The following is a 57,671-nucleotide window of genomic DNA, read 5'->3' as shown; positions in this document are numbered from 1 at the left end:
GCCGGCACGTTGGACATCGACGCCTCCGAGAAAGCCGCACGCTTCGTCCGCACGTGCGATGCGTTCAACGTCCCCATCATCACCCTCGTCGACGTCCCCGGCTTCCTGCCTGGCACCGGTCAGGAGTTCAACGGCATCATCCGCCGCGGCGCGAAACTGCTCTACGCCTACGGTGAAGCGACCGTCGGGAAGATCACCGTCATCACCCGCAAAGCCTACGGCGGCGCGTACGACGTCATGGGCTCCAAGCACATGGGCGCCGACGTCAACCTCGCCTGGCCGACCGCGCAGATCGCCGTCATGGGCGCCTCCGGAGCCGTCGGATTCGTCTACCGCAAGCAACTTCTCGAAGCCGCCAAGAACGGTGAAGACGTCGACGCACTGCGCTTGAAGTTGCAGCAGGAGTACGAAGACACCCTCGTCAACCCGTACGTCGCCGCCGAACGTGGTTACCTCGACGCCGTCATCCCGCCGAGCCACACCCGCGGACAGATCGTCTCCGCGCTACGCCTCCTCGAACGCAAACAAGTCACCCTGCCCCCGAAGAAGCACGGCAACATTCCTCTCTGACACGTCTTACTACGACCACCGGAAGTGAGCTTGCATAGATGAGTGCACCCGCACGCGAAACAGATCTGACCGTCGCCGACGAGCTGATCGAGTCCGCCGACCTCGGCGCCGACGGAGCAGCTGCCGCGGCGTCGGCGATCCGTATCGTCAAGGGCGATCCTTCCGACGAGGAGATCGCTGCGTTGGTCGCGGTTCTGACTGCGGCGCAGGGCTCGGCGTCGGCACCCGCGGATACGCGTCCGGCCGAGTTGTGGGGATCTCCCGTCACCATGCACCGCACGTTCGCGCCGTTCTCGCCGTACTCGTTCGCTGCGTCGCGCCGCTACTGAGGCACGTGCCTCGGGGCGTGGACACACAATGACAACGTTCGTTCTTGCTTCGGCGTCGCCGGCTCGGTTGGGAGTCCTCCGAGCCGCGGGCGTCGAGCCCGTCGTTCGGGTGTCCGGCGTCGACGAGGATGCATTGACGGCGTCACTCGGTGAATCGGCGTCCCCCGAGGACGTCGTCGTGGCGCTGGCTCGCGCCAAGGCAGAGGCAGTCGTGAACGGCCTGAGCGCTTCAGGCCCCGATACAGCCCAGATTGACACTGCTCTGAACGACGCTGCTCTGATCGACGCTGTGGTTGTCGGTTGTGATTCGATGCTGTCGATCGGCGGGGACCTCCAGGGCAAACCGCACACGGTCGACGTCGCCCGTCGACGCTGGCAAACCATGGCCGGGACGTCCGGCGAGCTCCTGACCGGCCACTCGGTCGTTCGCGTCCGCCACGGCCAAACGACGGCGGTGGTCGGTGCGTGCCATTCGACGACTGTTCACTTCGCGACACCGTCGGAGGCCGACCTGGAGACGTATCTGGCGTCGGGGGAACCTCTGGAGGTCGCGGGGTCCTTCACGCTGGACGGTCTCGGTGGGTGGTTCGTCGACCGCATCGAGGGTGACCCGTCCAGCGTCATCGGCATCGGCCTGCCCCTCGTTCGGCGATTGCTGAACGAGGTCGGCGTATCGATGTCCGATGTGTGGTCAGCCCGGCAGTAGTCCGGTGAGTTCGCGAGCCCACTCCTCGGCCAGAGCTTTCGGCTTGATGTTGGACGAGCTGTCGTGGCGTGCATGCTCGTGCACCTGCACCGCACCCAGTTCCACGAGCTTCTCTGCGATGATCTCGCCGCCACGGTTGAACGTGTCCTCGTAGATTCGGTCGCCGAGGCCGAACAGCGCGAACTTGAGCCCGGACAGGTCCGGTGCGTCCTCGACGAGTGCGTCGTAGAAGGGCTCGGCTCCCGTGGGCAGCTCGCCGTCACCGTAGGTGGAGCAGATGATGACGTGGAAGGCGTCGGTGTCGATCTCCGAGACCTCGTACTCGAGCATGTCGCGCACCTCGGCGTCGTGGTCCACCAGGATGTCGGCGATCTTGTCTGCCACTTCCTCGGCGGTACCGGTCTCCGAACCGAACAACACGACTACTGCCATGTTCACTTCCCCTTCGTCCGTAGCGCTGCACCGAAAAGGTGCGGAATCGGTGGATAAGCATAGCCTCACCAGAAAGTGGGCGTCAGCTGCCACCTGGTGTACTCGTCGGCGATCAGTTTCTTCAGATGTTCCCGGCCGGGGTACAGGTCCGGGTCCAGACCGGTCACAGAGAGCGTCGCCGTCTCGCCGCACGTGTTCCACCAGACACTGACGCCGCCCTTGGTACGCCGCAGCAACTCCGCCGTGGTGTTCTGCGTGATCGAGCGCATCGCGACCGACTCCGCCACGGCTCCGCCCACCGAACGCAGAGCGCCTCCGCGTGCACCCAGGTTGGAGCAGAGGCACAGCGGTGCGGTTGCCGACTTGGCTGCGCGCGCGACGACGGCGTCGGGCAACATCTGCATCAGCGGCTTCGTGAGCTCGAACGTGGTGGACCGGGTGGCGTCGGCGAGCGCTTGGAACGCCGCCTTGCTGTCCCGGCGAATGGGCCGGAGATCGTCGAGGTAGCCCCTGCCTCCGTCCACGACGATCGACACCCCGGACGTCGCGTTGGCACGGGTGTCGCCCGGAATGCGCGTGCTCACCGGAAGAGACACCTTGACTGCATCCGACTCCTTCACGCGGCCACCGGCCGTCAGAATGCCCAGGGCGACGGCCACCAACAGACTGTTGGCGCTACCCCCGGCCCTCGACGCTGCGGCCACCCATTCGTCCGTCGGGCAATCCACGACGACGGTGCTGGGAGAGAACTCCCCCGTTGTCCGTGCTGCCACAGGTAGCTTGCCTGCTCGCTGCTTGTCGACCACAGCCGGCTTGTCCACCACAGCCTGCTTGTCCACCACAGCCTGCGTACCCGCCTTCGAGGCGGACGGGGTGCTCGCACCCGGAAGCACGCCGCGCACGGTTCGGCCGAGTGCTCTGGCGGTGCCGGACGCCGCGGCCCGGAGTTGCCCGGCAGCATCGCGGAGGTCGGAGGTGGGTGCGGTGTCGAATGCCGAGGCGAAGTCGTCGGGATCAGAGGGTCCTCTCAGCGCTGCGATGGCTGCAGACGTCAGGGCGCCACCGTCACCGACCACGTGGGAGGCGACGAGAGACAGCGCGGACCCTCCGTTCTCGAGGTCCGTGTACGCGAGTTGCCACACCGGTCCGCTCGTGGGGTCGAGAGCGACCGTCGCGCGCTCTTCCATCCACTCGGCGAGCGCGTGCGCGGGAATGGCTCGCGCGCCTCGGAGTAGGGGCAGTGTCGACTCGGCCCGCACCCATCGGTCTCGTGCACCCGGAACCGACACTCGGTGTACGGCTCGATCGATCGGTCCGCCTGCGAGGTTCCGCCACGTCGAGTCCAGTACCTCGGAGTCGATCGGACCTGTGAAGCGCCAGACGATCTGATTGACGACGGGAACGTCGAGGACGCACTCCATCCGGAGGAACAGGTCGTCGTCGTACGTCAATCTGGTCACCGAGAAAGGGTATCGGAGAACGCGTGGTTGGAAACACCCGCGTGGTTCGAAACACCATTGCGCCCGTGCGTGTTACGCGACGTTCACCACTCGTGCGGTAGGTTTCAGTTCTGCGTGCGAGGACGCGGCCGAGGAGGGCGGAAATGAAGTTCGTGATGCCGTTCACAGGCAGCCGTGGGGACGTCCAACCAGGCCTGGTCGTGGCGTCCGAGCTGTCCGCTCGTGGGCACGATGTCACCTTCGGCGCACCTCCCAACCTCGTCGCGTTCGCCGAGGCAGCAACGGCGGACCATGCGTCCGTGTCCGTGGTGCCGTTCGGTCCGGATACCCGAGCGCTTCTGGAGTCGGATCTGGTGCGCACCCGAATCAAGTCGAAGAATCTTCGAACGCGGTGGGCCGCGTTGGCGGAACTGGCCAATTTCGGATGGGACGACATGGCCGAGAGCGTGCTGCTGATGGGTGCGCACGCAGACATGGCGATAGCCGGCACCCTCGGCCAGGAATTGGTCTTCAATTATGCTGAGTCACAATCCATTCCTTTCGCAGCATTGCATTATTGCCCCATCCGATCGAACCGGTCGATGTCGGTCGTGCCGTCGCGCACGATGCCCGGTGTTGTCAATCGAACGACGTGGCGGATCCTCGAGTCCATGCGGTGGAACTCGATGAAGAAGCGCGAGAACACTCAGCGCCGCGCCCTCGGACTGGGGAATGCGTCGCGCCCCCTCCCCGAACGGATCGAGTCGTACGGCGGGATCGAGATCCAAGCATACGATTCCGCGTTCTTCCCCGGTCTCCGGCAGGAATGGGAGGACAGGAGACCGTTCGTCGGGTTTCTCGAACCGGGCGGAAGCGAATCGTCGCGCAGCACCGGAGTTCTCGGTGCCGATCCGATCCCCGCATCGCTTCGATCCTGGATCGAATCCGGGACTGCGCCGGTGTACTTCGGATTCGGCAGCATGCCGGTCAGGGATCCGACGGGGTTGGTGAGAATGATCGAGGACGTCTGCGCGCGCGGTGGATACCGGGCGATCGTCAGTTCGGGTTGGAGCGCACTCGACGAACGCGTCGATGCCGACAGCAGCGTTGCCATCGCCGGCTCCGTCGACCACGGCGCCTTGTTTCCGTTGTGTCGGGCGGCAGTTCACCACGGCGGCGCGGGCACGACTGCCGCGAGCGTTCGGGCGGGGTTACCGACCATGGTGTGCTGGTTCAGCGCGGATCAACCGTTCTGGGGTGCCGCTCTGACGAGAACCGGCGCTGGGTGCTCGGCGAAGTTCGTCGAACTCGATCGGGACACTCTCGCCGCAGGCATCGAGACGTTGATGCGCCCCGACACCGCGTCACATGCACGACAATTGGCTTCGGCCATGACAACCCCGGCCGACACACGTCGCACCGCCGTGCGGTTGATAGAAGGTGCCGTTCACCAGAATTCGTGACCGATCCCCCAGCGGCCGAGAACCTCGGACACCACTTCTCGAACGTCCTCGTCGCTCGCCATTCGGTCCGGATCCATCCCGTGCATGCTGATCGTGATCGCAGCGTCGGTCTCGGTCGCCCAGGCCGTGGAACCACCGCCGAGCTGTCGTGCGAATTCGGCGTCCGCTCCCGAGAACGTCGCTCTGGCAGACACTCTCGTTGCTCGCACTCCGCCGATGGAGACAAAGTCGTCGGAGAGCCGACCGAGGTTGGAACACAGTCCCTCGGCGCCGTCCGCGGGGACGGGCAACCGTCTCGCCACCGCGTCGGGCAACATCTGGACGAGGGCCAACGGAACCGGCCCGGTGGCCGCGCCCACAGCCTGTCGTGCGGAGAATTCCTGGAATGCAGTTTTGCTCGCTTTCCGGATGCCAGTGAGATCACGGTCGGCAGGATCCGGCACGGGCACTCGCACGGCGATTATTTTCGTGGAGTTCGAATCGACGTCCGACGAGCGCCGATCGTTGAAGGGAAGCGACCACCGCAGTTCTTCTCCAGGCCGTGCGCGGCCCAGCGCAGCGGACACCGACGTCATGACGGCGATGAACAACGAATTGGACGTACCACCCCACTGTTCGGCCGCCGCCGTCCACTCGGACGCCGAGCAGCTGACCACGACGTAGGGCGGACTCCACGGCTCCGACGTCTCGGGCACATCGGTTCGGCTAGGTGCGTCGGGCGCGATCGGCGCTTCCGCTGACGACGGTTCTTCGTCAGCCGTACGTCGGACGACGGAAGTGACAGCCTGGGCGGATTTTCCCGCGAGCCACGTCGCGATCGGCCGGAGCTGGCCCACGGTGTCCGTGATGTCGGACGCGATCGAGTCGATCAGCGACGGCTTGTCACCCAGACGAGCCGAGTCCCCCACCGAGACGCCAGTGGATGCGCGTTCGACGGCGGCGACCATAGCCGCGCCGTCGGCAACCATGTGCGAGCAGACCAGAGACACGACCGTGCCGCCGTCTGCAACCGGGGCTGCGGACAGCTGCCATCCGATCCCCGCTTCCGGGTCGATGTCGACGGAGATACGCTGTTCCGCCCAGCATCGAACCGCATCCGTCGGGACCGAATTGGTGGAGTAGTCCAGCGGTAACGACGTGTTCGAGGTCACCCATCGGTGCCTTGCCGTGGGAACGGTAGGCGGAAGTACCCGTCGCGAGAGCAATCCCGCAGACAGGTTCGCGTGCAGTTTTGCGAGCTCCGCGACTTCTACGGGGCTGTCGAACCGCCACACGAACTGATTGAACACCGGATTACCGATTCCATGATGCATTCGGAGGAATAGGTGATCCGCAAATCCAATTCGGGTCATCTGCGAAAATCTACTACAAAGCCATTGACCGAGCAGGTTCGACAGAGTGTCGAAATCACCGGGAAACAGCGTCGGAAATCGAATTTCAAGAATTCGAGACAGGACTTCGTACGGATTGGTTGGTTTCGAGGATGTGGCGCAAGCCATAAGGATACCGACCCGAAAGTCCGAAAACCGAGAGAGCGACGTCGTCGCACCATGCAGCAGTGATCAGCGCATTCGCCAGGGCAATCGGACGAACTGCGCTGCCGACCAGCAGGTTACGAACGGGTAGTAGAAAATACCCGGACGTGACGTTCTCGGACGACAGAAAACGACACTGTCGTCAACTCGAGACCAGGTGATGAACAACACTTTTTTGCGTAGCGAATTACCGAACGATTCGCCTTAGTGTCGTCAGCGAAACCAATACCGAATGCACAATCCGCGAGAACCACGGAATGCGCGTTACAAACGGCTAGCACGGTGTCACGTCATGCGCGTGCGCTGTGCCTGTCGAGTCCGGCTTCACGAATCGTCACCCATGTTGCCAGTAGCTGCTGGCCGAGCTCGGAATTGGATGCTTTCGATGGAATACACCGAATTGGCGGACTACCCGCTGCCCGCAGGCAAGCTGACCGAGTGGGTCCCCGCCGTCGCCTCCGAGGCGTGGCGCGAGGATCCGCGGGGGATCTCCTTCACTCACGAGGACCACTGCAGCCGGGGCAACGACGGTTCGTGGATCGGTACCGTCTTCGAGATCCACCGTCGTTACGACGTCGAGGTCATGCGCCGGACCATCGGTGCCTACATCGCACGGCACGAGGCGTTCCGTACACGCGTCGAGCGCGACGACCGAACCGGCGCCTGGAGGCGCTACAGCGTCGAGGCCGACGCCGTCACGGTCGATGATCGGGCCGAGTCGTCGTCGTGGAGCGAGTCGCAGGTCTTCGAGCATCTCGAATCCTGGTTCGCCGACGTCGTCTCGCCGACGACGTGGCCGCACTTCGTTCTGGCGACCGTCGTCCCCGAGCCGCACGTGGCCGCCTCCGTCCCGCAGCAGGACAAGTTCCTCGTCGCGTTCGCCGCCGACCACTCGGTGATGGACGCGTACAGCCAGATCTACGCGATCAACGAGTTCGACCGCCTGTACGCACATGTTCTGGACGGCGCCGAGCACGGACTCCCCGAGGTGGGCAGTTACGTGGACTTCTCCGCAGCCGAACGTGAGCTGGGTGAATCGTTGACCGCCGACCACGACGCGGTACTGGCCTGGGATCGCTTCCTGGCTGCCGAGGACGGCCGATTCCCGGCGTTCCCGCTCCCGTTGCGCGCGGAGAACTCGTCGGCGCCGACCGATCTCGCCACTCGTCAGAGCAGCGTGTCTTCCTGGTTGCTCACCACCGAGCAGGTCGAGGTGTTCAATGCCAAATGCCGTGCAGCCGGCCAGAACATGCAGGCGGGGATTCTGGCGGCACTCGCGCTGGTCAACTCACGATTGACGGGCAACGGCACGTTCCGGACGATCATGCCCATGCACACCCGCTACGCGGAGAAATGGGCTGCGAGCGTCGGCTGGTACGTCGGGATTCTCCCGATGGAAATCCGACTGGACGATGCAGCGACCTTCGCCGAGGCGATAGAACGGGCCGACGTCGGGGCAACCGAGTACAAGGGGCTCGCCGCGATGCCGTACTCCAAGATCGCATCCCTGATGTCCTCCACCGAGATCCCGCGCTTCGTCGTCTCCTACATCGACCTGAGGTTCCTTCCGGACGGCGAGGAATGGCAGGAACGAAAGGGCCGCGCACTGCGCAGCGAGTGCCACGCAGAGGACGAGGTCTACTTCTGGATCAACCGCACCCTGCAAGGCCTGAACATCTCGGCCCGATTCCCCAGCTCGGACGTGTCGACGACCAACGTGCACCGGTTCATCACCGAATTCGTCTCCGTGGTGACCGCTGTGATCGAAGAACCAACGGAAACCCTCGATTCTGCAGTTGCCGCCGTCGGAGCCGGGCGAGAATAGATCCGGGAGGTACATCGATGATCATCACCGCGCTGAGCAACTGGACGCCTCGACCGGGCACTCTCGTGGAGTGGCACCCCAGTCGGGCGGCGTCGGACGCTGCGCTGGCAGCCCCGATTCACCCGGCCCCGCCGTCGTTTCTGCAGGAAGACCATCTGGTCGCGGCCGCAGCAGCGGCCACTCGCGGTGACGTCCACCACGCCTATACCGGAGTCGCCACCGAGATCGACGGGGCGCTCGATCGGGATGCCCTCTCCCGGGCGATCGCTGCCTACGTGCTTCGGCACGAAGGATTGCGGTGCTGGTTCGAGGTGAACGGCACGCAGGTCGTGCGGCACCTCGCCTCGAACGCGGTCGCCGAGTTCGAACCGAGGGATGCAGGCAGCTTCGACACCGACGAGCAGTTCCAGAGTTACGTCCGTGCCCGTTTCTCCGCCGAAGCCACCGCGTTCGAGTATCCGGGTTTCGTCGTCGGTGCCGTCGATCGCTCCGACGGTTTCACCCTCTACTACGGTGCGGATCACGCGTTCACCGACGGTGGTTCGCAGGCGCTGGTCATCAGCGAACTCGCTGATCTGTACGCAGTGGAGATCGGTGAGGACGCTCCCACACCTGCAGCGGCGGGCAGCCACCTCGAGTACGCGACCGCAGAGCGTGCGCTCGCGGCGACGTACGGCCCCGATGCCCCCGAGATCGCCGCGTGGAGAAGCATTTTCCAGAACAACGACGGCAAGATGCCGCGATTCCCTCTGCCACTCGGGCTGGGGGAAGGCGAACGCGGACCGGTACGGATCGTGGAACGCCATCTACTCGACGCCGACGCGACGGCTGCGCTCGACCGAGCGTGCAAGGCTGCGGGTGCACGCATCAGCAGCGGCGTGTTCGCTGCCGTCGGCATCGCCGATTTCGAACTGGCCGGCCGCACCGACTACTTCGGTATCACGGTGCTCAGCACGCGCCATCTCGGTGACTACGCGCAATCGCAGGGCTGGTTCGTGAACTTCGCGCCGGTCGCGTTCACCGTCGGTGATGCCGGTGCCTTCTCCGAGGTCGCCGTCGGAGCCCACGCCGGATTCGAGGCTTCGAAGAAGATCGCAGCGGTGCCCGTTCACGCCGTCCTCGGCGCGCTGGCTGCCGACGGAACGTTGGGCAGTGAACTGGCGGTGAGTCCGAACATGCTGTCCTACATCGATTTTCGATGGTTCCCCGGTGTCGGCCGTCCGGCTGACACGCGGGGTGAGCACTTCACCGGTGAAGGCAGGACGTCCAACGCGTCGATGTGGATCAACCGCGACGCGGACCATCTGTACTTGTGCGCGCAGGTACCCGACAATCCCGTCGCCGCCGAGTCGGTCGAGCGCTATCACTCGCACCTGCAGAACATCCTGGAATCGGTTGCCCGTGACGGCGACTATGCGATACGGGTGGCCGAAGTCGTCGGTGGTTGACCGGTGCAAGTGACCTCGATAGCCGACTTCACCACCGCGCCGGGGCTGTACCTGGACTGGCCGATCGTGATGGGCGCAGGTACTGCGTCGACCGTTCCGCCGTCGTTCAATCAGAGCTTCCACCTGTCGTCCGCACTCGAACCTACGGTCGACAGTGACACGGCATCGGTGTGGATCGCGGTCGCTTTCGACGTCGACGGACCGATCGACATCGGCGCTCTCACCTCCGCTTTCAGCGCCTTCGTACGCCGCCACCCGGCTCTGCGGACCTCCTTCGCCGCCCGAGACGGCGTCGTCGGTCGACGCGTGTACGAGCCACACGAGGTCGACGTCGCGGCACCGACGTCGGTGACGATCGACAACTCCGAGGCCCTCACCGAGCACCTCCGCGCCCAGCTGAACGTCCTGTGCCACCCCACCCGCATTCCGTCGTATTCGTTCGCAGCAGTGAGCCGCACGAGCCGCTCGACGGTGGTGTGCGGTTTCGATCACGCTCACGTCGATGCAGTCTCGATGACGGTGGCGGCCGAGGAGATCTCGCGTCTGTACGCGGCACACCGCCTACAGGACGCGGCGGCCCTTCCCGAGGTAGGAAGTTTCGTCGACTTCTGTGCGGCCGAAATCGCCGCGCCCGTGGTCGATCTCACGGATCCTCGTCTGCAGGCGTGGTCGAATTTCTTTGCGAGCTGTGGGAACCGGACACCCGAATTTCCGTTCGCCCTCGGCGTGCCGTCCGGTTCTCGGGCCCCTCAGGCCACGACCGTGCACCACCTGGCCGACGCCGCCGAGGCCTCGGCGTTCGAACAGACCTGTCGAACTCTGGGCGCCGGCAGTTTCGCCTCGATCGCCGCCGCGATGGCGCAGGCGTCTTCGGACATCGGTGGCCCTGGCACTCTTCCGCTTCTCTTTCCATTGCACACCCGTCGCGAAGCCCGGTACGAACACGCGATCGGGTGGTTCACCACCAACGCACCGATGAGCATCGAGGTGTTCGAGACGTTCGCGGACACACTCGCCTCGGCACAGTCGTCCTTTCGTGACGCGCTCGAGCTCGGGACCGTTCCGATACCCCGCGTCCTCGAAGCAGTGGGCGACACGCTCACACGCGGCCGCGGCGACGTCTTCATGATCTCCTACGTCGACTACCGGCGTCTGCCCGGAGCCGACGCCACCGGCCGCAACGCGCATCACATCAGCAACGTCACCACTGCCGACGACGCTCAGTTCTGGGTGTCGCGGACCGGGGACGGGCTTGCGCTTCGTTCGCGTTTTCCGGACACGACGCAGGCGCACATCGTGATCGAACGTTTCGTTCGAGCACTGGTGTCGGTCGTCCGTGCCGCGGCATCGGACCCGGTGGACACCAGTGACCTCTTGCTTCTGGGCCCGAGCGCATAGGATCGATGCAGTCAGCTCGTCACCCGGCGAACTGCTCATCTCCCTCTCGAATTCTCAGTAGGAGCGAAGAAGAAGTGCCCATAGCAGCAGATCCCACCCCCGCCTTCGCCGACTATGCGCACCCGGATCGCCTGGTGTCCACGCAGTGGCTGTCCGCCCATATCGGAACTCCCGGCCTCAAGGTCGTCGAATCCGACGAGGACGTCTTGCTGTACGACGTGGGACATATTCCCGGCGCAGTCAAGATCGACTGGCATCTGGACCTGAACGATCCCGTGACGCGGGACTACATCGACGGCGAGCAGTTCGCGGCACTGATGCGCCGGAAGGGGATCTCCCGCGACGACACCGTCGTGATCTACGGAGACAAGAGCAACTGGTGGGCTGCGTACGCACTCTGGGTCTTCACGCTCTTCGGCCACGAGGACGTGCGTCTGCTCGACGGTGGGCGCGACGCGTGGCTTGCGGAGATCCGTGAGACGACGCTCGATGTTCCCGAGTACCCGGCCACGGATTACCCGGTCGTCGAGCGGAACGACGCCCCCATCCGGGCGTACGCGTCGGATGTTCTGTCTGCGCTCGGGTCCGTTCCGCTGGTGGACGTCCGTTCACCAGCCGAATACACCGGCGAACGCACACACATGCCGGATTACCCGGAAGAGGGCGCATTGCGCGGCGGACACATCCCGACCGCCACGAGCATTCCGTGGGCCAAGGCAGCGGCAGCGGACGGCCGTTTCCGTTCACGCGCGGAACTGGACGAGATCTACGGAGACGTCGTTGCGAACGACGAAGTCATCGCGTACTGCCGTATCGGTGAGCGGTCCAGCCACACCTGGTTCGTTCTGACGCATCTGCTCGGGCACGAATCGGTCCGCAACTACGACGGCTCGTGGACCGAGTGGGGCAACGCGGTTCGTGTTCCGATCGTCCGTGGCGAGGAGCCCGGCGACGCACCGACGAAGAAGTAGCACTGTGGCCGAATCTCAGGGCATGCCCGACACCCTGGCCGAGATCGTCGACGACTTCGCTGCGGTCGGTGGCCAGGACAAGCTTCAGTTGCTGCTCGAGTTCAGTCGTGAGCTTCCCGAGCTGCCTGCCCATCTCGAGCAGGCAGCGATGGAGCCCGTCCCGGAGTGCCAGTCCCCGCTGTTTCTCTCCGTCGACGCCGACGACCGCGACCGTGTGCAGCTGTACTTCAGCGCGCCACCGGAGGCACCGACGACGCGGGGCTTCGCGTCGATCCTGCACCAGGGCCTCGACGGTCACTCTGCGCAGGACATTCTGGACGTACCGGACGACTTCTATCTGGCACTCGGGTTGGGTGACGCGGTGAGTCCGCTCCGGCTGCGCGGCATGTCCGCGATGCTGGCGCGCATCAAACGACACCTGAGGTGACCGGTCGTCTTGATCGATACACTTCGGGCTCGGTACACTCGGCTGCAGTAGTTGTCTGTTCAAGTCACCGGGAAAGATGGTCAGTGCCGCATGGAGTTCACCGAGCTGGCTGACTACGCCATCCCCGCTGGAACCATCACCGAGTGGATTCCCAGCGTCGGGCCGCACGCCACCACTCCGGTTCTGGCCGGGTGGCAGCCGGACAGCCGACCCACGTCGTACGTCCACGAGGCGCATCTACGCTCCAGCCTCGCCAGCCCGAGGCGAGGGCGGGAGAGCTGGCTAGGCGCAGCATTCGAGATCGACGCCCCGCTGGACAAGCCTGCGTTCCGGCGCGCCGTCCTCGCGTGGATCGACCGTCACGAATCGATGCGCTCGCACGCGTCGATCGACGAGAACTCCGGCGCACTGTCTCGTGTCACCGCAGCCGAGGGTGCCATCGACATCTGGCAGGTGGAGCAGGAACGCTGCGTTCAGTCCGGTGAGGTCTACGAGCACCTTCAATACCTGTTCGACGAGTTCACGTCACCACTGGCGTGGCCCGCCTACGCGTTCGTGACGCTCGAGCCGCTGGCCGAGGAAGCCCCGAATCGCGTCACTGTCTTCTTCGCCGCGGACCACTCGATCATCGACGGACTGTCCACCGTTCTCGTCGCTCACGAGATCTCGGCGCTGTATGCGGAGGCCAAGGATCAGGTGCCTGCCGGGTTGTTCGAGGCAGGTTCGTACCTCGACTTCGGTGTGTCCGAGAGACGTGTGCACGAGGAACTGGAAAACACGCACGATGCCGTTCTGGCGTGGAAGCACTTCTTGGACGAGGGCAACGGTGAGCTGCCTGCGTTCCCGCTGGACATCGGTCGACCGGGCGGGATGCACGCTCCGCAGAGCGGCCTGTCGGCGTGGATCCTCGACGCGGAGCGGGCGGACGCCTTCTCGGTGGCGTGTCGGAAGACCGGAAACAGCCTGTTCTCCGGCCTGCTCGCCGCGTTGGCTGTCGCGGGCGCAGAACTCTCCGGCGACACTCGGTTTCGCACCATCACTCCGGTCCACACCCGCGACCAGCCGCACTGGGTGTCCTCTCTCGGATGGTTCGTCGGACTGTGCCCGTTGTCGTTCGACATCGCCGACGCGGAGTCGTTCGGTTCCATCGTGGCTCAGGCAACCGAGCAGGTCACGGCGACCAAACCTGTTGCCCGGGTTCCCCTCGATCGAGTCTTCCGGGCTTTGGACACGTCGGCGAAACCGCGTTTCGTCGTCTCCTTCATGGACGTGCGGTTCGCCCCCATGGCCGAGAACTGGCACGACTGGAATGCACGCGCGCTACGTAGCAGGCAGTACGACCACGATGTCTACATCTGGATCAACCGGACACCGCGCGGGATCAACATCTCGGCGCGCTACCCCAACACCGAGGAGGCGACGTCGAACGTCCATCAGTACGTCGGCGCACTTCGCCGGATCGTCGACGAGGTGGTCGACACCGGCAGTTACGCACTCCTCGGTCGAGCAGGGCGCTCGTACAGCCTGGACGCGTCCGGTACCGGCCCGATTGCTACCAATCAGTAGGTAGTGACTCGATTTTTGGGGAGGCTCCCCATAATCACCATCCAGTTTCGGTTGTGTTCGGGCCTGTGCTTAAACTCCGAAGAGACGCTCGTACCAGTGCGGCACCAAACGGCCAGCACGGAACACTCGACACCACAGGAGGCTCAGTGCCCAGCCATGCCAGTGCGCATATCACCAAAGTTCTCGTCGCCAACCGCGGCGAGATTGCAGTTCGGGTGATCAGAGCAGCAGCAGATGCAGGCCTGAGAAGTGTCGCGGTCTATGCCGAACCCGACGCCGACGCCCCCCACGTCCGCCTCGCCGACGAAGCCTTCGCCCTCGGCGGCCAGACCTCGGCGGAATCGTATCTGGTCATCGACAAACTCCTCGATGCCGCAGCCAAGTCCGGTGCCGACGCCATCCACCCCGGCTACGGTTTCCTCTCCGAGAACGCCGACTTCGCCCAGGCCGTCATCGACGCAGGCCTGATCTGGATCGGACCCTCCCCGCAGTCCATCCGCGACCTCGGCGACAAGGTCACCGCCCGCCACATCGCCGCACGCGCCAAAGCCCCCTCCGTTCCCGGCACCGCGGAACCGGTGAAGGACGCCGACGAAATCCTCGCCTTCGCCGACGAACACGGCCTCCCCATCGCCATCAAAGCCGCCTTCGGCGGAGGCGGCCGCGGCATGAAAGTCGCCCGCACCCGCGAAGAAATCCCCGAACTGTTCGACTCCGCCACCCGCGAAGCCGTCGCAGCCTTCGGCCGCGGCGAATGCTTCGTCGAGCGCTACCTCGACAAGCCCCGCCATGTCGAAGCACAGGTCATCGCCGACCAACACGGCAACGTCGTCGTCGCCGGCACCCGCGACTGCTCCCTGCAGCGCCGCTTCCAGAAGCTCGTCGAGGAAGCACCCGCACCGTTCCTCACCGACGCCCAGCGCGCCGAGATCCACTCCTCCGCCAAGGCCATCTGCAAAGAGGCCGGCTACTACGGCGCCGGGACCGTGGAGTACCTCGTCGGACAGGACGGCCTGGTCTCCTTCCTCGAGGTCAACACCCGCCTGCAGGTCGAACACCCGGTCACCGAAGAAACCTCCGGCATCGACCTGGTGCTGCAGCAGTTCCGCATCGCCAACGGCGAAGAGCTGTCCATCACCGAGGACCCCACCCCGCGCGGACACTCCTTCGAATTCCGCATCAACGGTGAAGACGCAGGCCGTGGCTTCCTGCCCGCCCCCGGCCCGGTCACCACGTTCGTCGCGCCGTCCGGCCCCGGTGTGCGCGTCGATTCCGGTGTCGAATCCGGCTCCGTCATCGGTGGCCAGTTCGACTCCATGCTCGCCAAGCTGATCGTCACCGGCGCCACCCGCGAGGAAGCCCTCGCACGCTCCCGTCGCGCGTTGGCCGAATTCACCGTCGATGGCCTCGCCACGGTCATCCCGTTCCACGCTGCCGTCGTCTCCGATCCCGCGTTCATCGGTAACGGGGAATCCTTCGACGTCCACACCCGCTGGATCGAAACCGAATGGGACAACCAGGTTCCCCCGTTCACCGCCGGCGAAGCGTTGGACGAGGACGAGGTTCTGCCGCGTCAGGCTGTCGTCGTCGAGGTCGGTGGCCGACGCGTCGAGGTCTCCCTGCCCGGCCAATTCTCCCTCGGTGGCGGTGGCAACGCCGGTGACGGCGCGATCCGTCGGAAGCCCAAGGCCCGCAAGCGCGGCGGAGCAGGAGCCGGAGCTGCATCAGGTGATGCTGTTACCGCACCCATGCAGGGCACCGTCGTCAAGGTCGCCGTCGAAGAAGGCCAGGAAGTCGCCGAAGGCGACCTCATCGCCGTCCTCGAAGCCATGAAAATGGAAAACCCCGTCAACGCCCACAAAGCAGGCGTCGTCACCGGGCTCGCCGTCCAACCAGGATCTGCCATCACCCAGGGCACCGTCCTCGCGGAACTGAAGTAGTACGAAAGAAAGCGACGTCCGGGTTAGTCTGTCTGTCATGGCCGACAACCCGGACGTTCGCATTGGTACCGCCGAACGCGAGCAGGCGCTCTCCAACCTGAGTCAGCACCTGAGCGACGGGCGCCTCACTCTCCCCGAGTTCGACGAGCGCAGCGCAGTGGTGACGGCAGCGACAACGCGTGGCGAGTTGGATTCTGTTTTCACCGATCTCCCCACCCCCTCGCTGGCACCGACGGCGTCTCGGCCACTGGATATCTCGAAGTCGGCGGAACCCACCGTAGAACCGGCAGCCCCGGCGGTGGTGGATGGCTGGGACTGGCGCAAAGCCACCCTGGCAGCCGCACCGATAGTCGCGCTGATCCTGTTCTTCGTGGTGCCGGTGTCCAACAGCTGGTTGTTCTTCCTACTCATTCCTCTGACCGGTGCCCTGCTGTTCGGTGGCGATCGCTCCAGGCGGCGCGATCGGTGACGGCGAAAGTACTTCTCTTCGACGTCTTCGGCACGGTCGTCGATTGGAGAACCAGCGTTGCGGCTCAGTGTGCGCACGCAGTGCCCGACGGCGTCGACTCCTACGCGTTCGCCGACCGTTGGCGCAGTCTCTACCAACCGTCGATGGAGGAAGTCCGGTCCGGTGCACGGGAGTTCGTCCGTCTCGACGTGCTTCACCTCGAAAGCCTGCGGACGGTGCTCGACGAGTTCGGCGTGCGTTTGCCCGCCGAGGCCGTTGCGGAGTTGAACAGTGCATGGCATCGACTGACACCGTGGCCGGACTCGGTCTCCGGACTCGAGCGGTTGAAGTCGCAGTTCGTCATCGCTCCCCTCTCCAACGGCAACATCTCGCTGCTGTTGGACATGGCGAAGAACGCCGGATTGCCGTGGGACGCGATTCTCGGCGCCGAGCCGGTGCGCGCCTACAAGCCGAGCCCCGAGGCATACCTCCGCACAGCCGACCTCCTCGGTGTCCCACCGGAGCACTGCATGATGGTCGCCGCGCACAACAGTGACCTCGACGCGGCGCGTGCATGCGGATTCCAGACCGCCTTCATCGCCCGCCCCACCGAGCACGGACCTTCTCAGTCGACGGATCTGACGGCGGAGTCGGACTGGACTCATAGCGTTTCGTCGATCGTCGAACTGGCTTCGGCGCTGGGATGCTGAACAGATCGAGAATCGCTCGATTACACGTCTGCAACCAACCCCGCTAGAGTTGTCCCTCGGTGCGCCGGGAAGTCTGGTCGGCATGAATTGACCATGCCCGAAAGTCGTTGCCCCACTGCTGTGGGTGATGACGTTGCGAAAGGCCATCATGCCGACATCTCCGACACCGCGAACACTGTTCTCCCGCGGTTCGTGGTCCGAAGCCAGTCGTATCGCCGCAGTACTCCGCAAAGAAACGGTAGGCGGAGTTCTACTACTCGTCGCTGCCGTCGCGGCACTCGTCTGGGCGAACTCGCCGTTGTCCGACAGTTACCGAACCTTGATGAACTTCACGATCGGGCCGTCCTCGGTTCATCTGAATCTCACCGTCTCGACGTGGGCAGCCGACGGACTGCTCGCGATCTTCTTCTTCGTCGTCGGCCTCGAACTCAAACGCGAGTTCGTCGCGGGCGACCTCCGCGATCCGAAGCGCGCAGCGCTTCCCATCGCGGCCGCGGTCGGCGGAATGATAGTTCCCGCACTGATTTTCGTGCTCGTTAACCGCAACACCGGTGACGGCGCGCTGCAGGGATGGGCCATTCCCACAGCGACCGATATCGCGTTTGCTGTGGCCATTCTCGCCGTGATCGGGACCCATCTACCCACTGCACTGAGGACGTTCCTTCTTACTCTCGCCGTTGTCGACGACTTACTCGCGATCACCGTCATCGCGATCTTCTACACGGACGAGGTGAACTTCGTAGCGCTCGCTCTCGCTGTGATCCCTCTCGGTCTGTTCACGATCGCCGTTCAGAAACGAATACGATCGTGGTGGATCCTCATCCCGCTCGCAGTCGTCACGTGGGTGTTGGTACACGAGTCGGGCATCCACGCCACCGTCGCAGGAGTACTACTGGGGTTCGCGGTTCCCGTGGTTCGAAGCCGTGCGGCAGGCGGACCCGATGCCGGCCCCGGACTGGCCGAACACTTCGAACACCGCATTCGCCCTCTCTCCGCCGGCGTCGCTGTTCCTGTGTTCGCTTTCTGCGCGGCAGGCGTGACTGTCGGCGGTTTCAGCGGACTGACCAGCGCGATCACCGACCCCGTCGCACTCGGAATCATTGCAGGCCTGGTGATCGGCAAGACCGTCGGGATTTTCGGCGTCACCTTCCTGCTCTCGAAACTCACCAGAGCATCGCTGGACAGCACCGTCAGGTGGGTGGACGTCGTGGGAATCTCCATGCTTGCCGGCATCGGATTCACCGTGTCGCTGCTGATCGGCGACCTCGCCTTCGGACCAGGCACCGAACGCGACGACCACGTCAAGATCGGTGTGCTCGCAGGATCGATCATGGCGGCCCTGCTGGCCTCGGCCCTCCTTCGAGCGCGCAACACGGTGTACCGGAAGATTCACGAGGACGAGACGCGAGATGACGACCAGGACGGGATTCCTGACGTTTATCAGCAGCGAAACCCCTGAGAAGCGACTTCCTTCAGTCGTCCCGACGTCCACACGCGGACCTCGTGTTCTCGTTGACAACCCGGTACGAAGTCATCGATAGTCGTGATCCACACCGGTTGCCCAGCGCGAGCATTCGACGGCGATGACGTCGTCGCGATTGCGGAGAAATTCTCGGGCTCCCTTGTCCCCCGTTGCGCCGGCGGCGACTGCGGCCCAGTGCTCGCGTCCGAACACCACCGGGTGACCGGGAGATCCGTCGAACACTGCCCGTGCGAGTCCGGTGGCGTCTGCTGCTGCCAGGACGGCGCGCACCACCTCCGCGCCGACGTCGGGGGTGTCCACCACGTGGACGACGGCGAATTCTGCGTCGCCTGCGGCGGCGAGACCGGCCTTCAGTGACGCGCTCATGCCTTCCTGCCAGTCGGCTGCGAACACGGCGCGAGCGGGTGCGGGGACGTCGGCGTCGGCGGCACCGAGAACGACCACCACGTCGGCACAACCTCCGTCCATCAATGCCTGTACGGCCGCGGCCAGCCAGTCGCCGTCGTGGGCGAGGACCTTGGGCGAGCCGTATCGGTGTCCTGCACCTGCGGCCAGCAGCACCCCGACTGCATCTGGAACCACCGCGCACCCTCCGTTTGGACATTCGCACAACGACTGCGGCCGGACGGCCGATCATTATTGTGCCCGCTCGACTCGCGGCATCTCCTGCGATGGCGGATTCTGTTATCACTTCTCCTGCAGCGTGGCAGGACTTCGATATCTGTTCGCTACCGCGAGGTGCCCACATGTCCGTTCTACCGATCAAGCGTCGCCGTGTTCATCCTGTCGACGAAGTGTTGCCCGTCCCCAAACTCGCCGCGTACGGCTTCCAGCATGTGGTCGCGTTCTATGCGGGCGCCGTGCTGGTGCCGATCATCATCGGCAGCGCGATCGGACTGACCAACGAACAGTTGATTCACCTGATCAACGCCGACCTGTTCACGTGCGGAATCGCGTCGATCATCCAGTCCGTGGGGTTCTGGAAGATCGGCGTGCGCCTCCCACTTCTGCAGGGCGTGACGTTCGCCGGAGTGTCACCGGTGATCGCGATAGCGATGGCGAACGGCGGCGGCACCGAGGGGTTGCTGTACGTCTACGGAGCCGTCATCGTCGCGGGGCTCGTCACGTTCTTCATGGCGCCGTACTTCAGCAAGCTTCTGAGGTTCTTCCCGCCCGTCGTGACCGGGACGGTGATCACCATCATCGGCGTCGCACTGCTCCCCGTCGCCGTCAACGACGCGGTGACCAATCCCGCCACGCACGAGCAGGATCCGACGAACGGACGATGGATGGCGTACGCCATCGGCACCCTGTTGATCATCGTGCTGATCCAGCGCTTCTTCAAAGGATTCATGGCGACCATCGCGGTGTTGCTCGGTTTGGTGATCGGAAGCGCCGTCGCGTTCGTTCTGGGAGACATGAGCTTCGACGGCACCGGTGACGCATCGTGGGTGGGCTTCACGCAGCCGTTCCTGTTCGGCGCTCCGAAGTTCAGCGTCATCGCGATCATCTCGATGATCGTCGTCATGCTGATCATTGCCGTCGAAACCACCGGAAGTGTCTATGCCACCGGCGAAATCGTCGGGAAGCGGATCAAAAAGGACGACATAGCGGCAACCCTGCGCGCGGACGGCGTGGCGACGGTGATCGGCGGGACGTTCAACTCGTTCCCCTACACCGCGTTCTCGGAGAACGTCGGACTGGTGCGTCTCACGGGAGTTCGGAGCCGGTGGGTCGTGGCGGCGGCGGGCGCAATCATGATTCTGCTGGGGCTACTGCCGAAAACCGCCGCGGTCGTTGCGTCGATCCCGCCGCCCGTGCTCGGCGGTGCGGCGCTGGCTCTGTTCGCGACGGTTGCCGTGGTGGGAATCCAGACGCTGTCCAAGGTCGATTTCACCGACCACCGCAATTTGATCATCGTGGCAACCAGCCTGGGCCTCGCGATGTTGGTGACGATCCAACCGACGGTGTCCCAGGGCGTGCCTGCATGGCTCGAGATGCTCTTCGGCAGCGGTATCGTCCTCGGAGCCGTCACGGCGATCGTGTTGAACGTGTTGTTCTTCCATCTCGGCAGTCGCGGCCAGGCCGTGGCAGGTGGACCGGGCAAGGGAATCACCCTGGACAAGGTCAACGCGATGACTCCCGACGAATTCGCCTCGACGTTCGGCGGTTTGGTCCAGGGCACCCCGTGGGTGGTCGAGCGCGCGTACCAGCAGGCACCGTTCGCCGACGCGCACAGCCTGCGGGAGGCGTTCCAGGAATCCTTGCTGGCCGGGACGACGGAGGAGCAGGTGGAGCTGATCAACAGTTACCCCGACCTCGGCAGCGAGGATGCGACGGGAACGCTGCACGCGGCAGATCACGTCGGACTGTCCAATCTGGAGGAAGACGAGCACGACAGCATCGTCCAACTTGCGGCGGAGTACCGGCAACACTTCGGATTTCCGCTCGTGATCTGCGCCAGGGAGACCGAACGCTACGACAGAGTTCTCGCCAACGGGTGGTCGCGCATGGAGAATGCAGTCGCGGCCGAGCGATCGTTCGCGATGATCGAGATCGCCAAGATCGCGAACTATCGCTTCGACGACCTGGTCGCCGACGCCAACCCCATCGCCGCCGCCCGCTTCGGTCGGCTGACCGAGCACAGATAGCGAGATGCGTTGTTACACGAATGGATAGGTCTGGACGGGTTCAACGAACTGTCGGACCGACAGGCGATGCACGCTCTGTTCGAGTGCTGCTCGTCGTCGATCTGGGCTCGACGGGTCGCCGGGTCTCGGCCGTTCTCGTCCCGAGATCAACTGCTGGACCGTGCCGATCGAGTGCTCGCCGAGCTCCCGGAAGCGGAGATCGACCAGGCGCTCGACGGCCACCCCAGGATCGGCGGGCGGGCGGACAACAGCTCCTCTCAGCGCGAACAGGCGGCTGTGCAGAGTGCAGGATCGGATGTACTGGCCGAGCTCGCCGAGGCCAATCGCAAGTACGAGGCGCAGTTCGGGCACGTGTACCTGGTGTGCGCCACCGGACGGTCGGCGACGGAGTTGCTCGCTATCCTCGAAGAGAGATTGGGGAACGACCCCGAAACCGAGCGACGGGTGCTGCGCGTGGAACTGGCCAAGATCAACAGAATTCGGCTCAATCGTGTACTGGGGCCGCAGCAGTGAGCGGGATCAGCACGCACGTTCTCGACGCGGTCGCCGGGACTCCCGCAGTCGGGATACGAGTCGCGCTGTTCCATCCGGTGGACGGACAGATCGCGACAGCCGCCACCGACGCCGACGGACGGGTGCCGGAGCTGGTGCCCGGACCGCTCGATGCCGGCACCTACCGTCTGTCTTTCGACACCGGCAGCTACTTCGACGTCCACGGCACGGCGACGTTCTATCCGGAGGTGTCGATCTCGTTCGCTGTGACCGACCCGGATGCGCACCACCACGTTCCATTGTTGTTGTCCCCGTTCGCCTATTCCACCTATCGCGGGAGCTGAGATGACCGACCTGAACGGCAAGATCGTCCTCGGGGCCAACCAATACGGTAAAGCCGAGAACCGAGTCGTACGGATCTACCGCGACACTCCGCGACACGAGATCCACGACATCAACGTTTCGAGTGCGCTGCGCGGCGACTTCTCACCCGCTCACCTCGTCGGCGATCAGTCGAACGTTCTACCGACGGACACGCAGAAGCAGACGGCGTACACGTACGCCAAGGCCAAGGGCCTGTTGCACATCGAAAGTTACGGGCTCGACCTCGCCCGGCATTACGTCGACGATGTCGAGCCGGTAGAGGGCGCCCGCATCGAGCTCGAGGAGTACGCCTGGCAGCGGGTGGTCGTCGACGGAGCCGAGCACAACCACACGTGGACACGCAAGGGTGAGGAGATCCGCACGTCCGCGGTGACCGTCGAAGGCAAGGGCGAACACCAGAAGACCTGGGTCGTCAGCGGTTTCAAGGAACTGATCATCCTCAAGTCCACCGGGTCGGAGTTCGCGGGCTTCCTGGAGGACGAGCTGACCGTGCTCGAGCCGACCCACGACCGGGTGATGGCGACGTCTCTCACCGCACAGTGGCGCTACACTCGCACCGACGTGGACTGGGACGGAGTCCACGCGGGCGTGAAGGCTGCGATGATCGAGCGTTTCGCCAATCTGCAGTCGCTTGCACTGCAGCAGACGTTGTACGCGATGGGTGAGGCGGTACTGCAGAAGTATCCGTTCATCGCAGAGATTCGGATGTCGGCACCGAACAAGCATCATTTCCTGTACGACACAGCACGTTTCGGTGTCCCCAACGACAACGAGGTGTTCAACGCCGACGATCGACCCTACGGTTTGATCCAGGCGACCGTCGAGCGCGAGGACGCCCCGGACGCCGGCAGTGCGTGGCGCACCTATTCGGTGGTCGGCTGAGCACCGGTAGCTACTGCAGAACCTGCTCGGCCCACTCGACGAGAGGGGCCATCTTCCGCCACGACTCACGGACCCGTGCAGCGGCTTTCGGTGTTTCGAGCCAGGCCGGCGAACCGAAATGCCTGCTGACGGTCAGGGTCTTGTGGCGGAGCAGATCGATCCGCGGGTGGTCGGCGTCGTACCCTCGGGGTTTGGTCTTGAGCTGATCGCCGCTGATCTCGAAGCCTGCTTTCTGCATCGCGGCGACGATGCTCTCGAGTTCGGTCCCGCGCACCTCGGTGTCGACGGCGCCGCGGAACCGGGCGATTCCGTCGGCGTCCGCGTGGTAGAAGCCGCCCGCGACGAAGAGCCCGGCCGGGTCGATCTGGACGTAATACCCCAGGGCCGAGCCCCGCGCGACGAACGCACCCTGGTGCGCTTTGTAGGGCGTCTTGTCCTTCGAGAATCGGACGTCTCGGTACGGCCTGAACATCTTCGCAGGACCGAACTCGGACTCGAGTTCGGCAAGTAGCGCCGTCATCGGTTCTTTCACCGAGTGTTGGTAGACGTCCTTGTGGGCGTTCCACCACACTTTGCTGTTGTCCGCTTCCAGGTCCTCGTAGAAGTCGAGAGCGGCGAAAGGAATCCCCGTGAAAGCCATGGGGACGATTCTAGGTGTGCGGCGGTGCCACCGATTGCAGTGCCAGGTAGACGTCGACGCGGTCCACCGTGGACCCCATATCACGGCCGAGCAGTTCTTCGACACGCTTGATCCGGTAGCGGACGGTGTTGAGATGGACGTGAAGCACATCGGCTGTCTTGTTCCACGACCCGCCCTGGGCCAGGAATTCGCGCAGGGTGTCGAGAAGTCCGGAGTCGCCGTCGTAGCGCAGCACCGGACCGAGGACACGCTCGGCGTATTCGCGTCGGACACGGTCGGGAAGAATCGACACCAGCGACACCGCCGAGTCCAGGTCGCCCGCGGCGACGACAGCGACCTGTTTCTCACTCGCCCTCGCCACGTCCGACGCGTGACGAGCGGAATGAATCGCTCCTTCGAGTGCCGAGCCTGTCACCTCGGAACTGACGCCGACCACGAGCCTGCTCCTCCCGATCCCCGCAGCCAGCCTGCGCAGTCTCGTCCGCAGAACGGGCACGATGTCGACGGCTTTGGTTGTCACGATCCCGACGATGTCACCGCGGCTGCCGCCACCGACGCATCCACCGCCGAAGGACGTCAGAGTGTCCGACAGAACGGTCCTGAGCAGTTCGTGCATGTCACCTCGACCGACGAAGACCGCACTGATCACGACGAGTGGTTGTTCGGGATCGACGCCGGCTTGGCGAAGCCGTACGAGCGTCTCGGATGTGGACCAGTCCTCTTCCAGCAATCGCACGGCCTGGTCGGCGATTTCGCTTCGCACGAGGCGGCCTTCCTCCCTGCGAGCGCGATCGAGAGCGGCGATCGACGCGAGCTGGCCGAAGGCGTCGGAGATCGCCGGCCCGAAGGTCCGGTAGTCACCGGAGACGGCGAGAAACCAGCGCATTGCTCTGGTGGACAGCGCCGCACCGACACCGAAGATGCTGTGGACGCGGCCTCCTGCGAGGGTGACCGTCGCGGGCAGGCTGTCGGCGGACAGGGCGCAGCGGGTCAGCGCATCGACGTCCTCGTCGGAGAAGGGGGTCGCTTCGACGACGAGTCGACGCCCGGTCGCGGTGAAGATCGAGCACTGCATTCCGGTCTCGCGTGTGGTGTGGACGGCCAGCTCGTCGAGGGCACGGCCGTCGGCGACAGCCGTCAGGAGCTGCCGTTGTCGCATGAGCGAGGTGTTCAACGCGGCAATCCTGTCGCCCGACACCCGGTCGACGAGGAACTCCGTCAGATCGCCGAACGACACCGATGCCGGTACGGCGAGCAGTGGAAGTCCGTGCCGCTCGCACGCGTCGACGAGATCGACCGGAACGTGGCCGAGCAACCCCTCGCCGGCGGCCAATGCCACAGCGCCCGAGTCGAACACTGCCCGAACGAACGCGTCCGAATCCTCGGGCGCTCGGCGCCACACGAGTCCGGTGATGACCAACTCGCCGCCCGCGATGTAGCGAGACGGGTCCGGTAGATCGGTCGTGAACGTCCATTTGACGGTTCGCTCGTACGCCGCCGTGTCCGTGGTCAGCATGCGGATGCCGAACTCCGGAACCGCGAGCAGGTCTTTGACCTGCATGTTCACCTCCGACGTTCCCCGGCTTTGTAGGAACGGACAATATCCGCGGAGTGTTTCGGTCGCGTTTCGGTCGTATCGCATCAGTACGCCGCCGTCGTAACAGATGTTCACTAGAGTTCGCATCAGGTCACGCAGGCTCCGCTCCTGCGGCTTGGAAGGGTCACTCCGCAGGCTCCGCTCCTGCGGCTTGGAAGGGTCACTCCGCAGGCTCCGCTCCTGCGGCTTGGAAGGGTCACTCCGCAGGCTCCGCTCCTGCGGCACAGGAAGGCAGTGAAGGATGGACCTGGGAACGATTGCCGACGTGGTGATTCCACGCATGCGGTCCGATGTTCCTCCCGGCCGCGACGACACTGCGGTCATTGCCGGTGGAACCTGGTTGATGTCGGAGAAACAGGACCATCTGACGCGTCTGGTCGACATCACCGGTCTGGGTTGGCCGCCGCTCGTGGTGAACGACGCCGGATTGACCGTCGCGGCGACCTGCACGATCGAGACACTTGCGTCGGCGAGCGTCGAGCGGGACTGGCCGGCGACCGGGTTGTTCGCCCAGTGTGCGACAGCATTGCTGGCGTCGTTCAAGATCTGGAAGGTCGCCACCGTCGGAGGCAACATCTGTCTCTCTCTGCCCGCGGGTGCGATGATCTCACTCGCGACGGCTCTGGACGGCGTCGCGACGGTCTGGGCGGACGACGGTTCCGAGTACACCGTCCCGGTGGTCGACATGGTGACCGGGCCCCACGAGAATGCCCTGCGGGTGGGCGACGTGCTGCGCAGCGTTCGCTTCACCGCCGAGTCGCTTTCCGCGACAACCGCTTTCCGGAAAGTCGCCCTCTCCCCGCTCGGACGCTCCGCGACGGTGGTCATCGGGCGTCGCGATGCCGACGAACAGTTCGTCATCAGCGTGACGGCCGCGACGAGACGCCCGTACGTACTTCGCTTTCCCGGGCTGCCGAGCCAGGACGAGTTGAGAGGAACTCTCGCCGCGAGTATTCCCGACACTGCCTGGTACGACGACCCCCACGGAGCGCCGGATTGGCGTCGACACATCACGATCGGCTCGGCTGCGGAGATTCTGGAGGAACTGACGTGCTAGTCGGCATCAACGGAACACCCACCGAATGTTCCCCTCGCCCAGGACAATGCCTGCGCACCATGTTGCGTGATCACGCGCATTTCGAGGTCAAGAAGGGGTGCGACGCCGGGGATTGCGGCGCCTGTTCGGTGCTTGTCGACGGAGAGCCGGTGCATTCCTGTATCTTCCCGGCGTTTCGTGCCGCCGATCGACAAGTGACCACCGTCGCGGGGCTGGGCACTCCCGAGGACCTGCATCCTGTCCAGCGACGATTCGTCGACGCGGGCGGCTTCCAATGCGGTTTCTGCACAGCGGGCATGGTGGTCACGGCGTCGACGCTCGACGAAGGAGTGGATCTGCCCCGCGACGATCTCGCGCAGAAGCTCAAGGGCAACCTGTGCCGCTGCACCGGGTATCGCAGCATCGCCGACGCGGTGCACGGCGTGGTGAACACCGAGAAGGTCACCGACGGTCCGTCGTCGGGTCGGTCACTGTCTGCTCCTGCAGCGACGCGAATCGTCACCGGAACCGAGGAATACACACTCGACATCACGCCGACCGGGCTTCTGCACGCCAGTGTTCTGGGCAGCCCACATCCGCACGCCCGAGTGGTATCGATCGACACGTCGGCGGCCGAGGCGCTACCCGGAGTCAGACTGGTTTTGACCTCCGCGGACAGCCCGGACCGGCTGTTCTCCACCGCCCGTCACGAGCAGCGGACGGACGACCCGGACGACACTCGTGTGATCGACACGGTGATGCGTTTCAAGGGGCAACGCGTCGCCGTGGTCGTCGGAGAGACCCTGGCCGATGCCGAGGCAGGGTGCCGAGCGCTCGAGGTGGAGTACGAGGTCCTGCCAGCGGTGTTCGATCCTGAGGAAGCCTCGCTACCCGGGGCGCCGCTCGTGCATGCGGACAAGGGGCAGGAGTCGAGGATCGCGGACCCGTCGCGCAATCTCGTTGCCGAACTGCACGGTGGAATCGGCGACGTCGACGCTGCCGTCGCCGATGCCGATGCCGTCGTCACCGGCCGATTCACCACACAACGAATCCAGCACGTTCATCTCGAGACGCACGGCACGATCGGATGGATCGACGACGCCGGGCGCCTGACATTGCGGACGAGCACGCAGGTCCCGTTCCTGGTGCGCAACGAAATCTGCGAGATCTTCGGTCTTCGCCCCGACCGCGTCCGGGTGTTCACCGCCCGCGTCGGCGGTGGATTCGGCGGGAAGCAGGAATTGCTGACCGAGGACATCGTTGCACTCGCAGTGTTGAGAACGGGCTCGCCCGTCCAGTTCGAGTTCACCCGCGGCGACGAGTTCACCGTCTCACCGTGCCGTCACCCGTTCCAGGTCGACGTCACGGTGGCAGGCACGGCCGACGGCGTCCTGACCGCGCTGGCGGTCGACGTGATGACCGACGCAGGGGCCTACGGAAACCACTCCCCCGGCGTCATGTTCCACGGGTGCGGAGAATCGGTCGCCGTCTATCGATGCGCCAACAAGCGTGTCGACGCGAAGTCCGTGTACACCAACAACATTCCGTCCGGCGCGTTTCGTGGGTACGGGCTGGGCCAGGTGATCTTCGCGGTCGAGTCCGCCATCGACGATCTGGCACGCGAGCTGGACATCGATCCCTTCGAGTTCCGACGCCGCAACGTCGTGGTGCCGGGTGATCCCCTCGTGGCCGCGCATGTCGAGGGAGACGATCTGATGTTCGGAAGCTACGGCCTGGACCAGTGTCTCGACCTCGCCGAGCGCGCGTTGAGGGAGGGCAACGGTGTCGGAGCTCCACCGGGATGGAAGGTCGGCGAGGGAATGGCGATCGCGATGATCGCAACCATCCCGCCGCGTGGACACTTCGCGGAGGTCACCGTATCGCTCGGTCACGACGGAACTTACGAGATCGGCATCGGCACAGCAGAGTTCGGCAATGGGACGACTACGGTGCACACGCAGATCGCCGCGACGGAACTCGCCACGTCTCCCGACCGGATCGTCGTCCGGCAGTCCGACACCGATTCCGCGACATACGACACGGGTGCCTTCGGATCGGCCGGGACCGTCGTGGCGGGCAAAGCGCTCCTGGCAGCGGTCAGGCTCCTCTCCGAACGCATCAGCGACGTTGCTGCGTCGGCGTTCGGCGTCGCGCCGGAGACATGCATCCTCGGGCCGGAGGGTGTGCACTGCGCGGATCGCTTCATGTCTTTGTCCGGTGTCCTCGCCGCAGCGGGCGGGACACTGACGGCGTCGGGTGACAGTGGCGGCGTCCCCCGCTCGTTGGCGTTCAACGTCCACGCCTTCCGCGTCGCAATCGAGGAGAGCACCGGCACCGTCCGCATCCTGCAGTCGATCCAGAGCGCCGACGCAGGCACCGTCATGAATCCCCAACAGTGCCGTGGCCAGGTCGAAGGCGGCGTGGCTCAGGGCATCGGTTCGGCGTTGTACGAGGAGATCCAGACCGACGGGGCGGGCACGGTCGTCACCGATTCCATTCGCAGCTACCACGTCCCGCAATTCGCCGACATCCCTCCGACCGAGGTGTACTTCGCCGACACGTACGACCAGCTCGGCCCGTTCGGCGCCAAGTCGATGAGCGAATCACCGTACAACCCGGTCGCCCCGGCGCTGGCGAATGCAATCAAGGATGCGATCGGATCACGGCTTCATGCCCTTCCGCTCTCCTCGGATCGGGTCTGGCGCTCACTCGACGGCTGAGAACGGGGCGTCTGGAAGACCTTCCAGTTCGTCGTCAGCCGCCAGTAGAGGTAGGAGACAAGGCCGATGGGAATGGGAAGGAACCACGTCGCGAATCGGAACACCAACACGGCCGCAACGAGTTCCGCCTGCTGACCGGTGGACAACCCGACCCCGAGCACGGCGATCAACGCGGCCTCGGCGACGCCGAGGCCACCCGGCGTCGGGGCAACGAACGCTGCGAGCGACATCGCCCCGAACGCCACGAAGATTCTGTCCCACCCGATGTCGTCGTGCTCTAGACCGGCCATCCGAACCGACACACCGAGCACTGTCGCGCCGAGCACCTGCGTCAGTACCATCGTGGCCGTCAGCGACCTCCAGGACGTCCGAACTTCGGCGAGTAGGTCGGCGCGGAAGTGCGCGATCTGCTCCTCCATGTCCCGAGCCTGGATTCTGGTGATGCGCTTGGCTATGGCACCGCGCATCCGTGTGAGCAGCCGGCCGAGGGCACGAGCAAATCGATCGCTCGTCAGGATGCATCCGATCGATGCGCAGATGGCCGTCACGACCACGCACGCGCCGACGGCAATCCACACCACCGACCCGGACACCGAGCCGAACACGACGAGTACGACGAGCGCGATCGCCATGACTCCGTAGCGCGAAAGGTTGGTCCACAACCCCACGGCGAGAATCGAGGTAGTGCTCGCGGCGAGCGTGAACCCCCACGATCGATACATCGCAAACGTCAATCCCGTTGCGACGGTGCCACCTTCGGGGACAGTGTTGGCGAGCGCCGACGACGCGGTTCGCGCTACCCCGGCACGCGGCAGGTCGAGCCCCGGGAGAGTGTAGGTCATGGGCTTGAACATCGATGCGAGGTAGACGAGACCGAGACCGGAGACGACGAGAACGTGGGTGAGGGAGATGGATCCGATGGCGTCGGACACTGCACCGGAGTTACCGACGGTCCGGTAGAGGAGCCACATCACCAGTCCGACCACTCCGTACGACAGGACGGCGGAGACAACCTTGCGCACTCCCGACCGCGTCATCGGTCGTAGAACGTCTGCAGAATTATGGTGCTGCGGGTACGAACGTTCGCGGTCGCTCGAATGTCCTGAAGCAGATGTTCGAGTGCACGCGGTGACGAGGTTCGCACCAACAGGACGTAGCTTTCCTCACCGGCGACCGAGTGACACGACTCGATCGCGGTGATGTGCCGGAGGCGGGCAGGCGCGTCGTCGGGCTGCGCCGGATCGATGGGGGTGATCGCAACGAACGCAGACAGCGGTCGCCCCAACGCTTCCGAGTCGACCTGTGCGGTGTAGCCACGAATGACTCGTCTCGATTCCAGACGGCGCACACGCGATTGCACCGCCGACACCGACAGGCTTGCCTTCTCGGCCAGAGTCGCAAGGGTCGCGCGGCCGTCTGCGACGAGTTCGTCGATGATCAACCGGTCGATCCGGTCGAGGTTTTCACTCACCTGCGCAATGTAGCCCAGAACGCCCGGTTTCGGCGGAGTGGACTACAGGAAATCCGCACCGGGAGCGAGCTAGGATGTGTCCGTGTCGTCCTGGCCGGAACGTGCTCGAGAACTCGCCGATTCGGTACTGTTCCCTGCCGCCGACTCCGTCGACGTCGACGGTGAGATCCCCTCCAGCCATTTCGACATCTTGGCGGCGGAGGGCTTCTACGGGCTCGCATCCGACCGCGGTGAACCGCTGGGGCCGGACGAATTGCCGCTCGTCGTCGAAACCCTCTGCGCCGGTTGCCTGGCAACCACCTTCACCTGGATGCAGCACAACGGCGTCGTCATGTCGCTCTCGCACACGAGCAACACGTCGTTGCGCACGCGGTATCTCGACGGCGTGATCGATGGATCCATCAAGGCGGGTGTTGCCTTCGCAGGCGCGATACCTCGGCCGCCCAAGCTGTATGCGCGCCGAACCGACACCGGCTACGTGCTGGACGGACACGCGCCGTTCGTTACGGGATGGGGCATAGTCGACATCCTTCAGGTCTCCGCGCGCGACGAGTTCGACGATTCCATCGTGCACCTCGTCATCCCCGCCACGGATGCGGCCGGTATCGAGGTCGAACGCCTGACGCTGATCGCCGTCGACGCGAGCAACACGGTCCGGTTGCTGTTCGACGGCGTCGAGGTGCACGATTCTCAGGTCGTGTCCGTCGTGACGGACGAGGAATTTCAGTCCGGACAGATTTACGGGTCGTACCTCAACGGGTGCATGGCAATGGGTGTTGCTCGGCGCGCCATCACTCAGATGGACGACATCGGAACCGATACCTCGTCGTTTCGTCTGTCCCATTCCCGGCGCCGCGCTGCGTTCGACGACGCCCTCGCCGGCAGGTACGACATGTTCGCGGCGCGGGCGGAAGCGTCGGAACTGGCGATGCGGGCGGCGGCGGCGCTGGTGACCGCCACCGGTTCGGGAGCAATCGTCGGGCACGGCACGCCGGAGCGTCTGATGCGGGAGGCTACGTTCACTCTCGTCGGCGCGGGACGGCCCCGGATCAAAGCCGAACTACTCCAGACCCTGCGGAGTGACCCAGCCGGCAGGAGCGGACGGTAGCGGTCAGACGAAGAGTGGGGGTAGAGCGAACACCATCACCGTCGACCAAGCGACGTGAGTCAGCATCGGCGCCAGGATGCCGCCGGAGGACCGGCGCTGGAGCGCCAACACGAATCCGAGGGTGATAGCGGCGAACGCGAGCATCGGGTTGCCGCTGGCGAGGGTGACGACCGTGTAGACGAGCGTCGAGATCAGTACCGGCTTGCGGCGTCCGATCGCAGCGAAAAGTGCGCCTCGGAAGAAGATCTCCTCGGCTACACCGTTGAGAAGCGTGATGAACACGATCAGACCCATCGACCCCATCGTTGCGTGCGCCAGCACGTTGGCGACGAAGTCCGCGAGAGGCGGAATCTGGCGAACGACGAGCCCACCGACGACGAACACACCGCCGGCAGCAAGGCCGATGAGTATCGGTGTGATGATCGGCCGACGCATGGAGCCGTTGAACGTGATGCGTCCGAGGTGGAGCGGGCCGGAGACGAATCCGCCGATGATCCACGTTGCCGCCAGCGCGATCGTCAGCGGGTAGAAGGCGTTGTCCCCCGGGCTCACCGACAGGGACACACCGAGAAGAACTGCTCCGACGACGAGTGTGATGCCGACGACGATGCGTCGGCGAAGGAAAGCGCGATCGGACTGCCGGTGATCACGGTCGACCTTGTCCACGAGCGCGGACTTCATCACGTCGACCACCGTGGTCTGCCACGTCGCCATCAAGCCTCCTCGTCCCCGCCGTGTTCGTCGTTCGATCCCCCGCGCACGCGTCGTATCACCGATCTCGCGCGTTCCGAAACACCGCCGACGACGTCGAGGTTGGTGCGCACCACCGCTGCCACCGGCCACGAGTACAGCATTTTGCGTGCACCGAGGGCTTCGAGCAGGCTCCACGTCTCGTCGGACGACGCTGCGACGCCGTAGCGGCGGATTCCGATTGCGTCGCCGCCGCTCCAGACCGCGTCGGTGTGTGCGAGCCGGAGCGGATCCTTGGACGCACGAACTCCCGGCGGCTCACCGACGGTGCCAAGAACACTGCGACGCATCGCTTCGTCGATAGTGGTCCGACCGCCCTCCTTCTCCCCCACGAGATCGACGATCCGACTTTCGGTCGCCGTCATCGTGTTGTGAAGGGAATGAACGAGGTCCTCGGCCAGGGCATCGGGCACTGGGATGATCTTCCCGATGACACGACCTGCGAGGCCGGTGGGGACGCCGGGAGTGGACACCCCGATCCGCGTCAGGCCGGCCGCGTCGACGTAGGCGAACAGTAGGTCTCGGTAGGGCACCACGTCGGGCCCGCCGATGTCGTATGCACCCGCGGGCACCTCCTGCCTGGAAGCCAACAGGTAGAACAGGACGTCGTCGACGGCGATGGGCTGCACGGGCCGATTCAGCCAGCTCGGTAGCGGCAACACCAGCAGGCGATCGGCGAGATAGCGCAGCATCTCGTAGGACGTCGAGCCTGCGCCGAGGACGATCGCGGCCTTGAGCCACACCACCTCCACGCCGTCGACGTCGAGTGCTTCGCCGACATCGGCGCGGCTTCCGAGGTGCTCGGACAGCGCTTCGCCTTCCGGAGCGAAACCGCCGAGATAGACAATTCTCCTGACACCGGCCGCTGCCGCCGCTTCGGCGAACTGCCCCGCCGAACGCAGGTCCTGGGATCGGTAGTCTTCCTGGCCGATGGCGTGCACCAGGTAGTACGCGGTATCGATGTCGCCGGCGGCGTCGAAGGCGTCGGCCAGCGAGCTCGTGTCACCCGCATCGAGCGCCACCGTCTCCACCTCGGCTCGCCAGTCGAAGCGATCGAGGCTTTCCGGCCGACGAGACGCAGCCACGACGGTGTCGCCGTCGTCGAGCAACGCGGCGACCAGACGCGAACCGATGTACCCACTTGCCCCCGTCACGAGAACTCTCATGCTCGCCAAGGCTAACCGGCTCGCGACACTTGTGCCGAAGGTGTGCTCGGCGCCGCATTGTCGGCCGCGGTGTGCGTCGGTGGACGAACGCGGTGTGGCATTGTTTGACACATGGCGTTGGTGCTCGCAGGCGTGCGGCTTCCCGATCCTGCCGGCGGCCTCGTCGCTGCGAGGATCGGACTCGACGTGGTGCGATACGGGGTGCGGTGGACCCGGGACACAGCTGTCTTCGCACTCGGACTTCCCGGCCGCATCGAGGCGCTTCTCGACGAGGTGACAGCGCTGATGGCCCGAATCGACGCCGTCGTCGACGCTGCCGAGCTCGTCGTCGCCGAGGCTGCGACGACCACCCGCTCGGCGGAAGGTGTGGTCGATTCCGCGTCCAAGGCGTCGGTGACCGCACTGCAGCTGGTCGAACTGTTCGACCCGATAGCGCAGCGCTCCGCGCCGTTCGCGAAGAAATTCGTCGACCACCTCGACGAGAACGAGGTCGATGCGGCCATCGCCATGGTCGACCAACTCCCCGGACTCGTCGAGCACATGGAAGCGGTCATACCCATCCTGGCAACCCTCGATTCCGTCGCACCGGAGATCCACGAATTGCTCGGCGTGACAAAGGATGTCCGTCGCGCAGTGATCGGCATACCCGGGTTCAAATTCTTCCGCAACCGAGGCCAGGATCGACTGGACGAGGAAGAAGGCCGCGACTGATCGTCCGCGACCCTCCTCGACTCGATCACTCCGGTACTACTTGCTCTCCGGGACTACTTGACGAACGCGAACTCGTCACCACCGTGGTACTTCGCGAGGGTCTCGGAGATGGACCGCCTGGACGGCGGGTGAAACGCGTAGGCCTGCAACGCAGCTGCGAGGTACCCGATGTCGGGCGAGGTGATGAATCCGATTCCGCCGAGGGATTCCATCGCTGTCGAACTCGCCCGAACCAGCGCATCCCGAATAGCTATGCGGCAGAACAGCAGTCGCGCGGAGATGTCCTGGCCCCGTTCACCGTCGTCGACGGCACGTGCCACGCTCTCGATAGCCGCGATGCTGTTCTCGATCTCCGCCGCAGCTCGGGTGTAACCCTCGTAGTCACCTTTGTCCTGCGCAAGCATCTTCTCCAGCAGCATCGTCGCAGCGCCGAGGTAGTTGGCGCTGATCAACATTCCGAACCACAGGTACCCGGTCATCTCGTGGACGCCGTCCGGGTCGTCGTCGCTGTTGAGCAGCACCAGGTCCGCCGGTACCTCGACATCGCGGAGAACGACCTCGTCGCTCTGCGAGCCTTCGAGGAACGGCGTCTCCCAGAACTTCGTGACGGACACTCCGTCGAGCGACGCGGGGATCAAGGCAACTGCGCGTTCGCCGTCCTTCGCGCCGACACCTTCGACCTCGACGCTGGCCGTCAACAGATCCATCGAACCGGACAGGCTGCAGGGCTTCTTGCTTCCGTTGATCACGTACACGTCGCCGACACGCTTCGCCTTCATCGTGGGAATGAAGACGCTGCCCCCCGGGGTGCCTTCCGAGAACCCCGACGCGATCACGGCCTTCTGCTCGATGAGCGATTTCATCAGCGCACGATCTTCTTCGCTGGCTCCCGTGGCGAACTCGTTGAGCGACGCGATCGACAGATGGTGCATGGTCGTCGCCGCTCCGAGCGACGGCGATCTCGATCCGATCGCCCGCTGTGCGCGCACGGCGTCGAGCGCGGAGGCGCCGCTACCGCCCAGCTCCGTGGGAACGATGAGCGAGGTGCCGCCGAACTCCTTGAATTTGGCGATTGCTTCGCCGTCCCTGCTTTCGAGGTCTTTCAGTGGCGTGCGGTCCAGATAATCTAGTAAACCCGGAATGTATTGTTCCAGAATTTCGCGTTCTCGAACCATCAATGCAGTCATGACTCTCCCTAACAATTTGAAATTCGCATGGCAGACAAAGGTGAATCGAATTCGCAACCTCGTGCTCACTACCCACCGTTCTACCAGGCAAAACATCCAAGAGTAGGTAAACTTCCCCCCTTTTCGAAACTGGGCGACGAGTTTGTTATGGCCTCCCACCTGGAGTAATGAAAATTTGTTTGATTCGAACCAATCCTGCCCATCCCATGGAGCCGAATCACTTCTCGAATTCGCGACCATCGTTCGACGACCGACTCCAAACCCACCCTGTGTCAGGAGAACCTGCAGCGATGACCGTCAACCGATTGATCAAACGACTCGACGGCGACGACCGAGTCGACCTCCTTCGCGCCGTGCGCGAATCCGACGTGAGCCCGTACTTCCGCGTCATGGAGTCCGCCACCGCACCCATCGTCCAGGTGGAAGGCAAGGACAAGATCATGCTGGGCTCCAACAATTACCTGGGGCTCGCCGACCACCCGGACATCACGCAGGGCGCGCAGGACGCACTCGACACCTTCGGCTCCGCCATCACCGGCAGTCGACTGCTCAACGGCACCATGGACATTCACCTGGAGCTCGAGAACGAGATCAAGGAATGGCACGGCACCGAGGACGCGATGGTGTTCACCACCGGTTACCAGACGAACCTCGGAACGATCGCCGCCGTCGTGGGTAAGGGCGACGTGATCGTGGTCGACTCTGCCGCACATGCGTCCATCCGCGACGGAAGTCAACTGTCCGGAGCAACCATTCGCAAATTCGCTCACAACGACATGGCCGACCTCGAACTCCAACTGCAGGGGCCTGTCGTCGGCGACGGTGCCGTCCTGGTCATCGTCGACGGCCTGTACTCGATGGAAGGTGACCTGGCTCCTCTGGACCAGGTGACAGCACTGTGCACGAAGTACGGTGCTGCGCTGATGGTCGACGAGGCCCACAGCCTCGGCATCTACGGCGAAAGCCTCACCGGCGCGGCGGAATTGTTCGGCACGGCAGGCGACACCGACATCAGAATGGCGTCTCTGTCCAAGAGCCCCAGCTCCACCGGAGGCTTCATCGCAGGATCCCACGACCTCCTCGACAGTCTTCGAATACATGCGAGAGCATTCCTGTTCACGACATCGGGCGTGCCCGCCGCAGTCGGCGCGTCCCTCGCGTCGATCAAGCTCATCAGGAGCGAGGAAGGCCGTCAGCGAGCGCGTCGGGTGTTGGAACACGCCGAATCCTTGCGCAGTGGACTCGCTGCCGAAGGACTCGATGTCGGCGCCAGGTCCCCGATACCGGGAGGAGACACCGCGTCACCGATCGTCTCGCTGCACATCGGGGACGACCTCACCGCAATGAATCTGTGGCGTCAACTGTTCGACAACGGTGTCTTCACCTCGGCGGCCCTACATCCGGCGGTCCCCCGCAACGGTGCGCTGCTCCGACTCTGCGTGATGGCCTCCCACACCGACGAACAGATCCGAACCGCCATCGCCACCATCGCAGAGACAGTCGCGGAGTTGCCCTCGTGACCCTTCGCATCGCTGTCACGGGCGCAACGAGCGATTTCGCCGCAGCGATCCTGCCTTCCCTGCTCGCCGACGACGACGTCGACTCCGTGGTCGGGATCGCCCGGCGTCCGCTCCGAATGCAGCATTCCAAACTCGAATCGGTACGTGCCGACATACGGTCACCCCGACTCGAAGAAGTTTTTCGAGGCTGCGACGTCGTCATCCATCTGGCCTTCGTCGTCGAAGAATTACGCGACAAGACCGAGACACACGACATCAACCAACGTGGCTCACGGAACGTTCTCGATTCCGCGTACGCCGCAGGGGTGGGCAGGCTCGTGATCACCTCGAGCATCAATGCGTACGGTGCGGACATTCACGACAAGCCCCTCGACGAAAGTCACTACCCCGCCGGCGATCCCGACAGGTATTACTTCCACGACAAAGCAGAGGTGGAGCACTACGCGGAGTGGTGGCTCCGCCGCCACCCCGGCGAGATGGCTGTATCCATGTTGCGACCGACGTACATCATCGGTCCCGACTTCGCCAACGACGGCATCGATCAGTTCACCGGCCGGGTCGGTGCATTCCCACAGGCGGACCGGGCCAGCTACCAGTTCCTGCACCAGAACGACCTGGCCGACGCCTTCCACCGCGCCGCCAAGCAGGACCTGATCGGCCCCTACAACGTGGGCCCACGCGACTGGACGCCGGTCCGCGAACTTGCGCGTATGCAGGGCCAGATCCTGTTCGACGTGCCCGAGAAACCTGCCGTGGCGGCTGCGAATCTCGCATTCCGACTCGGACTCACCCCGTTTTCTGGTCAGTGGGTCACTGCGGGCGAGCCCGTCGTGGACTCCACTGCGCTGAGCGAGAAAACCGGCTGGACACCCACTCTCACCTCACACGAGTGCGCCGCCGTCATGGTCCTGTTGCAGGGCAAGCCGATTCTGGGCGCCGAGCACGCCCTGACCAGCCAGAACGCCTGCGAGGCAGCACTGGAACCGGCATCGAGGTTCGTCGGCACCGTCGGCGGTGAGCACGTGTCGATCACAACGACCTCGGGTCGGCTTCACATCGAACTGCATCGAGGCTCGGCACAGGGACCGACTGTTGTCGTGCCCGTGCGCCCTGGACTGCATGCCCGCTATCTGACACCTGTCGCCCAGGAACTCGCCCGCGCCGGCATCACCACCGTCCTGCTCGACCTACCAGGTCACGGGCTCAGCACGGGGCCGCGAGGACGCGTCACTGCCGCGGAATTCGACGACGCCGTCGCCAACGCAGCCGACTACGCGCGACTGAACTTCGGATCGACCGTCACCGTCGTCGACATCGGAGATCGCACGCCCGCACCGAAGCAGACGTTGCGCAGACTCCGGCGGCACCACCCCGTCAATCCCGCCGACGGACTACTTCCCCGTCGTGTACGCGCCCACGACCTCCGCGGGCGTACCAAGACCCGAACAACCACCGCGACATCCGTCGACGAGGTCATCGATCTCGTCGGTGGAGCAGCCGAACCCACCAGCTCACGCGCCCACTCCTCGGTACGGTAGATCTGCCGGGGCCGCTCGCCGTCCGCGACGACAATGCCTCGCGTGCCTCGGCATCCGCCGCGGCCCGGTTGCGCTTCCACTGCGTCACCCAGTCCTCGACGTCGACCGGGCCGATCGGCACCAGCGGCGGCGATGGCATACGGATCCACGCCACGACACGCGCATTGAGGTCCTGCAACGCTTCTCGAACCGACGACTCCTGACGCAGCTCGATCAACGTGGTCGGAAGTTTCTCGATCTCCTTGCGCAACTGCAGAGACTCGGGCAGCAATGCGTCCGTCGACAGGTTCTCCCGCTTCAGAAACCCTTTCACCCACCACAGATCGTCGTGAGCCGAACTGGGCAACGGTTTACCCGCCCCCTCGAGATTCTCGAACTCGCCGCGCTCCTGCGCCTCGCGGATCTGTCGGTCCACGAAGGACTCGAACGTCACCCCTGGTTTCTTCCGTTCCACCACTGCTGCACCGCCGTTCCTCCGCTGAACATCCTCACTGCCGGAAACGCCCGTATTCCGCTAGGGTACTCACGTCGATCCGGGCCGACGCCGTCGTCGACCTCAGGGGGATCGTTCACTTCGGACCACGGGGAGTCTCATGAAGTTCGCTCGACTTGCACGAACAACGGTGACAGCTGTCATCGCCGTCTCTGCGCTGGCGGTCGCCACGGGCACTGCGCATGCGGAGCCTGCACCACTGGTGACGGGCACCGATCAGGGCATCGCCTACAGCACCACCACCACCGAGGACGGCAAGGCCGTGACGACGATCCTCGACACCGGATCCTTCCGACTCGACGCGACATCGGAGACCGTCGAGGTCCTCGACGCCGCCGGCACGTCCGTCGCGACGATCCCGCTCGCCTACCGGGTCGGTGAACAGGAGTTCTCCATCGCGCCTCTCATCGGAGTCGACGACCGCGAATTGACGCTCACGCCCGCAACGGATCCAGCGCTCGCCACCCCGGTGGCTCGGTCGGTCCTGCCCGTCACCGACGTCAACTCGCAGGCACGCTTTCTCGACGAACTGAACAAGGCATCGTTCGGCGCCGGGGTCAGCGCCGCCATCGGTGCCGGCATCGGACTTGTCATCGGCTGCGTCGTCGGCGTGTTCGTCGGGTGCATCCCCGGTGTCCTCGTCGGCGCCGCCGCAGGTGGAGTGATCGGCCTGATCAACACCGGAGGTTACCCGCTGCAGTCGGCCGCGTTCGACTACTTCACCGGCAGGCCCTGAGCCGCTGCAGCTGCACCGAGTCACCACGCGAAGGGCCCCACGGCAGTGAAGTCCGTGGGGCCCTTCGTCGTGTCAGCTGATCGGTTCGGAGTGCGCCACCCCGTTCGAGGTGGCCTTGTCCTCGTCCAGGTCGTCGCTTCCTGCCGAATTGTTCTTGCCGTCGAGGTTGTTGAGCAGACCGGTGACGTTCACGCCCGAACTTTCCAGCGTCTCGATCACGCCTGCGATGACCTGCGGGCTGATGCCGAGCACTGAACCGATGGATCCCTTCGCGCCGTCGGCGCCGCCGATGATCGAGATGCGGTCGATGTCGCCCACCGGCTTCGCTGCTGCCGCCGTCGCCTCGACGAGCGCAGCCAGCACGTCCGGGAGCGTGAGCAACCGGGCTGCTTGCGGCGTGTAGGAATTGAGCGCCTCGGCGATCTGACGCTTACCAGCCGCTTCCGCTTCCAGCTTGGCCCGCAGACCGTCGGCCTCTGCTTGCTGCTCGGCGCGCAATGCATCCGCCGCCACCTTGCGGCCTTCTGCCTCTGCTTCCAGTTTCGCCCGCAGACCGTCGGCGTCTGCCTGCTGCTCGGACCGCACGGCATCTGCGACGAGTTTGCGCGAATCCGCTTGTGCCGCTCCTGACTGACGCGCCGATTCGGCTTGTGCTTCCGCACGCAGAATTGCAGCTCGACGCTCACCTTCGGCCCTCGCGATCGCGGCCTGACGTTCGGCTTCGGCGGGCGCGATGACGTCCGCCTGCAGTGCCGCTTCCGACTGCTGCGAGCGACGCCGTTCCACCTCGGTACGTGCCTCGACCCGTGCGGCTTCGGCCTGTTCCCGCGCAATGCCGACTGCTTTCGCCGCGGTGGCCTGCGCGAGCGGGCCAGCCTGGTCCGCCTCGGCGTTCTCCGCTTCGGTCTGCGCACGGAGGCGTGCCAACTCGACGTCACGACGCTGATTCGCGGTCGCGATGGCCGTGTCGGCTTCGGCCTGCGCCACCGAACCTTCCTGACGTGCCTTGGCCGAACGAATCTGGGCGTCGCGCTCGGCATCCGCAGTTCCGACCGCTGCGTCACGCTTGACCTCGGCGATACGACGCTGTCCGAGAGATTCGAGATAGCCGTTCTTGTCGGAAATCCCGGCGATCTTGATGACGTCGACTTCCATGCCGATGCGCGCGAGATCGTTCCCGGCCTCGTCGATGACACTGCGCGCCAACGTGTCACGGTTGGAGTTCAGATCCTCGACGGTCATCGTCGCGGTGATACCTCGCAAGCTACCGGCGAGAATGTCGTTGATCTGACGCTGCAGTTCCGTCAGGTCGGACGTCAGGAAGCGTTGCACCGCAGTCTGAACCGCTTCGTCGGCCGAGCCGATACGCACCAGGCCCACTGCTTCCACGTTGACCGGGACACCGTCGTTGGACAGTGCGTTCTGCAGGTTGATGCTGATGTTGAACGGTTCCAGGGACATGATGTCCACGCGTTCGATGCCCGGCACCTTGAAGCGGGCACCACCGCGCACCACCTTGGGCTTGCCTCGACCGGTGAACACCGCGACCTCGTTGGGCGGAACCTTGATGTAGTTCTTGACGTACACCGTCGGCAGCACGACGAAGACGATCAGCGCGACGATCGCCGCGATCACGATTGTTGTCAGCATGTATCAGTTCCCCTCACGAACTCTTTGTAGTCGAAAGCCCCCACCGTGCAGGTCTTTCCGATCATCGACCGTCCACGACGTCGTCGACGGCCACGACGTGGAGATAGGTGTCGTCCACATCGGCGATGTAGACGGTGACACCTCGCAGAAGTGCTACCTTGCCCGAACTGACAGCCCGTGCGCCGACGCGATTGCCTTCACCGTCCGCGAACGACACCTCGCCCCATCCGTCCGCCGTGACGTCCAGCGTGACGGTGCCGAGCAGCCCGATGTACGACGCTCGCCCGATGTGCGAATTGTCCTGCTGCCGAATCATGTACGGAACGAACAGCCCTCGCGTCACGATCACGAGACCCGCCGCCACCGCGATGCCGACGAGAGCTGCAATCGGATCGGGTAGTTCGGTGAGCGCCGAAATCCATCCTGCCGCGCCGAAACCGAACAGCGCCGTCGCGATCGTCGTCAGCGACAGGAACGGCACACCGTCGCCGTGACTGTCACCGAGATCCGAGAACTCGCCGACGGTGAACGTTCCGACCAGTCCGACGACGCCCACGACGAAACACACGATGAACACGGTCAACAATTGAAGAACTCCACTCCCCGAGTCGGTCCAACGAATAGTAAAGGCAATCGTGTCGTAACGGGGGAATCGGTCTCGTATCGTGACCTGACGGCGAGGGTGGCCGCACGTGGACACAACACCGCCGTGTGTTCACAACCGTCATGACGGTTGTGAACACACGGCGGTGTTGTGAGAACGCTGTGTGGTTGGGAGAACGCTGTGTAGTTGCGAGAACGCTGTGTGGTGGCCGACGTGGCCCGAGTGAGCGGTCAGCCGTACTCCGCGACGAGCCGATCGAATTCGTCGCGGTCCACCAGTTGGGGCTCGCCGATCGCGAAGGCCTGCGCGTACTTGCTGGCCAGGTGGTAATCACGGCCGAGTGGGCCCCGCTCACCGTCCTCGTCGTCGCGTTGAATGCTGGAACCCGGCGGGACTTCGTTCTGCAGGCCGTTCGTCTTCTCACCGAGACGAGCGTCGAGCTTTGCGGAAATCTTCTGCATGATCTCTTGGTCGTCGGTCATCGGTATCCCGTACCCACGAGACGACGGTCCTACACCTGTGATTGTTTGTCGGTACCTCGGGGCATCATGGTGGGATGGCCGGCAAGAAAACCAACGCGCAGCAGGTGGACCCGGCGCTGACCAAGTTCTCTCCCGCCACTCAGGAGTGGTTCACCGGCGCATTCGACGCCCCCACGTCGGCACAGGCTGGTGCATGGGAGGCCATTTCCAGTGGTCGGCACACTCTGGTCGTCGCTCCCACCGGTTCGGGTAAGACCCTGTCCGCGTTCCTCTGGTCCATCGATCGACTCACGGTCCGTGAGGTGCCCGCGGAGCGGAAGACGACAGTTCTGTACATCTCGCCGCTCAAAGCGTTGGCGGTCGACGTCGAGAGAAACCTCCGCGCGCCACTCGTCGGGGTGACGCAGACGGCCAAACGACTCGGCCTCGAACCACCGGACATCTCGGTCGGAGTCCGCTCCGGCGACACCAGTCAGGCAGATCGTCGGGCCATGCTGAAGACTCCCCCGGACATCTTGATCACGACCCCGGAGTCTTTGTTCCTGATGCTCACCTCCGCGGCCAGGGAATCGCTCGACTCGGTCGAGACGGTCATCGTCGACGAGGTCCATGCGGTGGCCGGCAGCAAACGTGGCTCGCACCTTGCGCTGTCCCTGGAGCGCCTGGATCTGCTGCTCGGCACACCCGCGCAACGGATCGGGCTGTCGGCGACGGTGCGACCCCACGAGGAGGTCGGACGGTTCCTCACCGGCGCAGCCCCCATCGAGATCGTTGCTCCCCCGTCACCGAAGACGTTCGATCTCACGGTTCAGGTCCCGGTCGAGGACATGACGGAACTGGGTGTCGTGGAGACAGCGGAAGGTGATGCCTCGGCTGCGCCGCAGCACGGATCGATCTGGCCGCACGTCGAGGAGAAGGTCGTGGACTTGGTTCTCGACCACAAGTCGTGCATCGTGTTCGCCAATTCCCGACGCCTGGCCGAGCGTCTCACCGCTCGTCTCAACGAGATCTATGCCGAACGTCTCGGCGACGGGGTCGACACCGCCCACGGCCCCGCGTCGCTCATCGGTAGCTCCAGCGACGTGGGCCACGGTGCCGAACCACTGCTGGCGCGCGCACATCACGGCAGCGTGAGCAAGGATCAGCGCGCCCTCATCGAGGACGATCTGAAGACCGGACGCCTGCGATGCGTCGTGGCGACCAGCAGCCTCGAGCTCGGAATCGACATGGGCGCGGTCGATCTGGTCATCCAGGTCGAAGCACCGCCCTCGGTCGCGAGCGGTCTGCAGCGCGTGGGGCGTGCAGGCCACCAGGTAGGTGAGATCTCCAAGGGAGTGCTGTTCCCCAAGCACCGAACCGACTTGATTCATTGCGCGGTGACGGTCGAGCGGATGACGACGGGCAAGATCGAGGCTTTGTTCGTTCCCGCGAATCCGCTGGACATTCTGGCCCAGCAGACGGTGGCAGCGTGCGCGCTCGAGCCCATCGATGCTCACGACTGGTACGACGCGGTGCGTCGGACCGGGAGCTTTGCAACACTGCCCAGGTCTGCGTACGAGTCGACCCTCGACCTGTTGTCCGGTCGGTACCCGTCGGACGAATTCGCCGAACTTCGCCCTCGTCTCGTGTGGGACCGTGACGCGAACACGCTGACGGGCAGGCCGGGTGCACAACGCCTCGCGGTCACCTCCGGTGGCTCCATCCCGGACCGTGGGTTGTTCACGGTGTACATGGTGGGTGAAAAAGCCTCGCGTGTCGGCGAACTCGACGAGGAGATGGTGTACGAGTCTCGCGTCGGGGACGTGTTCGCGCTCGGCGCGACCAGTTGGCGGATAGAAGAGATCACACATGATCGGGTACTCGTCAGCCCTGCATACGGTCAACCCGGCCGGCTGCCGTTCTGGCATGGTGACGGGCTCGGTCGCCCCGCCGAGCTGGGGCGAGCGCTGGGCGAGTTCCTGCGTAGCACCTCCGAGCGGGAGAACCTCGAGGAGCGTCTCGCCGGTGACGGCCTCGACCCCAACGCAGTGACCAATCTCGTTGCATTGCTCGACGATCAGAAGGAAGCGACCGGTCAGTTGCCCACCGACCGCACGATGATCGTGGAGCGGTTCCGGGACGAGCTCGGAGACTGGCGTCTGGTGCTGCACTCGACCTACGGGCAGCAGGTGCATGCACCGTGGGCACTGGCGATCGGAGCACGACTGATCGAGAGATACGGAATCGACGCGGCACCCACTGCGTCCGACGACGGCATCATCGTCCGGCTCCCCGATACCGAGGACACGCCGCCCGGCGCGGATCTGTTCGTGTTCGAGAAAGACGAGATCGCCGACGTCGTCACCGAGCAGGTCGGTGGATCGGCGCTCTTCGCATCACGCTTCCGCGAATGCGCCGCTCGTGCACTGTTGCTCCCGCGCCGTAATCCCGGCAAACGCGCACCGCTGTGGCAGCAACGGCAACGGTCGGCGCAACTGCTCGATGTAGCGCGGAAGTACCCGACGTTCCCCATTCTGCTCGAGACGGTCCGTGAGTGCCTGCAAGACGTCTACGACCTGCCTGCGCTCGAGGACATCCTCGCGCAGATCGGCCGGCGCCAGATTCGCATCGTCGAGATCGAGACCCCTACCCCGTCACCGTTCGCGAACTCGTTGCTGTTCAACTACGTCGGCGCGTTCATGTACGAGGGCGACAGCCCCCTCGCGGAACGCCGTGCCCAAGCTCTGTCGCTCGACTCGACGCTGCTCGCGGAACTGCTCGGACGTGTCGAGCTGCGTGAGCTTCTGGATCAGGCCGTCATCGAGACGACGGAATTGGAGCTGCAGCGCCTCGCCGAGGACCGTCATGCCAAGGACATCGAGGGTGTCGCAGACCTCCTCAGGATGCTCGGGCCGCTGACCACCGACGAGGTGGCTGCCCGAACGGACGGCGAGGAATCGCCGATGTGGTTGGCGGAGTTGGTCTCCGCCAAGCGCGCCATGGAGGTCACGTTCGCCGGCACGTCCTGGTGGGTGGCTATCGAGGACGCCAGCAGGCTGCGCGACGCACTCGGTGTGCCCCTTCCCATCGGGACGCCCGCAGCGTTCATCGAACCGGTCGACGACCCCCTGACCGACCTGGTCAGCCGGTATGCGCGCACCCACGGCCCGTTCTCCGTCGATGACCTCGCCGAGAGGTTCGGCCTTGGAATCGCTGTCGCTCGAGCATCTCTGGCGGGCCTCGCCGCCGACAAGCGGATCATCGAAGGTGAGTTCCGTCCGGACAGATCAGGGTCGGAGTGGTGCGACGCCGAGGTCCTGCGTCGCTTGCGACGGCGATCCCTTGCCGCGGCCCGGCAGGAAGTCGAACCCGTCGCCACCGCCACGCTCGGACGTTTCCTGCCCGCCTGGCAACACGTGCAGAGCAGGCAGCTGTCCGGCATAGACGGTGTCGCGACGGTCGTCGAACAGTTGGCCGGAGTACCCATTCCCGCGTCGGCGTGGGAGTCGCTGGTCCTGTCGTCCCGTGTTCGGGACTATTCCCCCGCGATGCTCGACGAATTGACCTCGACCGGTGAGGTTCTGTGGTCCGGCCACGGGTCGATCACGTCCAAGGACGGATGGGTGTGCCTGCACATGGCGGACACCGCTCCCCTCACCTTGGCCCCTCCTGCGGAATCGGATCTTTCCGAACTGCAGATCTCGATTCTCGACGCCGTCGCGGCTGGTGGCGCGTACTTCTTCCGGCAACTCTCCGACACCGTCGGAAGCACGGACGACGACAGTCTGCACGCGGCGCTCTGGGAGTTGGTGTGGGCGGGTCGAATCGGTAACGACACGTTCGCGCCGCTGCGGGCACTGCTCAACTCGACGACACGAGCAGCCCCGAGCCATCGCTCCCCACGGAGGACCCCACGGTTGCGGTCGTACCGACGGTTCGAGCGGCCGTCGTTACCGACCCGCACCGGTCCGCCCACTGCGGGCGGCCGGTGGTCCCGCATCCCCGAAATCGAACCCGATGCGACCGTTCGAGCGCACGCCACCGCGGACGTTCTGCTCGAGCGATACGGCGTCGTCACTCGAGGTGCGGTCATGAACGAAGGTGTGCCCGGGGGATTCGCGACGATGTACAAGGTGCTGACCACGTTCGAGGACTCCGGCCGTAGCAGGCGCGGTTACTTCGTGGACACCCTCGGTGGTGCTCAGTTCTCGACGTCCGAGGTGGTGGACCGACTGCGCAGTTACGAGGAGCGAGAGAAGACAGGCGCGCTGGTGCTTGCCGCCTGCGACCCTGCCAACCCGTACGGCGCGGCCCTGACGTGGCCCAAACGGGACACAGGAGAAGATGGACCAGGCCATCGCCCTGGTCGCAAAGCAGGTGCGCTGGTCGTTCTGCACGAGGGCGAGCTAGCGTTGTACGTCGAGCGCGGTGGCAAAACCGTTCTCACCTTCTCCGACGACGATGCGGTGACAGCAGCCGCCGCGGGTGCGCTCGCCGGGGTCGTCAAACGCGGCGGGGTGGACAAATTGCTCGTCGAACGTGTCGACGGGCAGGATATCCATGGCACCGGCTTCTCCCGAATGCTGACCGAAGCAGGTTTTTCCGCCACACCTCGTGGCCTACGGCTGAGGAACTGACGTGCCCGAAGGCGATACCGTCTACCGGTCGGCCAACAGATTGCGCGCTGCACTGGAAGGCAAGGAACTCACCGGTTGCGACATCCGTGTTCCGCGCTACGCCACAGTCGATTTCACCGGACAGACTGTGCACTCGGTGCAGTCACGAGGTAAGCACCTGCTGATCGGGGTCGACGACCATTGGATCCACAGTCACCTCAAGATGGAGGGAACCTGGCAGGTCTACGAATCGGGCCAGCGGTGGCGTCGTCCGGCGTTTCAAGCTCGCATCATCCTGACCACCGATCGATCACAGGCCGTCGGCTTCGAACTGGGTGTGCTCGATATCGTCGAAGATGCGAACGACGCCGTCGGGTACCTCGGGCCGGATCTCCTCGGACCGGATTGGGACGCTGCGCTGGCCGTACGGAACCTGGAATCGGATCCCGAACGCCCCATCGGGCTCGCTCTCCTCGACCAACGCAACCTGGCCGGGCTCGGCAACGTCTACCGCAACGAAATCTGTTTTCTTCGCGGCGTCGATCCGCGCACACCAGTGAAGGACGCAGGCAGCATCGCCAAATTCGTCGACCTCTCCTTCCGCACCATCATGGCCAACAAGGACCGCAACCAACGGGTCACCACCGGTGACCGCCGAGCGGGGCGCCACTTCTGGGTGTACGGACGAGAGAACAAGCCGTGCAGACGATGCAGCACCACCGTCGAATTCGGGTTGTTGGGAGACAATCCGCTCGAGGAGCGCCAGATCTATTCGTGCCCGTATTGCCAGCCTCGTCCCAGCTGATCCACAGGTTCGACTCTCACCATCGAGTCATGATCTTCTTGGCAATTCTCACTGTGGCAGTGATGGCGGTATCCGGAGCCGTGGCATCCCGTGCGCCCCGGAGCCTCGTTCAGACCCCGGAGCGACGGTGAGCGTCACTTCGTCAGTGGCTGTACCGGCTCCAGAATTTCCTGGCGCGCCTCCGGAGCTACGACGCGCAGGGCGTCGGCCGATTCGTCGTCGGGCTGCATCTGAGACTTGACCTCGGCTTCGACGCGAGCGGTGTAGGTCTCCACCTCACGGTCCACGGTTGCGTCGTCCCAACCGAGGATGGGTGCGACGAGTGCGGCGACCTGACCTGCGCAGTTGACGCCGCGGTGCGAGTACTCGATGGAGATGCGCGTTCGCCGCGACAGTATGTCCTCGAGGTGAAGTGCCCCCTCCGCTGCCGCCGCGTACACGGCCTCGACCTGGAGGTAACTGGGCGCATCGGTGATCGGCTGCAGCAGTTCCGGCTTGTCCTTGGCCAGTTCGAGCACCTCGTCGATCAAGGAGCCGTAGCGGTCCAGCAGATGCGTCACCCGGTACGGATGGAGTCCGTACATCTCCGCGAGGTGATGGGTCTGGTTGACGAGAGCGAAGTATCCGTCGGCGCCGACCAGAGGCACCTTCTCGGTGATCGACGACGCGACCCGCGCCGGGATGTCGTCGGCGGCGAGGTCCACGGCGTCCTCCGCCATGACGCGATACGTCGTGTATTTTCCGCCAGCGATCGCGACGAGCCCGGGCGCGACGCGCGCGACCGCATGCTCACGGGACAGCTTCGAGGTCTCGTCGCTCTCCCCTGCCAGCAGCGGACGAAGACCGGCGTAGACACCGTCGATGTCCTCGTGCGTCAACGGAGTGACCAGCACCGAGTTGACCTCGCCGAGGATGTAGTCGATGTCCGCTTTGGTTGCTGCCGGGTGCGCCAGGTCGAGCTTCCAGTCCGTGTCCGTCGTACCGATGATCCAGTGTGCGCCCCACGGAATGATGAACAGCACGGACTTCTCCGTGCGCAGAATGATCGCTGCCTCGCTGACGATACGGTCGCGTGGAACCACGATGTGCACGCCCTTCGACGCGCGCACGCGGAAGCGTCCTCGTTGCGAGGACAACGCCTGGATCTCGTCGGTCCACACCCCGGTGGCGTTGATGACGACGTGGCCACGCACCTCCGTCGTCGCACCGTTCTCCGAATCACGCACGCGCACACCGGACACTCGGTCGGCTTCGCGCAGGAAGCCCACGACCTGGGTGGACGTACGCACGACGGCGCCGTAGTGAGCTGCGGTGCGCGCGACGCTCATGGTGTGCCGTGCGTCGTCGACGACGGTGTCGTAGTAGCGAATCCCACCGATCAAGGACTTGCGCTTCATGCCCGGAGCCATCCGTAACGCACCGGAGCGAGTCAGATGCTTCTGCGCCGGAACGGATTTGGCACCGCCCATGGTGTCGTAGAGGAAGATCCCGGCTGCGATGTACGGTCGTTCCCACACACGATGGGTCAGCGGAAAGAGGAATTCGAGAGGCTTCACCAAGTGCGGCGCCAGCGTCGACAGCGACAGCTCACGCTCGTGCAGCGCCTCGCGCACCAGGCCGAACTCGAGCTGCTCCAAGTAGCGAAGGCCACCATGGAACATCTTCGACGATCGACTCGACGTGCCGGACGCGAAGTCGCGTGCTTCGACGAGCGCCACCTTCAGACCTCGCGTCGCGGCGTCGAGTGCAGCGCCGGCACCGACGACGCCGCCGCCGACCACGACCACGTCGAACTGTTCCGAACCGAGCGCTTGCCATGCATCTTCACGTGCCTGCGGGCCAAGGAAGGTGGTGTTCGATCGGTTGCTCAAGAGCTCGCTCCCCACGTGGATGGTTCGTTTGTCCGTCTGTCGGCGCCGAATCAAGGCTACCGTTCGAGGCGAGTACCCGCCCCGTGCATGTGCACTACGTAAGGAGAGACGTGACCTCGGACACCTTCATCGCATCGATCGATCAAGGAACGACCTCGAGCCGGTGCATCATCTTCGGCCACGACGGGAAGCCTGTGGGCTCCGCGCAGAAGGAACACGAGCAGATCTTTCCGCGGGCGGGCTGGGTCGAACACGACGCCGAGGAAATCTGGGTCAACGTACGTGAGGTGGTCGGCGCTGCGCTCGGCAACGCCGATGTGAAGGCCGAGGACATCGCCGCGGTGGGCATCACCAATCAGCGTGAGACGACGCTGGTGTGGGACCGGACAACAGGAAAGCCGGTGTACAACGCGATCGTGTGGCAGGACACCCGCACGGACGAACTGTGCACCCGGCTGGCCGGCGACATGGGAACGGACCGGTACCAGCACATCACCGGCCTTCCCCTCTCCACGTACTTCGCCGGTCCGAAGATTCGGTGGATCCTGGACAACGTCGACGGCGTACGTGAGCGCGCCGAGGCCGGTGAGTTGTGCTTCGGCACGATGGATTCCTGGGTCCTGTGGAACCTGACCGGAGGGACCGACGGCGGAATCCACGTCACCGACGTCACCAACGCCTCACGCACGTTGCTGATGGATCTCGAGACGTTGCAGTGGCGCGAGGACATCTGCGCAGACTTCGACATTCCCGTCTCGATGCTCCCGGAGATCCGCACCTCCTCGGAAATCTACGGCGAGGTACGCCCGAAAGGAGTGCTTGCCGGAGTACCGATCGCCGGCATCCTCGGCGACCAGCAAGCCGCCACGTTCGGCCAGGCGTGCCTCGAACCCGGTGAAGCAAAGAACACCTACGGAACCGGAAACTTCCTGCTGCTCAACACCGGAACCACGCCGGTCCGCAGTGAGCACGGACTTCTCACCACCGTCTGTTACAAACTGGGAGACAAGGACACCGTCTACGCCTTGGAGGGTTCCGTGGCCGTCACCGGTTCGCTCGTCCAGTGGCTACGTGACAACCTCGGAATCATCAAGAACGCGAAGGACATCGAAGACCTGGCGGGCACCGTCGAGGACAACGGCGGCGTCTACTTCGTGCCCGCGTTCTCCGGGCTGTTCGCGCCGCGCTGGCGCCCCGACGCCCGCGGCGTGATCTCGGGACTGACCAGATTCGCCAACAAGGGCCACATCGCACGAGCAGCATTGGAAGCCACAGCGTTTCAGACCAGGGAAGTGATCGACGCGATGCGCGCCGACTCCGACGTGGAACTGACCACACTCAAGGTCGACGGAGGGATGGTCGTCAACGAACTTCTGATGCAGTTCCAGTCCGACATACTCGGCGTTCCCGTGGTGCGCCCCGTCGTCAACGAAACCACCGCACTCGGCGCCGCGTACGCCGCCGGACTCGCCGTCGACTACTGGAGCGGCGAAGACGACATACGTGCGAACTGGTCCGACGACAAGACGTGGGAACCCGACCTCGATCCCACCGTCCGTGACGAGATGTACGCCAGGTGGAATCGAGCAGTCGAGCGTACCTACGACAGCGCGTGAGCCGACGCCAACCTGCGCACGGCCTCGCGTAGAACGTCGGGTTCGGCGCTGGCGAAGCACAACCGCATGGCGTTTTCGTACGCCGGGTCGTCGGCGAAAGCCCTACCCGGGACGAACGCGACGCCGTGGTCGAGTGCGCGCGGAAGCAGAGCCGTCGCGTCGGTACCGTCGTTCAGCGTCGCCCACACGAACATGCCGCCGTCCGCAGGCGACACCGACATGGCGTCACCGAACGTGGTGGTGAGAGCACGATGCAATGCGGATGCGCGGCTGCCGTACTCGGCCCTCAACGTGGCCAGGTGTGCAGTCAGCCACGGCGAGTCGGCCAGCAACCGTGCCGTCATCTGCTGCGTCATCGTCGATCCGCACAGATCCGCGCCCTGCTTGAGCAACTCGACGGCGTCGCACACGGGTCTCGGCGCGATCATCCATCCCACCCTCAGCGCAGGCGCAAGAATTTTCGACGCACTGGACAGTCTGATGACGCGGTCCGAGTACGACGCGATCGGTGCAGGGGGCTGCGAGTCGAACCAGATCTCCCCGTACGGGTCGTCCTCGAGAATCCAGAAACCGTATCGTTCGGCCAGCTCGGCAAGTGCGCGTCGACGATCGGACGACATCGTCACTCCGCGCGGATTGTGGAAGTTGCTGACGGTATGGACGAGGGCAGGACGAAGCCCGTCTGCCAACAACAGTTCCAGCGCGGTGACGTCCATGCCGTCGTCGTCGATCGGAACCGCACGAATGTCGGCACCGGCAATCGAGAAGACCTGCAGCGCACCGGTATAAGCGGGTTCGTCCACGACGACGACTGAGCCCGGGTCGACCACTGCTTGCGCGACCAGGGTCAGGGCCTGTTGCGAACCGTGTGTGATGACGACCTCGGAGGCGTCGACCCTTCGCCCGATCGCGTCCGATTCCCGGGCGGCAACGATGCCTCGGAGGTCGCGGACGCCGGATGTCTCGCCGTACTGAACCGACGCGGTCTCAATTAGAACGTCGTGCGCGGCCTCGCGAATCCTCTGCAACGGAACGAATTCCGTGGCCGGAAGTCCGCCCGCCATGCTGATCACGTCGCCTCGCGCGGTGAGCGCGAGGAGATCACGTATGGCGGAACTGTGCACGGAGTCGAGTCGATGGGCCAGGGCCGGAAAGGTAGCAGTCATGACATCTCCCAGTGTCGGATGTGTGTGAAGAACCCGAGGATCGACTGGGGTGTGAAGGAGCCGTATGGTGGTCGGCTCCTCCACTATGTCATGACAATTCAAGATATGAAATATGAATCTCACATCTCGAGACGAGAACTAGTCCAGGTCGTCGTGCCGCATGAGTTGACGAGCAGCTTCGGTGATCGATCCCGTCAGCGACGGGTACACCGAGAACGTCGCGGCAAGATCACCCACGGACAGGTTGTTCTGCACGGCCATCGCGATCGGCAGGATCAGTTCCGATGCTGTCGGGGCGACTACGACGCCGCCGATGACCACACCCGTCGCGGGGCGGCAGAAGATCTTGACGAAACCTCGCTTGAGGCCGGACATCTTGGCCCGGGGGTTGGTCGCCAGGGGAAGCATGACGGTCCGGGCCGGCACCTCACCCTTGTCGATCGAGGACTGACTGACGCCCACCGACGCGATCTCCGGACGCGTGAACACCGCCGATGCAACGGTTTTCAGCTTGATCGGGGTGACGCCCTCCCCGAGAGCGTGGTACATCGCGATGCGGCCCTGCATTGCCGCGACCGAGGCCAGCGGCAGCAATCCGGTGCAGTCACCTGCGGCGTAGATACCGGCAACGGATGTGCGAGAGACGCGATCGACGCGCAGGTAACCACCCTTGTCGAGCTCGATCCCCACGTTCTCCAGCCCCAGCCCGGAGGTGTTGGGGACCGAACCGACCGTCATCAGCGCGTGCGATCCCTCGACCGTGCGCCCGTCGGCCAGTTTCACGACGACACCGTTGTCGGTGCGCTCCACCGAATCTGCGCGGGCATGCTTGACGAGGGTGACGCCGCGCTCGTTGAACGCGTCCTCGAGTACCAGGGCTGCATCCTCGTCCTCGTGCGGCAACACACGATCGCGGCTGGACACGGCGGTGACCTTCACGCCCATCTCCGTGTACGCCGACACGAACTCGGCACCGGTCACACCGGATCCGACGACGATCAGATGCTCGGGAAGTGCGTCGAGATCGTAGAGCTGGCGCCAGTTGAGAATGCGCTCACCGTCGGGCTCGGCGCCCTTCAGGATGCGCGGGCTCGCTCCCGTCGAGATGAGTACGACGTCGGCGTCGAGGATCCGCTCGGACCCGTCGGCGAGCGTCGCGCGAATCTGATGCGCAGCCATTCCCACTTTCGAGTCGATCAGCTCCCCCCGACCCGAGATGAGCTCGACACCCACCGATCGCACGCGGGCGGCGATGTCCGCAGACTGCGCCTGCGCGAGCACCTTCACACGCTCGTGAATCTGCGGCAGAGCGATCGCCGCCTGCGACGGGTCGAGGGCGATGCCGAGATCGCTCGCGCGCCGCATCTCCGTTCTGATGCCGGTCGACGCGATGAACGTCTTCGACGGCACACAATCCCACAGGACACACGCGCCGCCGATTCCGTCCGCGTCGACGAGCGTCACCGTTCCCCCGTGCTGCGCCGCCACCAGTGCTGCCTCGTACCCAGCGGGTCCGCCACCGATGATCACGATCCGCGTCGTCATTGATCCTCTTTCTGGAGATTGGGGGAGCCTCGTTGCTGACGTCGAGGCTATTCCAGTGACGCGCGTCATGCAGTGGTAAGGATTACTTCACTTCGCCTCGACCAGCACGAACGCCTTGATCCGGGGTCGGCCCGCGACCGACTGCGCGCCGACGGTTTAGGCTGGCCGACGTGCCAATCTATGCCGCCTACGGATCGAACATGCATCCGGAGCAGATGTTGCAGCGTTGCCCACACTCCCCGCTGTCCGGAACAGGATGGTTGCACGGGTGGCGCCTGACGTTCGGGGGCGGCGATATCGGCTGGGAAGGTGCGCTGGCCACCGTTGCACCCGACCCGGACGAGAAGGTCTTCGTCGTGCTCTACGACGTGTCCGACGAGGACGAGCAGAGCCTGGACAGGTGGGAGGGTTCGGAGCTCGGCATCCACCGCAAGGTTCGCTTGCGTGTCGACACCGCGGACGGGCCGGTGCTCGCGTGGCTCTACGTTCTCGACGCCTACGAGGGTGGTCTGCCGTCGGCACGCTACCTCGGTGTCATGGCCGAGGCCGCGGAAATCGCCGGGGCGCCTGCCGAGTACGTCCGAGACCTCCGCACTCGGAACAGCCGGAACGTCGGCCCCGGCACCCCCTAGCTCACGTCAGTGGGGGTCGAGGGCGATTCCGGTCAGCACCTTGACGCCCACCGCGAGGGCGCGCTCGTCGAGATCGAACGTCGGCTGGTGAATGTCGAGCTGAGGTCCGGAGCCGGACCACACTCCCAGCCTGGCCATGGCACCTGGAATGTCCTCCAGGTACCAGGAGAAATCCTCGCCTCCGCCGGACTGAGGCGTGTCCGCGAGTGCCGTCGGCCCGAGCCTGCGGATGGCGTTCTCGAACGTTCGCGTCACCTCGGGTCCGTTGACCACGGGCGGAACCCCGCGCCGGTAGTTCAGTTCGAATCGGACGCCTGTCGGGGCGAGCAAGCCCGCCACGATTTCCGTCACGAGAGGCTCGAGCAGCGCCCAGGTCTCGTGGTCACCGGTACGGACGGTTCCGGTGAGCATGCCCGTCTGCGGGATCGCGTTCGGTGCCTGACCTGCGACCACCGCGCCCCACACCATCACTGTGCTCGTCCGCGGGTCGATCCTCCGGCTGAGCATCCCGGGCAGCCCTGTGATGACGGTTCCGAGCGCGTGCACCAGATCTGCCGTCAAGTGCGGGCGGGACGTATGACCGCCAGGAGAGTCCAGGCGTAGTTCGACGGTGTCCGCCGCCGACGTGATGGCGCCGACGCGCACTCCGACCTTGCCGACCTCGAGCCTCGGATCACAATGCAGTGCGAAGATCTTGGACACACCGTCGAGACCACCGGCCGCGACGACGTCGAGAGCACCACCGGGCATGACCTCTTCGGCGGGCTGGAAGATCAACCTGACTCCGAACGGCAGGTCCGGCAGGGACGCCAACGCCAGGGCCGTGCCTAGAAGAACTGTGGTGTGGGCGTCGTGTCCGCAGGCGTGGGACACGCCGGGCACCGTCGAGCTGTACGACGCGCCCGTGAATTCCTGCAGCGGCAGCGCATCCATGTCGGCGCGCAGCGCGACGCGAGGGCCGCTGGGTCCGATGTCGCACGTCAGTCCGGTTCCGCCCGGCAGAAGCTTCGGGCTCAGGCCGGCGGCTTCGAGCTTCTGGACGACGAACGCCGTGGTGGCGAACTCCTGGCGGGCGAGCTCGGGGTTGGCGTGAATGTGACGACGCCACTCCGACAGCTCGTCGGTGTGGTCGAGGATCCAGGTGTCGACGAGGGCGAACCGATCGTCGGTCGACGTCGTCGTCATCTGCTTGCCCGCGCTTCCACACCGTCGAGCAGGCGATCGCGAACAACCGGGTCCTGTGCCGCGCGCACGGCCGTTCGTGCGAGCAACCGCGCGCCGTCCAGCACCGCGGTATCCGCCGACTCGGTGATGCAGGCTGCCGCGAACTCCGGTTGATGCGTCACCGCACCTGCCGAATCCAAGCCGATGACCGGGTGGATCCCCGGCAGAACATTTGTCACATTTCCCATGTCGGTGCTGCCCAGCGGGCGGAATCCTTCCAGTTCAGGTGCCAGTGGTGAACGTCCGATCGCTTCGGCCTCGCGCCGGAACTGCGCGACCAACCACGGATCGGGAGTCAGTTCCTCGTAGGTCGGCGACACAGTGCGGATCTCGTGAGTGCATCCCGTGGCGACGGCCCCCGCCTCGAAGCAGGCGAAAGCTTTGCTTGTCAGTGCCGCAAGCGATTCCGACGTCGTCGCCCGCAGGTAGTACAGAAGCTCGGCGTGGCCGGGAACGATGTTGGGCGCCAGCCCGCCGTCGCCGACAATGCCGTGCAGTTGCTGCCCCGGCGACAAGTGTTGCCGCAGAAGACCGACGGCGACCTGCGCGACGGTGACGGCGTCTCCCGCGTTGATTCCCCACTCCGGTGCAGCCGACGCGTGGGCTGCGCGTCCTGTGTACGTCACCGCGACGTCGGACAGCGCCAACGACGTCGCCCCGACGATGTCGAAGGGGCCTGGGTGCACCATCAGCGCTGCCCCGACACCGTCGAACACCCCGCGTTCGAGCATCAGAACCTTGCCGCCGCCACTCTCCTCTGCGGGCGTGCCGAGGAGACGCACGGTGATGCCGAGCCTCTCGGCGAGCGGGGCAAGTGCCACCGCTGCACCCGCTGCGGCTGCGGCGATGATGTTGTGCCCGCACGCATGGCCGATCTCCGGGAGTGCGTCGTACTCGGCGCAGATCCCGATCACCAGATCACCGCTGCCGAACGTCGCCGTGAACGCAGTGGGGAGATCGGCCACACCGCGTTCGATCTCGAATTGGTGGCCGGCGAGCAGATCGGTCAGTTTGGCGACGCTTCGATGCTCCTCGAAGGCGAGTTCGGGTTCGGAATGAATCGAATGCGACAGCGCGAGCAGCTCTGGTGCGGCGCGTTGGACACCGCTGTCGGTCTCATCGATCACCGCACCAGTCTGTCACTACTGGTTTCCGAAGCTGAAGTTGCTCTCGCCCGTCGGAATATTCAACGCCGCGAGAACGTCGGCGTGGATCCCTGCCTTGATCCCCGCCAGGTTCTTCCCGCGCGTGCTCGTCGACGCCACTGCCCGCTCGACCGCAGCGGCCAGCACCTGATCCTCGTCGACGGCGGCGTCGGCGATCCCTGCCGCGACCGCGTCAACACCTCCGTAGCGTCGTCCTGTCGTCATGGCCTCGACCGCGGTCTGCTTCGGCAACCGGCCGTTGATCAGCGCCGACATGCCGACCGTGAAAGGCATGTTCAGGTTCACCTCCGGAAGGCAGTAGAACCCTCGGTCGGCCCGTACGATCCGGAAATCGTGTGCGGTGGCCAGCATGGCGCCTGCCCCGAAGGCATGGCCCTGCACCGCGGCGATCGTCGTCATCGGGAAGGTCAGCAGCCGCGTGTAGAGCGTGTGGACTCGGTCGAGATAGGACGTGATCTTGTCGAGGTTCGCGAACAGCCAGTCGGTGTCGAGTCCGTTGGTGAAGAACTTGCCGGTCGCCGTCGTCACCAATGCTGCCGGGCC

At 64.8% G+C, this 57,671-nt stretch carries 50 protein-coding genes (2 of these 50 only partly in view); 29 read left to right on the top strand and 21 right to left on the bottom strand.

Going from position 1 to position 57,671, the window contains the following annotated elements:
• The 3 genes in view from ACFULT_RS23745 to ACFULT_RS23735 are tightly spaced (at most 38 nt apart) and all read left to right on the top strand, a layout consistent with a single transcriptional unit that may run on beyond the window.
• On the top strand, positions 1-570 hold the final stretch of the coding sequence (locus tag ACFULT_RS23745; RefSeq protein ID WP_037111174.1) for an acyl-CoA carboxylase subunit beta. It extends 1,071 nt beyond the left edge of the window; the window shows 570 of its 1,641 coding nt (coding positions 1,072-1,641); its start codon lies beyond the left edge, outside the window; the stop codon is at positions 568-570.
• 38 nt (positions 571-608) lie between these two features.
• Positions 609-899, top strand: coding sequence for an acyl-CoA carboxylase subunit epsilon (locus tag ACFULT_RS23740; protein ID WP_037111176.1), 291 nt, complete (start codon positions 609-611; stop codon positions 897-899).
• 28 nt (positions 900-927) lie between these two features.
• Entirely contained in the window at positions 928-1,605 is a 678-nt protein-coding gene (locus tag ACFULT_RS23735; protein WP_378482718.1) for a Maf family protein, read from the top strand.
• Here ACFULT_RS23735 and ACFULT_RS23730 read toward each other — a convergent pair.
• Complete coding sequence (locus tag ACFULT_RS23730; RefSeq protein WP_020112133.1) at positions 1,591-2,037, bottom strand: flavodoxin domain-containing protein; 447 nt, start codon at positions 2,035-2,037, stop codon at positions 1,591-1,593. The genes ACFULT_RS23735 and ACFULT_RS23730 overlap by 15 nt on opposite strands.
• Positions 2,038-2,102: 65 nt before the next feature.
• The gene (locus ACFULT_RS23725) at positions 2,103-3,497 is read right to left on the bottom strand and encodes a hypothetical protein (RefSeq protein ID WP_378482717.1); all 1,395 of its coding nucleotides are present in this window, start codon (positions 3,495-3,497) and stop codon (positions 2,103-2,105) included.
• A 143-nt stretch (positions 3,498-3,640) separates the two neighbouring features.
• Between ACFULT_RS23725 and ACFULT_RS23720 the strand changes: the two genes are divergently transcribed.
• Complete coding sequence (locus tag ACFULT_RS23720; RefSeq protein WP_378482716.1) at positions 3,641-4,939, top strand: glycosyltransferase; 1,299 nt, start codon at positions 3,641-3,643, stop codon at positions 4,937-4,939.
• On the opposite strand, the gene ACFULT_RS23715 is transcribed toward ACFULT_RS23720, so the two are convergent.
• The gene (locus ACFULT_RS23715; protein WP_378482715.1) at positions 4,924-6,090 is read right to left on the bottom strand and encodes a hypothetical protein; all 1,167 of its coding nucleotides are present in this window, start codon (positions 6,088-6,090) and stop codon (positions 4,924-4,926) included. The genes ACFULT_RS23720 and ACFULT_RS23715 overlap by 16 nt on opposite strands.
• Positions 6,091-6,859: 769 nt before the next feature.
• On the opposite strand from ACFULT_RS23715, the gene ACFULT_RS23710 reads away from it, so the two are divergent.
• From ACFULT_RS23710 to nhaA, 10 genes are all read left to right on the top strand, one after another.
• Positions 6,860-8,299, top strand: a complete 1,440-nt coding sequence (locus ACFULT_RS23710) for a condensation domain-containing protein (protein ID WP_378482714.1) — start codon at positions 6,860-6,862, stop codon at positions 8,297-8,299.
• Positions 8,300-8,316: 17 nt separating this feature from the next.
• Entirely contained in the window at positions 8,317-9,747 is a 1,431-nt protein-coding gene (locus ACFULT_RS23705) for a condensation domain-containing protein (protein WP_378482713.1), read from the top strand.
• A 9-nt stretch (positions 9,748-9,756) separates the two neighbouring features.
• Entirely contained in the window at positions 9,757-11,145 is a 1,389-nt protein-coding gene (locus ACFULT_RS23700) for a condensation domain-containing protein (RefSeq protein WP_378482712.1), read from the top strand.
• A gap of 74 nt (positions 11,146-11,219) precedes the next feature.
• A complete protein-coding gene (locus ACFULT_RS23695; RefSeq protein ID WP_094719070.1) occupies positions 11,220-12,116 on the top strand; it encodes a sulfurtransferase in 897 nt (298 codons plus the stop codon).
• 22 nt (positions 12,117-12,138) lie between these two features.
• Positions 12,139-12,543 (top strand): SufE family protein, encoded by a 405-nt coding sequence (locus ACFULT_RS23690; RefSeq protein WP_037111193.1) that lies wholly within the window; start codon positions 12,139-12,141, stop codon positions 12,541-12,543.
• A 90-nt stretch (positions 12,544-12,633) separates the two neighbouring features.
• Positions 12,634-14,109: a condensation domain-containing protein gene (locus ACFULT_RS23685; protein WP_094653791.1), complete on the top strand. Its 1,476-nt coding sequence runs from the start codon at positions 12,634-12,636 to the stop codon at positions 14,107-14,109.
• A 146-nt stretch (positions 14,110-14,255) separates the two neighbouring features.
• Positions 14,256-16,049 carry an acetyl/propionyl/methylcrotonyl-CoA carboxylase subunit alpha gene (locus ACFULT_RS23680; protein WP_378482711.1) on the top strand — a complete coding sequence of 598 codons (1,794 nt, stop codon included), beginning with the start codon at positions 14,256-14,258 and terminating at the stop codon, positions 16,047-16,049.
• Positions 16,050-16,086: 37 nt separating this feature from the next.
• Positions 16,087-16,518, top strand: a complete 432-nt coding sequence (locus ACFULT_RS23675) for a DUF1707 domain-containing protein (RefSeq protein WP_094626514.1) — start codon at positions 16,087-16,089, stop codon at positions 16,516-16,518.
• A complete protein-coding gene (locus tag ACFULT_RS23670) occupies positions 16,515-17,207 on the top strand; it encodes a haloacid dehalogenase type II (RefSeq protein WP_037111199.1) in 693 nt (230 codons plus the stop codon). The genes ACFULT_RS23675 and ACFULT_RS23670 overlap by 4 nt, the downstream gene beginning before the upstream one ends.
• Before the next feature lie 127 nt (positions 17,208-17,334).
• Positions 17,335-18,666, top strand: a complete 1,332-nt coding sequence (gene nhaA / locus ACFULT_RS23665; protein ID WP_378482710.1) for a Na+/H+ antiporter NhaA — start codon at positions 17,335-17,337, stop codon at positions 18,664-18,666.
• 72 nt (positions 18,667-18,738) lie between these two features.
• Here the strand turns inward: nhaA and ACFULT_RS23660 are convergent, their stop codons facing one another.
• On the bottom strand, positions 18,739-19,272 hold the full coding sequence (locus ACFULT_RS23660) for an NTP transferase domain-containing protein (RefSeq protein WP_037111201.1): 534 nt from the start codon (positions 19,270-19,272) through the stop codon (positions 18,739-18,741).
• Positions 19,273-19,436: 164 nt separating this feature from the next.
• Between ACFULT_RS23660 and ACFULT_RS23655 the strand changes: the two genes are divergently transcribed.
• From ACFULT_RS23655 to pucL, 4 genes are read left to right on the top strand one after another with little or no spacing between them, the layout of a single operon-like run.
• Positions 19,437-21,341, top strand: coding sequence for a solute carrier family 23 protein (locus ACFULT_RS23655; protein WP_378482709.1), 1,905 nt, complete (start codon positions 19,437-19,439; stop codon positions 21,339-21,341).
• Between the two features lie 9 nt (positions 21,342-21,350).
• A complete protein-coding gene (uraD, locus tag ACFULT_RS23650) occupies positions 21,351-21,854 on the top strand; it encodes a 2-oxo-4-hydroxy-4-carboxy-5-ureidoimidazoline decarboxylase (protein ID WP_019666165.1) in 504 nt (167 codons plus the stop codon).
• On the top strand, positions 21,851-22,177 hold the full coding sequence (uraH, locus tag ACFULT_RS23645; RefSeq protein ID WP_037111203.1) for a hydroxyisourate hydrolase: 327 nt from the start codon (positions 21,851-21,853) through the stop codon (positions 22,175-22,177). Before uraD ends, uraH begins: the two co-directional genes overlap by 4 nt.
• Before the next feature lies 1 nt (position 22,178).
• Positions 22,179-23,099 (top strand): factor-independent urate hydroxylase, encoded by a 921-nt coding sequence (pucL, locus tag ACFULT_RS23640; RefSeq protein WP_037111204.1) that lies wholly within the window; start codon positions 22,179-22,181, stop codon positions 23,097-23,099.
• A 10-nt stretch (positions 23,100-23,109) separates the two neighbouring features.
• On the opposite strand, the gene ACFULT_RS23635 is transcribed toward pucL, so the two are convergent.
• Both ACFULT_RS23635 and ACFULT_RS23630 read right to left on the bottom strand, forming a co-directional pair.
• The gene (locus ACFULT_RS23635; protein WP_378482708.1) at positions 23,110-23,739 is read right to left on the bottom strand and encodes a DUF2461 domain-containing protein; all 630 of its coding nucleotides are present in this window, start codon (positions 23,737-23,739) and stop codon (positions 23,110-23,112) included.
• A gap of 10 nt (positions 23,740-23,749) precedes the next feature.
• Positions 23,750-25,300: a PucR family transcriptional regulator gene (locus tag ACFULT_RS23630; RefSeq protein WP_378482707.1), complete on the bottom strand. Its 1,551-nt coding sequence runs from the start codon at positions 25,298-25,300 to the stop codon at positions 23,750-23,752.
• A gap of 277 nt (positions 25,301-25,577) precedes the next feature.
• On the opposite strand from ACFULT_RS23630, the gene ACFULT_RS23625 reads away from it, so the two are divergent.
• A complete protein-coding gene (locus tag ACFULT_RS23625; RefSeq protein WP_094719076.1) occupies positions 25,578-26,393 on the top strand; it encodes an FAD binding domain-containing protein in 816 nt (271 codons plus the stop codon).
• On the top strand, positions 26,387-29,092 hold the full coding sequence (locus ACFULT_RS23620) for a molybdopterin-dependent oxidoreductase (RefSeq protein WP_378482706.1): 2,706 nt from the start codon (positions 26,387-26,389) through the stop codon (positions 29,090-29,092). The genes ACFULT_RS23625 and ACFULT_RS23620 overlap by 7 nt, the downstream gene beginning before the upstream one ends.
• Here the strand turns inward: ACFULT_RS23620 and ACFULT_RS23615 are convergent.
• Together ACFULT_RS23615 and ACFULT_RS23610 are read right to left on the bottom strand one after the other, a co-directional pair.
• Complete coding sequence (locus ACFULT_RS23615) at positions 29,041-30,129, bottom strand: lysylphosphatidylglycerol synthase domain-containing protein (RefSeq protein WP_037111211.1); 1,089 nt, start codon at positions 30,127-30,129, stop codon at positions 29,041-29,043. The genes ACFULT_RS23620 and ACFULT_RS23615 overlap by 52 nt on opposite strands.
• A complete protein-coding gene (locus ACFULT_RS23610) occupies positions 30,126-30,563 on the bottom strand; it encodes an Lrp/AsnC family transcriptional regulator (RefSeq protein WP_037111212.1) in 438 nt (145 codons plus the stop codon). Before ACFULT_RS23610 ends, ACFULT_RS23615 begins: the two co-directional genes overlap by 4 nt.
• 76 nt (positions 30,564-30,639) lie before the next feature.
• On the opposite strand from ACFULT_RS23610, the gene ACFULT_RS23605 reads away from it, so the two are divergent.
• Complete coding sequence (locus tag ACFULT_RS23605; protein WP_378482705.1) at positions 30,640-31,671, top strand: acyl-CoA dehydrogenase family protein; 1,032 nt, start codon at positions 30,640-30,642, stop codon at positions 31,669-31,671.
• Between the two features lie 3 nt (positions 31,672-31,674).
• Here the strand turns inward: ACFULT_RS23605 and ACFULT_RS23600 are convergent, their stop codons facing one another.
• The gene (locus ACFULT_RS23600; RefSeq protein ID WP_019666176.1) at positions 31,675-32,385 is read right to left on the bottom strand and encodes a CPBP family intramembrane glutamic endopeptidase; all 711 of its coding nucleotides are present in this window, start codon (positions 32,383-32,385) and stop codon (positions 31,675-31,677) included.
• Complete coding sequence (locus ACFULT_RS23595; protein WP_378482704.1) at positions 32,385-33,587, bottom strand: NAD(P)H-binding protein; 1,203 nt, start codon at positions 33,585-33,587, stop codon at positions 32,385-32,387. Before ACFULT_RS23595 ends, ACFULT_RS23600 begins: the two co-directional genes overlap by 1 nt.
• A gap of 111 nt (positions 33,588-33,698) precedes the next feature.
• Between ACFULT_RS23595 and ACFULT_RS23590 the strand changes: the two genes are divergently transcribed.
• A complete protein-coding gene (locus ACFULT_RS23590) occupies positions 33,699-34,298 on the top strand; it encodes a hypothetical protein (protein ID WP_019666178.1) in 600 nt (199 codons plus the stop codon).
• A gap of 53 nt (positions 34,299-34,351) precedes the next feature.
• On the opposite strand, the gene ACFULT_RS23585 is transcribed toward ACFULT_RS23590, so the two are convergent.
• Entirely contained in the window at positions 34,352-35,485 is a 1,134-nt protein-coding gene (locus ACFULT_RS23585; protein ID WP_037142780.1) for an acyl-CoA dehydrogenase family protein, read from the bottom strand.
• A 290-nt stretch (positions 35,486-35,775) separates the two neighbouring features.
• On the opposite strand from ACFULT_RS23585, the gene ACFULT_RS23580 reads away from it, so the two are divergent.
• Together ACFULT_RS23580 and ACFULT_RS23575 are read left to right on the top strand one after the other, a co-directional pair.
• Complete coding sequence (locus ACFULT_RS23580) at positions 35,776-37,005, top strand: aminotransferase class I/II-fold pyridoxal phosphate-dependent enzyme (RefSeq protein WP_378482703.1); 1,230 nt, start codon at positions 35,776-35,778, stop codon at positions 37,003-37,005.
• Positions 37,002-38,543 carry an NAD-dependent epimerase/dehydratase family protein gene (locus ACFULT_RS23575; protein ID WP_378482702.1) on the top strand — a complete coding sequence of 514 codons (1,542 nt, stop codon included), beginning with the start codon at positions 37,002-37,004 and terminating at the stop codon, positions 38,541-38,543. Before ACFULT_RS23580 ends, ACFULT_RS23575 begins: the two co-directional genes overlap by 4 nt.
• Here the strand turns inward: ACFULT_RS23575 and ACFULT_RS23570 are convergent.
• Complete coding sequence (locus tag ACFULT_RS23570) at positions 38,479-38,976, bottom strand: DUF1992 domain-containing protein (RefSeq protein WP_052059321.1); 498 nt, start codon at positions 38,974-38,976, stop codon at positions 38,479-38,481. The genes ACFULT_RS23575 and ACFULT_RS23570 overlap by 65 nt on opposite strands.
• Before the next feature lie 160 nt (positions 38,977-39,136).
• On the opposite strand from ACFULT_RS23570, the gene ACFULT_RS23565 reads away from it, so the two are divergent.
• On the top strand, positions 39,137-39,772 hold the full coding sequence (locus tag ACFULT_RS23565) for a hypothetical protein (protein ID WP_037111222.1): 636 nt from the start codon (positions 39,137-39,139) through the stop codon (positions 39,770-39,772).
• Between the two features lie 72 nt (positions 39,773-39,844).
• Here ACFULT_RS23565 and ACFULT_RS23560 read toward each other — a convergent pair whose 3' ends face one another.
• The 3 genes from ACFULT_RS23560 to ACFULT_RS23550 form a co-directional block, all read right to left on the bottom strand.
• A complete protein-coding gene (locus ACFULT_RS23560) occupies positions 39,845-41,422 on the bottom strand; it encodes a flotillin family protein (protein ID WP_037111223.1) in 1,578 nt (525 codons plus the stop codon).
• Positions 41,423-41,483: 61 nt separating this feature from the next.
• Complete coding sequence (locus ACFULT_RS23555) at positions 41,484-41,999, bottom strand: hypothetical protein (protein ID WP_378482771.1); 516 nt, start codon at positions 41,997-41,999, stop codon at positions 41,484-41,486.
• A gap of 257 nt (positions 42,000-42,256) precedes the next feature.
• Positions 42,257-42,508: a hypothetical protein gene (locus ACFULT_RS23550; RefSeq protein WP_019666186.1), complete on the bottom strand. Its 252-nt coding sequence runs from the start codon at positions 42,506-42,508 to the stop codon at positions 42,257-42,259.
• Between the two features lie 74 nt (positions 42,509-42,582).
• Between ACFULT_RS23550 and ACFULT_RS23545 the strand changes: the two genes are divergently transcribed.
• Entirely contained in the window at positions 42,583-47,124 is a 4,542-nt protein-coding gene (locus tag ACFULT_RS23545) for an ATP-dependent helicase (protein ID WP_378482701.1), read from the top strand.
• A 1-nt stretch (position 47,125) separates the two neighbouring features.
• Positions 47,126-47,908, top strand: coding sequence for a DNA-formamidopyrimidine glycosylase family protein (locus ACFULT_RS23540; protein WP_037111226.1), 783 nt, complete (start codon positions 47,126-47,128; stop codon positions 47,906-47,908).
• Between the two features lie 134 nt (positions 47,909-48,042).
• Here the strand turns inward: ACFULT_RS23540 and ACFULT_RS23535 are convergent, their stop codons facing one another.
• Entirely contained in the window at positions 48,043-49,779 is a 1,737-nt protein-coding gene (locus ACFULT_RS23535; RefSeq protein ID WP_037111526.1) for a glycerol-3-phosphate dehydrogenase/oxidase, read from the bottom strand.
• Positions 49,780-49,889: 110 nt separating this feature from the next.
• On the opposite strand from ACFULT_RS23535, the gene glpK reads away from it, so the two are divergent.
• The gene (gene glpK, locus ACFULT_RS23530) at positions 49,890-51,395 is read left to right on the top strand and encodes a glycerol kinase GlpK (protein ID WP_037111227.1); all 1,506 of its coding nucleotides are present in this window, start codon (positions 49,890-49,892) and stop codon (positions 51,393-51,395) included.
• Here glpK and ACFULT_RS23525 read toward each other — a convergent pair.
• Both ACFULT_RS23525 and ACFULT_RS23520 read right to left on the bottom strand, forming a co-directional pair.
• The gene (locus ACFULT_RS23525) at positions 51,380-52,561 is read right to left on the bottom strand and encodes a PLP-dependent aminotransferase family protein (RefSeq protein WP_094719084.1); all 1,182 of its coding nucleotides are present in this window, start codon (positions 52,559-52,561) and stop codon (positions 51,380-51,382) included. The genes glpK and ACFULT_RS23525 overlap by 16 nt on opposite strands.
• A 138-nt stretch (positions 52,562-52,699) precedes the next feature.
• On the bottom strand, positions 52,700-54,106 hold the full coding sequence (locus ACFULT_RS23520; RefSeq protein WP_378482700.1) for an NAD(P)H-quinone dehydrogenase: 1,407 nt from the start codon (positions 54,104-54,106) through the stop codon (positions 52,700-52,702).
• A gap of 170 nt (positions 54,107-54,276) precedes the next feature.
• Here ACFULT_RS23520 and ACFULT_RS23515 point away from each other — a divergent pair, with 170 nt between their 5' ends.
• Entirely contained in the window at positions 54,277-54,738 is a 462-nt protein-coding gene (locus tag ACFULT_RS23515) for a gamma-glutamylcyclotransferase (protein WP_037111231.1), read from the top strand.
• 6 nt (positions 54,739-54,744) lie between these two features.
• Here the strand turns inward: ACFULT_RS23515 and ACFULT_RS23510 are convergent, their stop codons facing one another.
• The 3 genes in view from ACFULT_RS23510 to ACFULT_RS23500 are tightly spaced (at most 15 nt apart) and all read right to left on the bottom strand, a layout consistent with a single transcriptional unit that may run on beyond the window.
• The gene (locus tag ACFULT_RS23510; RefSeq protein WP_037111232.1) at positions 54,745-55,923 is read right to left on the bottom strand and encodes a M20 family metallopeptidase; all 1,179 of its coding nucleotides are present in this window, start codon (positions 55,921-55,923) and stop codon (positions 54,745-54,747) included.
• Positions 55,920-57,089: a M20 family metallopeptidase gene (locus tag ACFULT_RS23505; protein ID WP_378482699.1), complete on the bottom strand. Its 1,170-nt coding sequence runs from the start codon at positions 57,087-57,089 to the stop codon at positions 55,920-55,922. Before ACFULT_RS23505 ends, ACFULT_RS23510 begins: the two co-directional genes overlap by 4 nt.
• Before the next feature lie 15 nt (positions 57,090-57,104).
• A protein-coding gene (locus ACFULT_RS23500) for an enoyl-CoA hydratase/isomerase family protein (protein WP_378482698.1) crosses the window boundary here: on the bottom strand, positions 57,105-57,671 show its 3' portion. Its footprint extends 141 nt past the window's final position; 567 of the gene's 708 nt are visible here — the last part of the coding sequence; its start codon lies beyond the right edge, outside the window; it ends in the stop codon at positions 57,105-57,107.

Source organism: Rhodococcus sp. NPDC057297 (assembly GCF_042667435.1).
GTDB lineage: Bacteria > Actinomycetota > Actinomycetes > Mycobacteriales > Mycobacteriaceae > Rhodococcoides.
Note: the sequence above shows the minus strand (reverse complement) of the source record. Positions and strands in the feature narration are given on the sequence as shown.

What these genes read in the sequence shown, in the direction of transcription:
- ACFULT_RS23520 (WP_378482700.1), bottom strand. Translation starts at nt 54,106, where the DNA reads ATGACGACGCGGATCGTGATCATCGGTGGCGGACCCGCTGGGTACGAG.
- ACFULT_RS23740 (WP_037111176.1), top strand. Translation starts at nt 609, where the DNA reads ATGAGTGCACCCGCACGCGAAACAGATCTGACCGTCGCCGACGAGCTG.
- ACFULT_RS23590 (WP_019666178.1), top strand. Translation starts at nt 33,699, where the DNA reads ATGGCGTTGGTGCTCGCAGGCGTGCGGCTTCCCGATCCTGCCGGCGGC.
- ACFULT_RS23710 (WP_378482714.1), top strand. Translation starts at nt 6,860, where the DNA reads ATGGAATACACCGAATTGGCGGACTACCCGCTGCCCGCAGGCAAGCTG.
- ACFULT_RS23675 (WP_094626514.1), top strand. Translation starts at nt 16,087, where the DNA reads ATGGCCGACAACCCGGACGTTCGCATTGGTACCGCCGAACGCGAGCAG.
- ACFULT_RS23705 (WP_378482713.1), top strand. Translation starts at nt 8,317, where the DNA reads ATGATCATCACCGCGCTGAGCAACTGGACGCCTCGACCGGGCACTCTC.
- ACFULT_RS23615 (WP_037111211.1), bottom strand. Translation starts at nt 30,129, where the DNA reads ATGACGCGGTCGGGAGTGCGCAAGGTTGTCTCCGCCGTCCTGTCGTAC.
- ACFULT_RS23720 (WP_378482716.1), top strand. Translation starts at nt 3,641, where the DNA reads ATGAAGTTCGTGATGCCGTTCACAGGCAGCCGTGGGGACGTCCAACCA.
- ACFULT_RS23565 (WP_037111222.1), top strand. Translation starts at nt 39,137, where the DNA reads ATGAAGTTCGCTCGACTTGCACGAACAACGGTGACAGCTGTCATCGCC.
- ACFULT_RS23630 (WP_378482707.1), bottom strand. Translation starts at nt 25,300, where the DNA reads ATGCAGGTCAAAGACCTGCTCGCGGTTCCGGAGTTCGGCATCCGCATG.
- ACFULT_RS23735 (WP_378482718.1), top strand. Translation starts at nt 928, where the DNA reads ATGACAACGTTCGTTCTTGCTTCGGCGTCGCCGGCTCGGTTGGGAGTC.
- pucL (WP_037111204.1), top strand. Translation starts at nt 22,179, where the DNA reads ATGACCGACCTGAACGGCAAGATCGTCCTCGGGGCCAACCAATACGGT.
- ACFULT_RS23595 (WP_378482704.1), bottom strand. Translation starts at nt 33,587, where the DNA reads ATGAGAGTTCTCGTGACGGGGGCAAGTGGGTACATCGGTTCGCGTCTG.
- nhaA (WP_378482710.1), top strand. Translation starts at nt 17,335, where the DNA reads ATGACGTTGCGAAAGGCCATCATGCCGACATCTCCGACACCGCGAACA.
- ACFULT_RS23550 (WP_019666186.1), bottom strand. Translation starts at nt 42,508, where the DNA reads ATGACCGACGACCAAGAGATCATGCAGAAGATTTCCGCAAAGCTCGAC.
- ACFULT_RS23510 (WP_037111232.1), bottom strand. Translation starts at nt 55,923, where the DNA reads ATGACGACGACGTCGACCGACGATCGGTTCGCCCTCGTCGACACCTGG.
- ACFULT_RS23545 (WP_378482701.1), top strand. Translation starts at nt 42,583, where the DNA reads ATGGCCGGCAAGAAAACCAACGCGCAGCAGGTGGACCCGGCGCTGACC.
- ACFULT_RS23685 (WP_094653791.1), top strand. Translation starts at nt 12,634, where the DNA reads ATGGAGTTCACCGAGCTGGCTGACTACGCCATCCCCGCTGGAACCATC.
- ACFULT_RS23635 (WP_378482708.1), bottom strand. Translation starts at nt 23,739, where the DNA reads ATGGCTTTCACGGGGATTCCTTTCGCCGCTCTCGACTTCTACGAGGAC.
- ACFULT_RS23525 (WP_094719084.1), bottom strand. Translation starts at nt 52,561, where the DNA reads ATGACTGCTACCTTTCCGGCCCTGGCCCATCGACTCGACTCCGTGCAC.
- ACFULT_RS23690 (WP_037111193.1), top strand. Translation starts at nt 12,139, where the DNA reads ATGCCCGACACCCTGGCCGAGATCGTCGACGACTTCGCTGCGGTCGGT.
- ACFULT_RS23600 (WP_019666176.1), bottom strand. Translation starts at nt 32,385, where the DNA reads ATGGCGACGTGGCAGACCACGGTGGTCGACGTGATGAAGTCCGCGCTC.
- ACFULT_RS23625 (WP_094719076.1), top strand. Translation starts at nt 25,578, where the DNA reads ATGGACCTGGGAACGATTGCCGACGTGGTGATTCCACGCATGCGGTCC.
- ACFULT_RS23560 (WP_037111223.1), bottom strand. Translation starts at nt 41,422, where the DNA reads ATGCTGACAACAATCGTGATCGCGGCGATCGTCGCGCTGATCGTCTTC.
- ACFULT_RS23580 (WP_378482703.1), top strand. Translation starts at nt 35,776, where the DNA reads ATGACCGTCAACCGATTGATCAAACGACTCGACGGCGACGACCGAGTC.
- ACFULT_RS23585 (WP_037142780.1), bottom strand. Translation starts at nt 35,485, where the DNA reads ATGACTGCATTGATGGTTCGAGAACGCGAAATTCTGGAACAATACATT.
- ACFULT_RS23730 (WP_020112133.1), bottom strand. Translation starts at nt 2,037, where the DNA reads ATGGCAGTAGTCGTGTTGTTCGGTTCGGAGACCGGTACCGCCGAGGAA.
- ACFULT_RS23655 (WP_378482709.1), top strand. Translation starts at nt 19,437, where the DNA reads ATGTCCGTTCTACCGATCAAGCGTCGCCGTGTTCATCCTGTCGACGAA.